We start from the raw sequence: 55,559 nt of genomic DNA, 5'->3' as shown, positions 1-55,559 counted from the left end.
TCGATTGGACGCCCCAGCACCACGCTCCGTAGGCTGAATCAAAGCACCGTAGCGTGAGGATTCACCGCATGAGCCAAGACGACCACATCAGGGACTACAAAGGCGCCGCCGCCGGCTGGGGGGCGCTCAAGAGCGTCACCAAAAGCTGGCTGGGCAGCGAAAACGCCTTCAAGAACCTGCGGGCCATGCTCAAGACCAACCAGAACGGTGGCTTCGACTGCCCCGGCTGCGCCTGGGGCGAGTCGCCGGAAAGCGATATGGTCAAGTTTTGCGAGAACGGGGCCAAAGCCGTCAACTGGGAGGCCACCGGCCGTTCGGTGGACCCTGCCTTCTTTGCCAAGTACAGCGTCAGCGCCCTGGCCGAACAGACCGACTATTGGCTGGAGTACCAGGGCCGGCTCACCCACCCCATGCGCTACGACGCCGCCACTGACCATTACGTGGAAACCAGCTGGGAGGAGGCGTTCGCCCTGATCGCCCGGCACCTGCGCGCACTCGGTTCGGCCGATGAGGCCGAGTTCTACACCTCAGGCCGCGCCAGCAATGAAGCCGCCTTCCTCTACCAGCTGTTCGTGCGCGCCTATGGCACCAACAACTTCCCCGACTGTTCCAACATGTGCCACGAGGCCAGCGGCGTGGGGATGTCCGAAACCCTCGGCGTGGGCAAGGGCACGGTGGTGTTTCACGACCTGGAACTGGCCGACGCCATCTTCGTGATTGGCCAGAACCCCGGGACCAACCACCCACGCATGCTTGAGCCGTTGCGCGAGGCCGTGAAGCGCGGCGCACAGGTGGTGTGTTTCAACCCCCTCAAGGAGCGCGGGCTGGAGCGCTTTCAGCACCCCCAGCACCCGTTCGAAATGCTCAGCAACGGCTCCGAGCCCACCAACACGGCGTATTTCCGCCCGAACCTGGGCGGCGACATGGCAGTGATGCGCGGCATCGCCAAATACCTGTTGCAATGGGAACGCGAGGCCCAGGCAAGCGGTGCGCCGGCGGTGTTCGACCACGCGTTCATCGCCGAGCACACCAGCGGCGTGGACGCCTACCTGCAAGCCGTGGATACCACGCCCTGGGCGCATATCGTGGAGCAGTCCGGGCTTACCCAGGCCGAGATCGAGCTGGCTGCGCGCATGTACCGCAAGGCCGAGCGGGTGATCATGTGCTGGGCCATGGGCGTTACCCAGCACCGGCATTCGGTGCCTACCGTGCAGGAAATCGTCAACCTGCAGTTGTTGCGGGGCAACGTTGGTAAACCGGGGGCTGGGCTTTCCCCGGTGCGCGGTCACAGCAACGTGCAGGGTGACCGCACCATGGGTATCGACGAAAAGCCCAAGCCGGCGTTGCTCGATGCTTTGGAGAAGCGCTTCGAGTTCCGCGTGCCCCGTGCCCACGGCCACAACGCTGTGCTGGCGATCAAGGCCATGGAAGAGGGGCGCTCGAAGGTATTCATCGCCTTGGGCGGGAACTTCTCCCAAGCCACGCCAGACACCCCGCGCACCCACGCGGCGCTGCGCAAATGCGCGTTGACCGTGCAGATATCCACCAAGCTCAACCGTTCGCACCTGGTCACTGGGGGGGATGCGCTGATCCTGCCGTGCCTGGGCCGGACCGAAATCGACGTGCAGGCCAACGGCCCGCAAGGGGTAACGGTGGAGGACACCTTCAGCATGGTGCACATCTCCCATGGGCAACTGCGGCCGCGCTCGCCGCACCTGCGCTCGGAGCCGTGGATTGTCGCCGGCATGGCCCAGGCCACCCTAGGCAAGCAGCCAATCGACTGGGAATACGCCGTGGCAGACTATGGCCGTATTCGCAGCATGATCGCCGACGTGATCCCAGGCTTTGCCGCGTTCAACGAGCGCCTGCAAGAACCTGGCGGCTTCCACCTGGGCAATGCCGCCGCTCAACGCACCTGGCGCACGGCTACCGGCAAGGCCCGCTTCAGCCCGCATGCACTGCCTGAGCAGCTGGTCAACGCCAAAGTGCTGGCCCGGGGTGACACGCCTGACCTCATTCTGCAGACGCTGCGCTCCCACGATCAGTACAACACGACCTTGTACGGCCTGGACGACCGCTATCGCGGTGTATTCGGGCTACGTGAAGTGGTCTTCGTCAACGAAGCCGACATCCGCCGCCTGGGTTTCGAGCCCGGTGAGCAGGTAGACCTGGTGTCGCTGTGGGAAGATGGCGTGGAGCGTCGCGTATCGGGCTTCCGCCTGGTGGCCTACGACGTGCCTGAGGGGCAGGCCGCGGCCTACTACCCCGAAACCAACCCGCTGGTGCCGCTGGACAGTTACGGCGACGGCACCTACACGCCGACCTCCAAGTTTGTGGCAATCAAGGTCGAGAAGGCCAGAGCGGGCAACCGGATCGAGGCGGTGCTGGCGGCTGATTGACGGCGGCAGGCCCCAGTACAGCCACTCAGCATCAGGAACGATGCACCGGATACGCCGTGGTGTACTTCATCTGCTCCATGGCAAAACTGGACGTGATGTTCGATAGCCCATCGGTACTGTTGATCAGCTTCTTGTAGAACCGGTCATACGCGGCGATGTCCCCCACCACCACCCGCAGCATGTAGTCCCAATCACCGGACATACGATAGAACTCCATTACCTCCTCGAACGCGGTCACGGTTGCCGCAAACTGCTCCAGCCAGACGCTGTCGTGCCGCTGGGTTTTCAGTTGCACGAACACCGTCAGCCCCAGCCCTAGCCGTTCAGGGTCCAGCAGGGCGACGCGGCCTACGATGTAACCCTCGTCCTCCAGGCGCTTGACGCGCTTCCAGCAAGGGGTGGTGGACAGGTTTACCGCCTCGGCCAGGTCCTTGAGGGACACCGAGGCATCGCGCTGCAGCAGGGTGAGAATGTGTTGGTCGAAGCTGTCCATATCAGGCGCAGGCCTTGGCGAAGAAGTTTTCACAGGTTACCCCAAGGCCAGCACTTTGGGGTTGTGCGATAGTGGCAGCTTCACCTCTGCCAATGGGCCTGACCATGTCCGACAAGCCGCGCCATTTCGCCACCCGAACCATCCATGCCGGCGAGCAATTCAGCGTCGCCGACAATGCCATCTTCCCTGCAATCGTCACTGCCAGCTCGTTCATCAAACGCGGCCTGGACGACAAGCCCGAGTATTCCTACAGCCGCGTGGGCAACCCCACCCGGCACGCTTATGAAACCTGCGTGGCGGCCCTGGAAGAGGGCGCCGGCGCGGTCGCCTGCGCGTCCGGGGTAAACGCCACGGCCACCGTGCTGGAACTGCTGCCCAAGGACGCCCACGTGGTGGTGATGAACGGCGTGTACGGCGGCACCTTCCGCATCATGGAAGATTACCGCAGCCACACCTCAGGCCTGACCACTACCTATGTCGACCTCAACGACCTGCAGGCTGTGGCTGCGGCCATCAAGCCGGAAACCCGGCTGATCTGGATCGAGTCGCCCACCAACCCCCTGCTGCACCTGGTCGATATCAGGGCGGTGTGCGACCTTGCCCGCGCGCGGGGCATCCTCACCTGCATCGACAACACGTTCTGCTCCCCCTGGAACCAGCGCCCGATCACCTTGGGTGTAGACCTGGTGATGCATTCGGCCAGCAAGTACATCGGTGGCCACTCCGACCTGACTGGCGGCGTGGTGGTGGCCGCCAGCTACGAACTGCTGCACCGCCTGCGCCGTATCAGCATGGCGATCGGTGCGGTGCAGGGCCCGTTCGACTGCTACCTGGCGCTGCGTGGCCTGAAAACCCTGGACGTGCGTATGGAGCGCCAATGCGCCAACGCGCTGCGCGTGGCGCGCATGCTCGAACGCCACCCCCAGGTGCAGCAGGTGTACTACCCGGGCCTCGAAAGCCACCCGCAGCATGAACTGTGCAAACGCCAGATGCGCAGTGGCGGGGCAGTGGTGGCCATGAAGGTAAAAGGCGACCGAGTTGCCATGAACCGCCTGGTGGAGGCTTTGCAGATTTTTGTGCTGGCCGATTCGCTGGGCGGGGTGGAAAGCATGATCAACCATTCGTGGAGCATGTCCCACTGCTCCCTCAGCCCCGAGCAGAAGGGTGTGATGGGGATCAGCGAAAACCTGCTACGGCTGTCGGTGGGGATCGAAGACAGCGCTGACCTGATCGAGGACCTTGAAAACGCCCTCGGCGCCCTGATTACCCGGTAGCCACCTTGGCGTAAACCTTGATGCCCATCTAAAGGAGTAGATATGAGCGTCGTTCTCTACAGCTATACCCTGTGCGTACTGGTGTTGTTCGGCAAGATGTTGGCGATATCGTGCTACCAAGGGTTTTACCGCATCGGGCGCATGACCTTCAAAAATGCGGAGGATGCACGCCTGGTTGGTCGCGCAGCCAGCGCAGAAGAGCTTCCGCAGGTGGCCCGGGCGTCGCAGGCTTGGTCGAACGATTTGGAGAATATTCCCTTGTTCTTCGTTCTCGGGGGGCTCTATGTAGCGCTGGACGGGCCCACCGGTCCCGCACCCTGGTTATTTGGCGCATTCACGGTCGCGCGCATCATGCATACGGTTACCTACTTGGGGCACTGGCAACCATGGCGTACGTTGTCTTATGCCGTGGGGACGATATGTCTGCTTTGGCTGGCAGGTCTGATCACCACCCAATTGGTGACCAGCAGCCTTTGAGGCACGGCTGCTGGCATGGGCGACGCTGCTATGGGCGAAGAGGTTCAAGCGCCGGAAGGGGTCATGCCCCCGGTGCGTGAATGACGCGCTCGATCTTGTCCTTGATCAGCAGCCGCTCCTTGCGCAGCCGGTTGACCACATCGTCACTGGTGCCGTTGCTTTCTGCAGCGAGCACCTCCTTGTCCTTGGCGTTGTATTCCTTGTGCAGTGCGTGCAGCGTCTGGTCCTTGTCAATGAGCGCCTGGAAGGCATCGGCGGTTACGTGCAAGTCAGCGAGCAGGTCATGCGGAACTGGCATTTCTTCACCTCGGTCAGGGTAGTCGGTAAGGTCCTGACCACTGAGGATAGCTGCCTTTGGCCGGCTCTGGCGGCCGGGGTTGGCTGAACGCCAGCTGAACAAGTTGCATTCGGCACATGAAAACAGGCGACTCACGGAATTGTAACGTTATTTTTCACATAAAATTGATGGCACGCTTTCTAGAGTTCGCGCAGTTTGCTCCCGGTGCCATCCGGCCCGGGAGGTCTCATGCCTGGTTGTGAACGCCCATGCCCAACATCAAACCCCTGCGGACCGAATGGGTCACGCTGCTGGCCAGCCTGTACCTGCTGATCGGCTTCAACTTCTTTCTCTGGCAGCACCTCGAACAAGTGGTGCCGCCTGGCTTGCCGGGCTTGTGGCTGAGCCTTGCGTTCGCCGTGCTGATGCTGTTCGCCTTCAACCTGATACTGACCCTGTGCGCCTTCCGCTACGTGCTCAAGCCGTTGCTGATCGTGTTGTTCATGAGCGGCGCGGGTGTGGCGTACTTCATGAACCGTTATGGTGTGCTGATCGACGCCGGCATGTTCGCCAACATGGCCGAAACCAACGTGGCCGAAGTCCGCGACCTGATGTCGCTGAAGTTCGCTTTGTACATACTCGGGCTGGGTGTGGTGCCTTCGCTGCTGCTGTGGAAAGCCCCTGTTGTGTACCGCACCTGGCAGCGCGAGCTGCTGGGCAAACTGGTGGTCAGTGCGGCGTGCGTGGTGGGTTTGGGCTCGGTGGGCCTGGCCAACTACCAGGGCCTGTCGTCGCTGCTGCGCAACCACCATGAATTGCGCCTGATGCTGACGCCCAGCAATATCGTCGGCGCATCCATGACCTATGTGAGCGAGCGCGTGTCCACAGCCTCGCGGCCGTTCCAGCCGTATGGTGAAGATGCCAGCCGCGACGCTGCCTGGCACAGCCACCAGCGCAAGTCGCTGACCGTGCTGGTGGTCGGGGAGAGCGCCCGTGCAGACCACTTTGGGGTGTTGGGCTACGACCGCGACACTACGCCGAACCTGGCGAAGGAACAGGGCCTGCTGGCGTTTTCCGATGTGCACTCGTGTGGCACCGAAACGGCAGTGTCGGTGCCGTGCATGTTCTCTGGCATGGCGCGCAAGGACTATGACGCCCGCGTGGCAAAAAACCGTGAAGGGCTGCTGGACATCCTCAAGCGTGTCGGCCTGGACGTGCAGTGGCGCGACAACCAGTCCGGCTGCAAGGGCACCTGCGACCGTGTGCAGTACGTCAACCTCACCAACCTGAAAGACCCGCAATTGTGCGCAGGCGGCGAATGCCACGACCAAGTGCTGCTGCAAGGGCTGGGCGAACTGATCGACAACCTCGACAGAGACACCGTGCTGGTGCTGCACCAGATGGGCAGCCACGGCCCCGACTACTTCAAACGCTACCCGCAAGCCGACCAGCGCTTCACCCCGGTGTGCCAGAGCAACGCCCTGGACCAGTGCAGCCAGCAGGAGATCATCAACGGCTACGACAACACCCTGGCCTATACCGACCGTGTGCTGGCGTCGCTCATCGATACCCTGCGCAGCAAGCAGGACAAGGTGGACACGGCCATGATCTACCTGTCGGACCATGGCGAGTCGCTGGGCGAGTACAACCTGTTCCTGCATGGCACCCCTTACGCCATCGCCCCCGAGCAGCAAAAGCACATACCGTTGCTGGCCTGGTTCTCCGACAGCTACCAGCAGGACTTCGGCGTGGACACCGGTTGCCTGGCCAAGCTGGGCGATGCGCCGTTGTCCCAGGACAACCTGTTCCACTCGATGCTCGGCCTGTTGCAGGTGCATACCGGGGTGTATCAGCGGTCCCTGGACCTGTTTGCCGGCTGCCGCCCCTGGCTTGCCGCTGCCAACGGCCAATAGCACCCTTGGTCGGTAATGATGATGGCCTGGGTTTCACCCGCAGTGCCCGCGCCGTATATACTGCGCGCCAATGTTAGTGGGAGAGCCTCGTGGCCATCGAAATACACTGGATCCGTGACGACCAGAGCCTGGCCGCACATTGCAGCGACTGGCGCCAACTGCCTTTCGTCGCCGTCGATACCGAATTCATGCGCGTCGACACCTTCTACCCCAAGGCCGGGTTGATCCAGATCGGTGACGGCAAGCGCGCCTTCCTGATCGATCCACTGCTCATCGGCAACTGGCAACCCCTTGCCGACCTGCTCGAAGACAACGGTGTGGTCAAGGTACTGCATGCCTGCAGCGAAGACCTCGAGGTGCTGCTGCGTCTGACCGGGCGTTTGCCGCAGCCGTTGTTCGACACCCAGCTGGCGGCGGGTTACCTGAACCTGGGTTTCTCCATGGGCTATTCGCGGCTGGTGCAGGAGGTGCTCGGTATCGACTTGCCGAAAGGCGAGACGCGCTCCGACTGGCTGCAGCGTCCGCTCTCCGATACCCAGGTCAGCTATGCCGCCGAGGATGCCGTGCACCTGGCGGAGCTGTTCAGTGCCGTGCGCCCGCGCCTGTCCGACGACAAGTACGCGTGGGTGCTGGAGGACGGTGCCGAGCTTGTGGCCCAGCTGCGCCGTGACGTGGAACCCGAGGGCCTGTACCGTGACGTGAAGCTGGCCTGGAAGTTGGCGCCTCAGCAGTTGGCGGTGTTGCGCGAGCTGTGCGCCTGGCGCGAGCGCGAAGCGCGCCAGCGTGACGTGCCCCGCAATCGCATCCTCAAGGAGCACTCGCTGTGGCCCATGGCCAAGAGCCAGCCCAGCAACCTGGCAGCCCTGGCTCGCATCGACGAGATGCACCCACGTACCATTCGCCAGGACGGCGAGTTTCTCGTCCAGCTGATCAAGCGTGCGGCCAGCCTGCCCCCGGAACAGTGGCCGCCGGTACTGCCCGAGCCGTTGCCCATCGAAGCCTCCGGCATTTTGAAACAGCTGCGCGCGGTGGGGCAGGCCGAAGGTGAGCGCCTGGGCATTGCGCCCGAGCTGATGCTGCGCAAGAAAACCCTTGAGGCGTTGCTCAAGAGCGGCTACCCCAATGGCCCTTATCAATTGCCCGATTCGCTGCGCGGCTGGCGTCGCGAGCGCATGGGCCAGGCCCTGCTGAACAGCCTGGCAGGCGCCGGAGAAACCCGATGAAACGTATCTGCTCCATCTACAAGAGCCCGCGCAAGCGCGAAATGTACCTGTACCTGCTCAAGGCCGATGGCCTGGAGCGCGTGCCCGAAGCCCTGCTGCCGTTTTTCGGCACCCCCCAGCATGCCTTTGACCTGGTGTTGACCCCAGAGCGCAAGCTGGCCCGTGAAGACATCGCCAAGGTGCTGGAGAACCTGGAAAACCAGGGCTATCACCTGCAAATGCCGCCACCGGACGACGACTACATCGAGCACCTGCCCGAAGAGTTGCTGCGCCGTAACGACCCGGCCTGATCATGCGTGTACTGATTGCCGAGCATAAGCATGCGCGTTATGCCGAACTGCTGGCCCAGGCCGCACCTGACCTTGAAGTGCTGACCAGCGGTGACTCCGCGCAACTGTCGCGCTTTGCTGCGCAGTGCCCGGTGTGGCTGGGCCAGCCAGACCTGCTGGCTAGCCTGCTGCGCCAGGGCCATGTGCCGCAATGGGTGCAGACCACCTGGGCCGGGATCACGCCGCTGCTGGCGCCGGGCCTGCCACGCAGCTACCGCCTCACCCGGGCAGTGGGCATTTTCGGCCAGGTGATGGCGGAGTACATGCTGACCTACATGCTGGGGCATGAGCGGGAGGTATTGTCGCGCCTGGTCAGCCAGGTGGAGCGGCGCTGGGATGACCGTCAGGGCTGCTCCCTCGAAGGGCGCAAGGTGCTGGTGGTGGGCACCGGTGATATCGGCCAGCGCGTGGCGGCGTTTCTGCAGCCGTTTGGTGTGGTGCTCTATGGCGTGGCGAGTAGCGCCCGGGAGCAGGCGCCGTTCGTCGAGGTTGCGGCGCTTGAGGACCTGCCACGCCTGGTGGGCGAGGTGGACTATGTATTGAACTTGCTGCCCGATACACCGGCCACCCATGATATCTATGACGCGGCCATGTTCAGGCGCTTCCGGCCCACGGCGTTGTTCATCAATGCCGGGCGCGGTGTGTCAGTGGTCGATGGCGACCTGGTGGAGGCCTTGAAGCAGGGCCACCTGGCCGGTGCGGTGATCGATGTGTGCCGCCAGGAGCCGTTGCCCCGGCAGCACCCATTCTGGACCGCCTGGGGCCTGTTGCTGACTGGCCACAGCTCGGCGCCGACCTCGCCCGCAGCGATGGTGCGGTTGTTCGTCGAAAATGTGCGAGCTTATGGCGCCGGGCAGGCGCTGCGCGGTGAAGTCGATTTCACGCGCGGCTACTAAGGATAGCTGCAAGCTACAAGCTGCAAGCGGCAAGACAAAGCCGTACGCGTTGCCTTTGCTTGCAGCTTCTGGCTTGCAGCTTGTAGCTGCCCCAATGCAGGAAAACCATGGGATGAACGCTGAAAACGCGCCGTTCTGGCGTGGTAAAACCCTTGAACAACTCAGCCTGCAAGAGTGGGAATCGCTGTGCGATGGCTGCGGGCTGTGCTGCCTGCAAAAGCTTGAGGATGAAGATGACAACAGCGTCTATTACACGCGCATCGCCTGTAAGTTGCTGGACCTGAACACCTGCCAGTGCAGCGACTACCCCAACCGCTTTGCCCACGTACCCGATTGCATTCAGCTTACCCCGGGCAAGGCCGACCAGTTCCGCTGGCTGCCCAGCACCTGCGGTTACCGGCTGGTCAGCGAAGGCAAGGACCTGCCGGCCTGGCACCACCTGGTTTGCGGTGACCGCCAGCAGGTGCACGAACAGCGCATCTCCCAGGCTGGGCGTATGCTCAGTGAGCAGGCCGTGCACGAAGATGACTGGGAAGACCACCTGATTTTCCGCGCCAGTTAACGGCGCGCCTCGCTGCGGCGGGGGACAAGGAGTTGTGTTATGCGTTGCCACCCGTTGTTGCTGTTGGGCCTGCTGGCCGCCTCACCCGCCTGGGCGAAAAAGGTCGACCTGGACTACCAGGTACGCTTGATGCCCGCCAGCGGCCAGGCCGAAGTTCGCGTCACCTTGGCTGACGGCAGTGCTGTGCGCAGCCTGGACTTCGACCTGGGCAAGCTCGGCGCGTACAGCGGTTTCCAGGCCGACGGCCAGTGGCAGCTGCGTGGCCAGCACGGTGTGTGGCAACCGGCCTCCGGCAAGACCAGCCTCAGCTACCGCGTGCAATTGGACCAGAAGCACAGTAACGGCGCCTATGGCACCAGGATCACCCCGCACTGGGCGCTGTTCCAGGGCGATCAGCTGATTCCACCTGCGCATCTCGACCAGCAGGACGGCACCGAACTGGTCGCGCGGCTCACCTTCGACCTCCCCGAGGGCTGGAAAAGCGTCGAAACCGCCTGGCCGCGTATCGGCAAGGACAAGTTCCGTATCGACGACAGCTCGCGGCTGTTCGACCGCCCGACAGGCTGGATACTGGCCGGCGACCTAGGCAGCCGCCGCGCCCGCCTGGGCGACACCGATGTGACCGTGGCAGCGCCCGTGGGGCAGGGTATGCGGCGCATGGACAGCCTGACCTTGCTCACCTTTGTATGGCCACAGCTGCAGGCGACGTTCCCGCGCAACCCACCCAAACTGTTGGTGGTCGGTGCCCGGGACGGCATGTGGCGCGGGGCAATGGCGGCCCATGGCTCGCTGTACCTGCACAGCGGCAGGCCAATGGTCAGCGAGAACGGCAGCAGCCCATTGTTGCGCGAGGTCGTGCAGCTGTTTACCCAGATTCGCGCACGCGACGGCAGTGACTGGCTGGTGGAGAGCCTGACGGATTACTACGCCAGCGAACTGCTGCGCCGGTCTGGTGGCATGAGCGACGACCGTTATCAGGCCTGGCAGGCGCGGCTCAGCAAGCAGGGCGCCAAGGTCACCACACTCAAGGGTGACCAGGCCAGCCCCGCCCAGGTAGCGCGGGGCGTGATGTTGCTGCAGGCCCTGGACAAGGAAATCCGCATCCACACCCAGGCCAAGCGTTCTCTCGATGACGTGGCGCGCGGTTTGATGCGCCTGCCAAGCGTCAGCACGGAGGAGTTCGTGAAGATCAGCGAGAACGTGCTGGGGCGCAGCTCCGACGTGTTACAGAGCAAAGCCTTGCGTTAAAGGCTCCACGCCCTACGCATCAGGCATCAGCCACAGGGTCCTTGCCGGTCACCGTAACGCCTTCAGTAGCCGCTTTGGCGCTGTCTTTCAAGGCCTCCAGCTCGGCACCGCTGCGTTGCAGGTCTGTACGCAGCCGGTTGTACTCCTGGCGGTTGCGCTGCAGCCAGGCCTTTGTGGCGCAGTGGCCGCTCAGACCCCGGGCCAGCGCCAGGCCGCCCACAGCTACCTTCAGCAGCCCAAGCACACCGCCCTGACGCAGCCCCCGGGTGACCATCAGCGCCCCACCCGCCAGCGAGCTGACGCGCTCGATGCCGTGAACGTTCTGGTCCTTTGATGGCGCAATAGCATGGTTATCAAGCATGGCAAGCCCTCCTTGTGAAGTGTATGCAGCTGACCCGCCTGCCCTTGGCGTCGTTCAGTCGGGTTGCCGGGCAGCCTCGCCAGCGGCACGTGCACCTACTTGAACTTGGGCCCCGAGCGGGTATTGAGCCCTTTGGCCAGGCGGTCATACAGCACCACGTTCACGGTCGCCGCCAGGTTCATGCAGCCTTCGGTAGGGATGTAGATGGTTTCTTCGCACCATGCACGTACCTCGGCACTGAGGCTGCCGTCTTCGGGGCCGAAGATGTAGAGTGCGCGGTCTGGGTGGGTGTATTCGGGCAGCGGGCGGGCGCCCTCCACCAGTTCTACCGCCACAGGCGTGCAGCCTAGCGGAATGATGCGTTGCAGGTCGTCGATGCCGATCAGCGGGATGTCGTAGTGCACACGCTTGGTGTCGGTGACGAAGTCACGGGCGCGCTCGTAGCGCTTGCCGGTATAGAACACCGAGTTGACCCCGTAGCAGCCTGCTGCGCGCATGACCGAGCCAACGTTTTCGGCCGACTTGGGGTTGAACAGGCCAATGCAACTGTATCGTTTGTTAGCCACGTACCGGGGCCCTTCGCAAAAAAGCGCGATTATACGGGCTGCCCGGCCGTAGCGGGGGCTCGATGGTCAGTCCTTCTTCAGCAGGCCTGCCAGGCCGGCGAACGGGTTGTGGGTGGCCTTGGCGATGCTGGGGGTGCTGGTGGAGCCTTCGCTGAAGTATTGCTGGTCGGTGTAGCGCGAATGTTCGTTGTCGTGGCAGTACAGGCACAGCAGTTCCCAGTTGGAGCCGTCCTGCGGGTTGTTGTCGTGGTTGTGGTCGCGGTGGTGCACCGTCAGCTCGCTCAGGCGCTTGCCGGCGAATTCCCGGGCGCAGCGGCCGCACACGTGGGGGTACATCCTCAGGGCCTTGTCGCGGTAGCCCATTTCCTTGTCGCGCTTGGCATCGGCCAGAATACGGTCCAGGCGCGCAGTGGCGGCGGAAGTGGAGGAGGTCATGGTGTTTCCTTCGTTCTTATCAGGCAGGTGACGGTTATGCCATCGAGTCTAGCGCGCTTGCAGGGCTGACGGACAGGCACAAACCGCAATATCAGCGTAGCCTGTAGGAAGTTTCTAGACAGGAGGTTGCTGATGCTCGCTGCGATCCTCGCCATGACGATGCTGGCAGGCGTGCCGTTGGCCGAAGCCGCCAGCACACCGCCCAGGTTGAGCACGCCGGTGCCCGGCGCACCCGGCACGCCAACCCCAACGCCCTACCCGCAGATCACCCCAAGCAGCCCGCCCAAGGCCTACGACCCTGAACCAGGGGCGCCGCTGCTGCCGCCGATGCCCGTGCCCGGGCCGCCGAAGGACCAGCCACTGCCAGGTTTGCGCCAGGAGGCAGACAAACCCGTGACGCCCGGCAAGTGATCACAGCGCCGGCAGGTGCCGGCTACACCCCCAGCTCACCCAGCACGAACGCATATTCCAGTGCCACGTCCTTCAGCCCCTGGTAGCGCCCGCTCATACCGCCGTGGCCAGCGCCCATCTCGGTCTTGAGCAGCAGCAGGTGGCTGTCGGTCTTGCAGGTACGCAGGCGCGCCACCCATTTGGCGGCCTCCCAATATTGCACGCGGCTGTCGTTGTAGCCGGCCACCACCAGCATGGCGGGGTAGGCTTGTGCCTTCACGTTCTCGTAGGGGGCATAGGCCTTGATCCGCTCGTACACCTGCGGCTCCTGCGGGTTGCCCCATTCATCGTACTCGGTCACCGTCAGCGGCAGCTCGGGGTCGAGCATGGTGTTGAGCACGTCGACGAACGGCACCTCGGCAATGGCGCAACGCACCAGGTCGGGGCGCAGGTTCAGCACAGCACCGATCAACAGGCCACCCGCACTGCCGCCACTGATGGCCAGCCGGTCGCTGGCCGTCACGCCTTCGCCAATCAGGTGTTCGGCGCAGGCAATGAAGTCACTGAAGGTGTTGTGCTTGTGCGCCTGCTTGCCGGCGCGGTACCAGGCCTCACCCAGTTCACCGCCGCCGCGCACGTGGGCAATGGCAAAGGCCACGCCGCGCTCGAGCAGGCTCAGCCGCGCGTGGGAAAACCACGGGTCCAGGCTCTCGCCGTAGGCGCCATAGCCATAGAGGTACAGCGGTACCGTGCGGCCCAGGTCCTGACGGCGACGCACCAGGCTGATCGGCACCCGGGTACCGTCCGCTGCGGTGGCCCACAGCCGTTCGCTGACATAGTCGTCAGCATCGAAGGGGCCCAGTACCGGGGTTTGCTTGAGCACCACCTGGGCACCGTCGGCCAGTTCCAGCTGGCGCACCTGGGCCGGGCGGTTGAGTGCTTCGTAGCGCAAGCGCAGGCGCGGGCTGGCGAATTCCAGGCTGTCCTGCACGTACAGGCTATAGGCAGCGTCAGGCAACTGCACCCGGTAGGCAGGCAGGCCCTGAGGGCGTACTTCGATGATGGGCAAGCCACCCTCGCGCAGGCTCAGGGTGAGCGCCTCGGCATTCAGGCTCAGCCCCTCCAGCATGATGTCGTCACGGTGCGCGACCAGTTGCTGCCAGGCGTCACGGCCAGGCACTGGCGTAGACGGGGCGTGGTACAGGGCGAAGTTGATGCCGTCCTGGTTGGTACGGATGAACCAGCGCCACTCACCGTCCAGCTGGCCGTGGTCGGGGAAGTATTCGTGGCCTTCCTCGCGTGATGCCAGGCAGGTGAACGGCTGCTGCGGGGCATCGGCATCCAGCACCCAGGCTTCGCTGGTGGTCTTGCTGCCCAGCAGCAGCACCAGCTGGCGTTCGGAACTGGTGCGGTAGCAATGCAGGAAGAACCGCCCGTCTGGCTCTTCGAACACCGTGTGCGCAGCATCGCTACCCAGCGTGTGGCGGCGCAGGCGCCAGGGGCGATGGGTGTCGTCAAGCTCGGCGAAGAACAGCGTCTGGCTGTCGTTGGCCCAGGTCAGGCTGCCGTCGCACTCTTCGAAGGGCAGGGTGGTAAGCGCGCCGGTGGCGAGGTCCTTCACGTAGAGGGTGTAGATTTCGTCGCCGCTGGTATCCAGGCTGTAGGCCAGCAGGCGGTGGTCCGGGCTGACATTGAAGGCGCCCAGCGACAGGAAGCCACCGCCTGCCAGGGCGTTGGGGTCGAGCAGCAGTTGCTCCTGGGCCTGGTCGACGGTGTTGGAGTCGTCGGCAGGGCGCGGGCAGCGGTAGTGGCGTGGGTATTCATCCCCCGCCGTGGTGCGGGTGTAGTACAGGTACGGCCCCCATGGAGTGGGCAGCGACAGGTCGGTTTCCTGGATGCGGCCCTTTATTTCTTCGAACAGCTGCTCGCGCAGGGGTGCCTGGTCTGCCAGGCAGGCTTGCTGGTAGTCGTTTTCGGCGTGCAGGTAGGCGAGCACTTCAGGGGTGTCGCGCTGTTGCAGCCAGGCGTACGGGTCGGCGGCATGGTCGGCGCGGGCGATGGGCGGCTGTGGCTTGCTGGGCATTGGGGATCTCTTGGCCGAAACAGGGAGACGCTGTCTGCGCCCGGAAAAGTGTTTATCATAGGCATCTATTTGCCTGGCTTGCACCCACACCATGATCGAGAACGACTACACCCTTGCCTGGGGCCTGTACGCAGTGGCGGCCCTGGGTTGCCTGCTGGTGGGCTTCAAGCTCACCGCCTGGATGTGGCGCTGGCTGCGCGAGCCGCTGCTGGTAGTACTGGCCGTGTTGCTGTTCACCCCGACCGTGGTCGACCCGGTGAAGGACAACTTCGCCCCGGCCATCGCCATCACCGCCCTGGACGTCGCCTTCAAGGTCGGCAACAACGCCTGGCGGGCGGTGTCGGACTTCGCCATGTACGGGCTCATCGCCTTTATCCTGTATGGCGTCTTCGTGCTGCTGCGCTGGCCGCTGGAAAAACGCGCCCGTGAGCGGCGCCTGCGCGCAGAAGCGGCTGCCCAGCGCGAGGCGGCCGAAGAAGAGCAGCTTGCTGCGCAGGCACCGTTGGCTGCGGAGCGCCACGACCGTTACCGCGACCCCGCGCCAGCCGCCCCCCAGGGCGGTGGCCGGGTCGAGCCCCGTTTGTAAGCGGAGACATAGCCATGTGCGAACTGCTGGGCATGAGTGCCAACGTTCCCACCGATATCGTATTCAGCTTCACCGGCCTGATGCAGCGCGGTGGGCGTACTGGCCCGCACCGTGACGGCTGGGGCATTGGCTTCTATGAAGGGCGTGGCCTGCGCCTGTTCCAGGACCCGGCCGCCAGCAGCGAGTCGGAGGTGGCCAACCTGGTACAGCGCTACCCGATCAAGAGCGAGGTGGTGATCGGCCATATTCGCCAGGCCAACGTGGGCAAGGTCTGCCTGGCCAATACCCACCCCTTCGTGCGGGAAATGTGGGGCCGCAGCTGGTGCTTTGCGCACAACGGTCAGCTGGGTGATTTCAAGGGTGGCAATGGCTTCTATCGGCCGGTGGGCGACACCGACAGCGAAGCGGCCTTCTGCGACTTGCTCAACCGCGTGCGCAGCGCCTTCCCCGACCCCGTGCCGGTTGAACAGCTGTTGCCGGTGCTGGTCGAAGCCTGTGCCGGTTACCGAAGCCTGGGGGTGTTCAACTGCATGCTCAGTGACGGGGACTGGCTGTTCTGTTTCTGCTCCACCAAGCTGGTGCACATCACCCGTCGGGCCCCCTTTGGTGCGGCGCGGTTGAAGGATGTCGACCTGATTGTTGATTTCCATACCCAAACCACCCCCAACGACGTGGTCACGGTGATCGCCACCGAGGCCTTGACCGAGAACGAGACCTGGAACCGTTACGAGCCAGGTCAATGGGCCCTGTGGCGGCACGGAGAGTGCACCGCGCACGGCCAAAGCTAAGGACGCTGCATGTTCAGAAGTTACCTGCGGTTGCTGCTGTTCACCTTCGGCCTGCTGGTCGGTATCCAGGTCCCGGGGCTGGTCAAGGACTATAGCCAGCGTGTCGAGGCGCACCTGTTCGAATCCCGCGAGGCGCTGGACGGCTTCCGCCAGACAGCCGAGCGCTTCTTCAATGGCGACCTCCAAGCCCTGCTGCGGCACTACCGCAGCAGCGACGACCCGGTGTTCAGCAGCGATGCCAACAGCATCGAAAGTCTGATGATCCGCAACCAGTTGCTGGAAACCGAATGGCAGGCCCTGCAAGGGTCATGGGCGCAGCGCACCTGGCATGTGCTGGTGCAGGCCGACCCGCAGCTGCGCGAAGAAACCCTCAATGGCTACACCTACCAGATCGTGTTGGTCCCTGAGGCGATCGGCTGGGGCGTGGGGGGCGGGTTCGTGCTCGCATTCCTGGTGGAAAGCGTGTTGCTGGGCATAGGCTGGTTGATAGTGGGTGGGCGCCGCCGGGTGGTGAAGGAGAGTTGGCGCTGACGGTCAAGTATCGGGAGGCTTCACATGCTGCTCAATTGTGACATGGGTGAGAGTTTCGGCAACTGGCGCATGGGCCTGGATGCCGGGGTGATGCCTTACATCGATTGCGCCAACATCGCCTGCGGCTACCACGCTGGCGACCCTGGCACCATGCGCCGCACCGTGGCACTGGCGCTGGAGCATGGGGTGAGCATCGGCGCCCACCCGGCCTACCCGGACCTGGTCGGCTTTGGCCGCCGCTCCATGGCCTGCAGCCCGGAAGAAATCCGCGACCTGCTGCACTACCAGATCGGCGCGCTGGGCGGCATCTGCAAGGTGCAGGGCGGGCGTGTGGCCTATGTGAAGCCCCACGGCGCGCTGTACAACGACATGATGGCCGACCCGCTTGTTCTGCGTACCGTGCTGGAAGCTGTGGCGGCCTACAGCGGCGACCTGCCGCTGGTGCTGATGGCCACCGCCGACAATCGCCCCGCCCAGGCCTTGGGTGATGAGCTCGGCGTGCCATTGTGGTTCGAGGCATTCGCCGACCGCGGCTATACGGCCAGCGGCCATCTGGTGTCGCGCCGCTTGCCCGGTGCTGTGCACCACGACCCGGTGCGGGTGGTGGAGCAAGCGGTTAGCCTGGCCCGGGGCGACACGCTGGTAGCGAACGATGGCAGCACCCTGTGCCTGGAGGCCACCACGCTCTGCGTGCACGGCGACAACGACAGTTCGGTGGCAGCGGTGCGGCAGATACGTCAGGCCCTCGATGCGCTGGGGGCTCGGTGACGCCGCGCATCGAGGTCGTCGCCATCGACACCCTGATGGTGCGGCTGTTCCAGCGTATCGACGAGGCCAACATGCCGTGGATGCTAGCCGCCAGCCAGCGCCTGAGTATGGCATTTGGCGCGCACCTGTTGGACCTCGTGCCTTCCTACACCACCTTGATGGTGCAGTTCGCCTTGCCACCCAGCGAGGCGAGGGCGTTGATCGCCCAGGCGCTGGAAGGCCTGCAGCCAGACGCCGGGAGTGGTGGCCGCCGGCATGAAATTCCGGTGTGGTACCACGCCAGTGTCGGCCCAGAACTCCCCGTGCTGGCAGCCCGCAGCGGTTTGAGCGAGGCCGAGGTGGTTCGCGTGCACAGCGAACGTGATTACCCTGTGTTCGCCCTGGGCTTTGCCCCCGGCTTTGGCTTCATGGGCCTGGTGGACGAACGCCTGGCCAGCCCGCGCCTGAGCACCCCGCGCAAGCAGGTGGCGGCGGGTAGCGTGGGCATTGCTGAGCGCCAGACGGCGGCGTACCCGGCGGTATCGCCAGGTGGCTGGAACCTGATCGGGCGTACCCCGGTGCGGTTGTTCGACCGCGAGCGTGAAGGCTTCAGTCTGCTGCAACCCGGTGACCGCGTGCGTTTCGTGCCGGTTTCGCGCAGCCAGTTCCTGGCGTTGGGCGGCGATGACGAGGCGCAGCCATGAATCATTTGCAGATCCTGGCCAGCACGCCACTGTGCCAGTTGCAAGACGCCGGGCGCTTCGGGGTACGTCACCTGGGCGTGACCCAGGGCGGCGCGCTGGATTGGGTGGCCCTGTACTGGGCCAACTGGCTGCTGGGCAATGCGCTCGGCGCGCCGGTGGTCGAGGTGGCGTTGGGTGGCTTCTGCGTCGAGGCCCGGCAGGATTGCGTACTGGCCCTGGCCGGCGCGCACCTGCACGCCTGCATCGATGATGAGCCCCTGCAGCCTTGGCGCAGCTTCAGGCTGGCCAAGGGGCAGCGTCTCAGCTTCCAACACCCCGGGAACGGTGTGCGGGCCTATCTGGCAGCCCCAGGCGGTTTTCACGGCACGCCGGTGCTGGGCAGTTGTGCCACCGTGGTGCGTGAGGGGCTGGGGGGTGTGGACGGGCAGGGTGCTGCACTGGTGAAAGGCCAGTGCCTGATGTTTGCCGGTACTGTCGCCCCGCTGCGCGAGGTGCCGCTGGCGCAGCGCCCACCCGTTGCACAAAACCCCGTGCTGGATATGGTGATAGGCGCGCAAATTGGCGATTTCAGTGGTACCAGCTTGTTCGAGGCATTCAACCGGGAGTGGACGCTGGACAGCCGGGCCGACCGCATGGGCATTCGCCTGTTAGGCCCGCAACTGGTCTATCAGGGCGCGCCGATGATTTCCGAAGGCATACCGCTGGGTGCGGTGCAGGTGCCGCCGGATGGCCAGCCGATCGTGTTGCTCAATGACCGGCAGACCATTGGTGGGTATCCGCGGCTGGGCGCGCTGACACCCCTTGCGCTGGCCCAGCTGGCGCAGTGCATGCCAGGGGCGGGCGTGCGGTTCAGGCCGGTGGTACAGGATGAGGCCTGGCGTGAGCAGCAGCGTTACCTGGGCCGTTGGTTGTAAGGCTTGTGGCCCTATCGCGAGCTTTGCTCGCTCCTACGGTTATTGCAGCGTAATTGGCCCAAAAAATGTAGGAGCGAGCGCAGCTCGCGATGCGCCGCGCGGCGGCGCTCGATCTCATAAGCGTAAACCGTGTTGCAGCGAACACATGCCACAAGCCCCAACGCTCACTTCGACAAATACCGCATCCCGTCTTCCAGCCCCTGCAAGGTCAGCGGGTACATCTTGTCTTCGATCAAGTCCCGTACTAGGTGGGTGGACGCGGTGTAGTCCCAGGCCTGCCTGGGGTACGGGTTGATCCAGATGATCTTCCTGAATTTCTCCATGAAGCGCTGCATCCACACATAGCCGGCCTCTTCATTCCAGTGTTCCACGCTACCGCCGGGCTGAGTGATTTCATAAGGCGCCATGGCGGCGTCCCCCACGAACACCACCTTGTAGTCATCGCCGTACTTGTGCAGCAGATCAAAGGTTGAATACCGCTCCGAGGTGCGGCGCAGGTTATTCTTCCACACCGACTCGTAGACGAAATTGTGGAAGTAGTAGTACTCCAGGTGCTTGAACTCGGTCTTGCACGCCGAGAACAGCTCCTCGCACACTTTGACGTGGGCATCCATCGACCCACCGATGTCGAACAGCAACAGCAGCTTCACCGTGTTGCGCCGCTCCGGGCGCATCTGGATGTTCAGCAGGCCGGCATCGCGGGCGGTGTGGTCGATGGTGCCGTCGATATCCAGCTCTTCTGCAGCACCTTCCCGGGCGAACTTGCGCAGCCGCCGCAGGGCCAGCTTGATGTTGCGGGTACCCAGTTCCACCTGGTCGTCCAGGTTGCGGTACTCGCGCTGGTCCCACACCTTCACGGCCTTGCCCTGGCGCTTGCCGGCATCGCCCACGCGGATCCCTTCGGGGTTGTAGCCACCCGAGCCGAACGGGCTGGTGCCACCAGTGCCGATCCACTTGTTGCCGCCGGCGTGGCGCTCCTTTTGCTCTTCAAGGCGCTGCTTGAACGCTTCGATCAGCTTGTCCAGGCCACCCAGCGACTGGATTTGCGCGCGTTCCTCGTCGCTCAGCGAACGCTCGAATTCCTTGCGCAGCCAATCTTCGGGGATCAGCGCCTCGATGTGCCTGTCGAGGTTCTCAAGGCCGTTGAAGTAGGCGGCGAAGGCGCGGTCGAACTTGTCGAAGTGGCGCTCGTCCTTCACCAGAATGGCGCGGGCCAGGTAGTAGAATTCGTCCATGTCGGCGAACACCACGTGCCGCTGCAGGGCCTGGTGCAGGTCGAGCAGTTCGCGTACCGACACGGGCACCTTGGCCGCGCGCATTTCATTGAACAGGTTGAGCAGCATGGCCCGGCTCCGTCAGCGGTTGCCGCGCCGGCTCATGAAGGCCAGGCGCTCCAGCAGTTGCACGTCCTGCTCGTTCTTGACCAGCGCACCGGCCAGCGGCGGAATGGCCTTGGTGGGGTCGCGCTCGCGCAATACGGCTTCGCCGATGTTGTCAGCCATCAGCAGCTTGAGCCAGTCCACCAGTTCGGAGGTGGACGGCTTCTTTTTCAGGCCTGGCACCTTGCGCACGTCGAAGAACACATCCAGCGCTTCGCTGACCAGCGACTGGCTGATGTTGGGGTAGTGCACATCGACGATCTGCTGCAGGGTGCTGCGGTCGGGGAAGGCGATGTAATGGAAGAAGCAGCGACGCAGAAAGGCGTCAGGCAGTTCTTTTTCGTTGTTCGAGGTAATGATGATGATCGGCCGCTGCGTGGCCTTGATCGTCTCATCCGTCTCGTAGACGTAGAACTCCATCTTGTCGAGTTCTTGCAGCAGGTCGTTGGGGAACTCGATGTCGGCCTTGTCGATTTCATCGATCAGCAGAATGACCCGCTCCTGGGCCTCGAACGCCTCCCACAGCTTGCCCTTCTTCAGGTAATTGCGCACATCGTGGACCTTGTCCACGCCCAGTTGCGAGTCGCGCAGGCGGCTGACCGCATCATACTCGTACAGGCCCTGTTGGGCCTTGGTGGTGGACTTGATGTGCCAGGTAATCAAGCGCGCACCGAATGAAGCCGCCAGTTGCTCGGCGAGCATGGTCTTGCCGGTGCCCGGCTCGCCCTTGACCAGCAGCGGGCGTTCGAGGGTAATCGCCGCGTTCACGGCCAGTTTCAGGTCGTCAGTGGCGACGTAATCGCGGGTGCCTTCGAACTTCATGGGGTTGTCCTCTGCGGGTGGCCGGCCCTGTGTTGGTACCGGCAACACCAATATTTGATTAGCCCTCGACTATAACGCGGGGCTACCCGGCTGCAAATGCACACCCGGTATTCAGCCCTTGAATGCCCAGTCACGGGCGCTCAGTCGGTATCCGGAGCGCCACGTTCGTATCGCGCGTTGAATGCCTGGACAAAGCCGTTGCGCAGAATCTGCAGAAACGCCTCGAACGCGCTGATGTCTTGTTTGCGCACGCTGCCGCTCAACTCCACGCGGGTGGCGAACTGGTTCTTGGGTTGGTTTTTCAGCACGGTCTGCGTGGCACCGACCAGCGCTTCCCATACCGAGCGCAGCACCCCTTTGTCCTTGTTCTGCACGTCTTGTTGCCAGTCGAACACCTCCACATCGCGCAGCAGCGGCTTGATGTACCCGCTCAGCCGGCCATTGGTGGCCTGGGCCTCGATCACTACGTCACCGCGCCCGGCCTTGAAGTCGAACTTGCCGTAGGCACTGGCGAAGTCATTGAGCTTGCGCAGCTCGATGCCGGTAGCCCGCAGGCGGAATTCGAAATCGTCAAAGTCGCTGAAGGGGTCGAACGTGGCGCGGCTTTCCACCTTGGCATCCCCTGCAATCAGCGCCGTGGCCTGGAAGCTGGCATCTCGCCGACCGGCTTCGTCGCGAATATTGGTGAGGTTGCGCACGCTGGCCTGCAGGTCTGTGGCCTTGAGGGTGACCGGGGGGTTGGAGTTGAAATTGCGGAAGGTCAGCACACCGTCGTTGATGCGTACTTCGTTGAGGGTGATCGGCAGCAGCTTTTCCAGCTGCTGGCGCCAGTCGGTGCCCTGGCCGGTCTGGGAGTTCTGCTTGTTGCCGCCGTCGACGAAGTTCAGTTCGGGGCGCACGAACGCCACTTCCGCCACCACCGCATGGTCGTACCACAGGGCATGCCAGCTTACCGACAGGTCGATGACCGGGGCATTTAGCAGCGGCACCGGCACCTTGCCGGTGGTCTTGACGATCTGCAGCCCGTTGATGGTGTAAGCACCGCGCCACCAGGCCAGGTCCACGTCGGTCACCTGGCCGCGGTAGTCGCCCATGTCGGCAAGTTTCTGGTTTAGGTAATCGCGCACCAGATAGGGCAGGGCAATGTGCAGGGCCACCAGCAGCACGATGAAGCTGGCAAGGCCAATCAGCGGCCAGCGATAACGGGCTCTCATGGCGGTGTCTCCAGGGCGGGATGTGCGGTTGACCGCAGCCTGCGCAGGGGAGTTCGAACAGGCTTTACGGGCTGCCGGCACCGGCTTACCCTTGAAGCCTTTCTGTGCCTATTCATGCCAAGGACCCCTGCCATGAGCCGTATCTACGCAGACAACGCCCATTCCATCGGCAACACGCCGCTGGTGCAGATCAACCGCATCGCCCCGCGCGGCGTGACCATCCTGGCCAAGATCGAAGGGCGCAACCCGGGTTACTCGGTCAAGTGCCGCATCGGCGCCAACATGGTCTGGGACGCTGAAAGCAGCGGCAAGCTCAAGCCCGGCATGACTATCGTCGAACCCACCTCCGGCAATACCGGCATTGGCCTTGCCTTTGTCGCCGCCGCCCGTGGCTACAAACTGATGCTGACCATGCCCGCGTCCATGAGCCTGGAGCGGCGCAAGGTGCTCAAGGCGCTGGGCGCGGAGCTGGTGCTGACAGAACCTACAAAAGGCATGAAGGGCGCCATCGAGAAAGCCAACGAAATCGTGGCTTCGGACCCGGCGCAGTACTTCTTGCCAGGGCAGTTCGAAAACCCCGCCAACCCGGCCATCCATGAAAAGACCACCGGCCCGGAAATCTGGAACGACACCGACGGCGCCGTGGATGTGATCGTCGCCGGCGTGGGCACGGGCGGCACCATCACCGGTGTGTCGCGCTACATCAAGCACACCCAGGGCAAGGCCATCACTTCTGTAGCCGTCGAGCCTGTGTCGTCACCCTTGATCACCCAGACGCTGGCGGGTGAAGCGCTGACCCCAACGCCGCACAAGATCCAGGGTATCGGCGCAGGTTTCGTGCCGAAGAACCTCGACCTGTCCATCGTCGACCAGGTGATGACGGTGTCTGACGAGGAAGCCAAGGCCATGGCCATTCGTCTGATGCAGGAGGAGGGTATCTTGTGTGGTATCTCCTGCGGCGCCGCCATGGCTGCCGCGGTGCGGCTGGCGGAAAAACCCGAAATGCAGGGCAAGACCCTGGTGGTGATCCTGCCTGACTCCGGCGAGCGGTACCTGTCCAGCATGCTGTTCAGCGATATGTTCAGCGAGCAGGAAAACCAGCAGTAAGGCCGCCTGGCGCTGACCCGGCGCAACACTTTCTCGCGGGCTTCATTGCACAATCTTCATGAGCGAGATCCCGCCCAGGTTGTTTTTACCTCGGCGGGATCGGTTTATGATGGCGGGATGATTTTAAGGAGGGCGGCCGCCCGGGCCGGTCCCTTCCCCTAGGAGTGATGCATGACCTTATCCTTTGCAGCCAAGGCAGGTGTCTTGCTGGTGTTCTTCGGCAGCGTGCTGTACGTGCACCTGCGAGGCAAGGCGCGCCTGCCGGTGCTGCGCCAGTTCGTCAACCATTCAGCGCTGTTCGCACCCTACAACAGCCTGATGTATCTGTTTTCCGGTGTGCCATCCAAGCCGTACCTGGACCGCCAGCGCTTCCCGGAACTGGACGTGCTCAAGGACAACTGGCAGGAAATCCGCGAGGAGGCGATGCGCCTGTTCGACGAGGGTTACATCCGCGCCGCCGAAAAGGACAACGACGCCGGCTTCGGCTCGTTCTTCAAGAAAGGCTGGAAGCGCTTCTACCTGAAGTGGTACGACAAGCCGTTGCCTTCGGCCGAGGCCCTGTGCCCACGCACCGTGGAGCTGGTCAGCAGCATCCCCAACGTCAAGGGCGCCATGTTCGCCCTGTTGCCAGGTGGCAGCCACCTCAACCCGCACCGCGACCCGTTTGCCGGCTCGCTGCGCTACCACCTGGGGCTGTCCACGCCCAACTCCGATGCCTGCCGCATCTACGTCGATGGCGAACCTTATGCCTGGCGTGATGGCCAGGACGTCATGTTCGATGAAACCTACGTGCACTGGGTCAAGAACGAAACCGACATCACCCGGGTGATCCTGTTCTGCGACATCGAACGCCCGCTCAGCAGCCCGCTGATGGTGCGTATCAACCGCAAGGTCAGTGCTTTCCTGGGCCGTGCCACGGCGCCGCAAAACACCGATGAAGAGCGCGTGGGCGGGATCAACCAGGCCTACGCCTGGAGCAAGCGCTTCAGCAACCGCATCAGCACCCGTGTGAAGCAGTTCAAACGCGCCAACCCCAAGGCCTACCGCATTCTGCGGCCGGTACTGGCGGTGGTGGTGGCCTACCTGTTGTACCGCTGGTTGTTCTAAGCCCTCGCGCAGCCGGCCCAGGCCATACCTGATGGCCAGGGCCGGCGGTCAGCGCAAATCGTCAGGGATGCGATGGCGCAGTACGCCTTCTTCGAAATCGAGCACGCCGGCTTCGCGCTGGGTCACCAGGTAGTACAGCAGGGTATCGGGCACCTGCTCCGGCAATACGTGCACCGCCAGCATCCTCACGGCCTTCTCCGCCTCGGACACGCAACCGAACTCCACCAGTGCGGCCTGCACCTGCTGCAGGGTTTCCGGCGGCCTCACAATTACCCGGAACACCGAGCCACCGCCACTGTGCAGTACGCCCTCGAACCAGGCATCTGGCCCTTCCTCGCGGGCGGCGACCAGGTCGCCCGGTGCGACGCCATAGACATGAAAAGGGATGCTGTCGACCCGGTAGCCACCCTGCTCTGGCCGTGCCCACAGCCCTTCCACCGAGGCCGGTGGGTAGCCGCTCTCGTCCTGTGCCAGGCGGAACAGCACCTTGCGGTAGCCGCTGCTCATCGGCGGGCCGGGCGCAGCACCAGCCACAGCGCCGCGCCGATCAGCAGGCCGCCGTACAGGTGCGCCATGGACAGCGGCTCATCCAGTAGCCATGCCCCCCACAGCACCCCGAACGCCGGGATCAGGAAGGTCACGGTGCTGGCCTTGACCGGGCCGATTTCCGCCAGCAGCCGGAAGTACAGGATGTAGGCGAAGGCGGTGCACAGCAGCCCCAGGCCCAGCAGCGACAGCCACACCTGCCAGCCGCCCCAACTGGCAGGTGGCTGGCTGAGCGCGCTCCAGGCGAATACAGGGCTGAGCAGCAGGGTGGCGCCGAGCATGCTGCCCAGCGCCGACAGGCGGCTGTCCAGGCCGCCGACCCAGCGCCGGGCCAGAAAACCGGCAAACCCATAGCAGGTGGTCGCCGCCAGGCAGGCCAGAGCACCTTGCAGCAGGGCCGCGTCCAGTGCCACCGGCCCGGCGCCACTTAAAATGGCGACGCCAAACAGGCCCAGGAAAATGCCGCACAGCTTGGCGAGGGTCATGGGCTCCTTGAAGAACAGCACGCCGATCAGTACACCCATCAACGGTGTCGTGGCATTGAAAATGGCTGAATAGCCGGCTGGCAGCACTTGAGCTGCGACCGAGTAGAAGGTTGCCGGGATGCCGGAGTTGATCATACCCAGCACCAGGCAAGCGCCCAGCTTGCCTTGGAAATCCCAGCGCACACCTGCAGCGGCCACAATCGCGATCAGCCCCAGGCAGGCGATGGACACGCGGAAAAACGCCGTGGGCACCGTGCCCAGTTCGGGCGCGATGATACGCATGAACAGGAAGCTCGCGCCCCACACGGCGGCAAGGGTTAGCAGGCGGGCTAGAGCGATGGGGCTCACGGCAGTCTCCGGGGGCGTGGCTGGGGGCGCGAGTGTACGCGAGGCAGCAGGGGGTTTCTTGTGCTTTCTTGCGTTGTAATCTTGCCAGCCACATTTGCAGGCAGGGGCCTCACACGCCAGGGCGAGCGGCTAAGCTGTGTATCTCCGCCCGCCACCGAGGTGCCCGGTATGCTCCATCCCTGGCCTGCAGCCGCCATTGCCCGCTTGATGCTCACCGGCTTCGACGGCTATCGCGAGCATTTCCAGCGCATCACCCTAGGCGCACGTGAGCGCTTCGAACAAGCCCGCTGGCAGGAGATCCAGCACACGGCCGCTGCGCGCATCAACCTCTACGAGGAGCAGGTCGCTGTGGCCAACCAGCGGCTGCGCGAGGGCTTTGCCGCGCAGGTGCTGCTGGACGTGGCCCAGTGGCCGCAGGTTAAAAGCGCCTATATCCAGCTGATTGCACAGCGGCTGGACGATGAACTGGCCGAAACCTGGTACAACTCGGTGTTCTGCAGCCTGTTCAGCCATGACCTGATCAGCGACCGTTGCATGTTCATCCACAGCACACGCCCAGCGTTGCGCCGGCGTGCCACACAAACCCGTACCTATCGCCCCGACGGCGGCCTCGCCGGGCTGTTGCAGGCCATCTTCGCCGACTACCGGTTCCACATCCCTTACGCCGACCTCGACGGCGACCTGCTGCGGCTGGAAGCGCAGCTTCGTGAATGCCTGCCCGATTGGGTGTGCCGCGACCCAGCGCTGGCGGTGGAGCTGTTCGTGCCGGTGCTGTACCGCAACAAGGGCGCTTACCTGGTCGGCCGGTTATACAACGGCGACGAACAATGGCCGCTGGTGATTGCCCTGGTGCACCGGGAGGGGCAGGGCATCGAGGCCGATGCCTTGATCACCGACGAGGCTGAAGTCTCGATCATCTTCTCCTTCACCCGCTCCTATTTCATGGCCGATGTGCCGGTGCCGGGTGAATTCGTGGGCTTTCTCAAACGCATTCTGCCGGGCAAGCATGTGGCCGAGCTGTATACCTCCATTGGTTTCTACAAGCAGGGCAAGTCCGAGTTCTACCGCGCCCTGATCAACCACTTGGCCAGCAGTGACGACCGCTTCGTCATGGCCCCCGGCGTGCGTGGCATGGTGATGAGCGTGTTTACCCTGCCGGGCTTCAATACCGTGTTCAAAGTCATCAAGGACCGTTTCTCGCCGTCAAAAACCGTCGACCGCGCCACGGTGATCGACAAGTACCGGTTGGTGAAGAGCATCGACCGGGTAGGGCGCCTGGCCGATACCCAGGCCTTTGCCGACTTCCGCTTCCCCGTGGCGAGGTTCGCGCCGCAGTGCCTGGCCGAGTTGCTTGAGGTGGCGCCCTCCACCGTGGTGCTTGAGGGCGATACGGTGCTGATCCGCCATTGCTGGACCGAACGGCGCATGACGCCGTTGAACCTGTACCTGGAACAGGCCAGCGAGGCCCAAGTGCTGGAGGTACTGGAGGATTACGGCCTGGCCATCAAGCAACTGGCGGCGGCGAACATCTTCCCTGGTGACATGCTGCTGAAGAACTTTGGTGTGACGCGTCATGGCCGGGTGGTGTTCTACGACTACGACGAGATCAGCTATCTGACGGAGGTCAACTTCCGCCATATTCCGCCGCCGCGCTACCCGGAAGACGAGCTGTCAGGCGAGCCGTGGTACTCCATTGGGCCCCATGATGTGTTCCCCGAGGAATTCCCGCCCTTTCTGTTTGCCGACCTGGGCCAGCGGCGCCTGTTCACCCGCCTGCATGGCGAGTTGTTCGATGCCAGCTATTGGCAAGGCCTGCAGGCGGCGATACGCGATGGCAAGGTGATCGACGTGTTCCCCTATCGGCGCAAGGCACGTTGAACGTAGCCTGGCCCTTAGTCCTTCAGGCATTTCAGCGTGCTGAAATCGGTGCGCACTTTTGCCAGCCGGGCCTGCAGCACCTGGCGCTGCTGCGGCGTGCTCTGCTGTAGCAGGTCTACCAATAGGCTGCGGGCCTGTTGTTCGGTGTTCTGGAAGGCCTGGCGGTATTCAGGCGTCCATAGGCTCTCCTTGCTCTGCAGCAGCGTGGCCATACGGGCCGGGAAACTGGCATCGTTGCGTTGGTCCACCGCCAACAGCAGCTGCTGCTGCCAGTGGGCGCGGTTGGCAATCCATTCGCGGTTCTGGTCCCCCAGCGCTTGCGACCAGGCGACCACGCGCTGCTTCTGGCCGGGGCTCAGTTCACCCAGCCAGGGCTTCAGGCGTTTCTGCATACGTTCGGCCCGCTCGGCAATTTGCTGGGGCAGGGGAGTGTCTACGTATTCCTTGCGGCGCTCGGCGATGTCATCACGAAAAGCCTCGCGCATCTCTGCTACTTGCGCATCGCTCATGCCGCGCAGCAGTTCAGTGGCGGAGGGGGTAATTTCGGCTGCCACCCGGCCAATCGCCTCGCGGGCCTCATGGGTACGCTGCTGCAAGGCCTGGTCGGTGACCTGATTGTTGGCCACCATGTCGCGCAGCCGGTCGAGCCAGTCGAGGTAGCCAGGCAGCTGGGTCTTGCAGTGCCACGCCAGGTGCTCCCTGAGCCGATCGTCGAGCAGGGTCTTCTGGTCACGGTTCATGTCCAGGTAGTCGCCCAGCGACCACGGCACCAGGCGGTCGAGGTTGCGGTAGGCCAGGTCGATCCGGCTGCAGGCGCCCAGGGCCAGAACCACCCCCAGCGTGACAAGCGCGGTCTTGAGCAGGCGAAGCGGCATAAGCTGTTCCTTGCAGTGGCGGCCAATCGGTAGACGCAGCAGGGTGGCGACGGTTCAACCGGGTCATCTGCCTGTAGCATGGGAGGCCGGTAACCGTCCGGAAGCTTTGACACCACCCGCTGTCTATCCGGAAAATAGCCCCCTTGACTTGAGGATGTACCGAAATGGCTCTGCTTGGGCGTTACAACAGTTTGCAAATTGTGAAACACGTGGACTTCGGGTTGTACCTGGACGGCGGCGCCGACGGGGAAATTCTGCTGCCGGGGCGCTACATCCCGAAAGGCGCAGAAACCGAGGTGGACGACTGGCTCAACGTGTTCATCTATCTGGACAGCGAAGACCAGCTGATCGCGACCACTGAAAAGCCCAAGGTGCAGGTGGGCGAGTTCGCCAGCCTCAAGGTCAAGGACATCAACGGTGCGGGTATCTTCCTGGACTGGGGTTTGTCCAAGGACCTGCTGATGCCGTACTCCGAGGAAGCCCGCCCGCTGAAGATCGGCGACTACTGCGTGGTGCACGTCTACCTCGACAAACGCACCCGGCGCATCACCGCCACCTCACGCCTGGACCGCTACCTGGACGTTGCGCCTCCAGACTACAAGCCTGGCCAGCCGGTGGAGTTGCTGGTTGCCGGTGAAACGCCCATGGGGTTCAAGGCAATCATCAACAACCGCCATTGGGGCCTGATCCACAAGAATGAGGTGTTCAAGTTCCTGCGCTCTGGCATGCACGAGAAAGGCTTCATCAAGGAAATACGTGCCGACGGCAAGATCTCCTTGAGCCTGCAGCCAGTGGGTGCGGCGCTGTCCGACGACCTGCAGGCGCAGATCATGGCCCGCCTGGAGGCCGAAGGTGGGGTGCTGGGCGTGTCTGACAAGAGCGACCCGGCGCTGATCAGCAAGCTGTTCAATGTCAGCAAGGGCAACTTCAAGAAAGCCATTGGTGGCCTGTTCAAGCAGGGCCGTATCGTCATCCATGACGACCGCATCGAGAAAGCCTGATCAGCCCTGCACGAAGCTGCGGAAATCCAGCTGCTCGCCGCCTGGGCGGGTGTCGCGCAGCAGTGAATCGCGGTCGGCGCTCAGGGCCAGGCTGATGGTGGAGCGGCGCTTGCCAGGGTTGCGCACCTCCATCTGCTCCTGATGCGCGCGCAGGAAGTTGACGGGCACTTTCAGGTGTTGCAGCTCGTCGCTTTCCGGGGTGTGCAGCAGCAGGTTGACCCAGTCTGGCTGGCCCTTGCGCAGCAGTGCCACCGGCACGTCGAACCACCACAGGTTGCGCTTGTGGTCGAGGATGGCGAACAGGGTGTTGGCGCTGGTCAGCACAGGCCGGGCCAGTGCATCGTTGCGCCGCGCGATGGCGGCGGGTTTGTCGAGTTTCATGCAGGTTCCTGCGGGTTGAAGCCTTCAAAGCCTGCATTGTGAGGGGTGGCACCGGGCGCGGCAAGGCTTGGCGCTGTGGTGTAGTGCAGGTGCGCTGCGCCTACCGCTTGGCATTGTGTGCAAAATTTCTTGAAACTCTTGCGCAAGCGGCCGAGTCCACCTTTTGTCGGCACGATACGCGTGTCACATCACAGGAGTTTTGCCATGAGCGGTACTGGAGATAAAGCGAAAGGCTTGGCCAACGAAGCAGTGGGCAATATCAAACAGGGCGTCGGCAAGGTGACCGGGAACGACAAGCTCCGGGCCGAAGGCAAGGCGCAGGAAATTAAGGGCGAGGGGCAACAGGTCAAAGGCGATGTGAAGGACGCTGTTAAAAAAGCCACCGACAAGTAATGCCCGATGCTTGGCCGCCTTCATGCCAGTGCGCGGAGGGCGGCAACAAGCTGGGTGAGTTTTTTGCATTTTTTGTAACACTGCCGGGAGCAGCGCGCTCAGCGCATGGTCTATTAGACTTAACAGTCACATCGATAGAGCGGCGAAAGGAGACGCTATGATTTTTTCCGCCCTGCAGGGCCTGCCCCTGCACCGCGTGTTGGTGCGCACCGTCAAGGAGTTCCTTGATGACGAAATGTCCACCTACGCCTCCGCGCTGGCTTATCAGGCGCTTTTCTCGTTATTCCCTTTCCTGCTGTTCCTGATCGCCCTCATCGGCTTCCTGCACCTGCCTGACTTTTTCTCGTGGCTGCGCTTGCAGTCCGAGCTGGTGCTGCCTCCGCAGGCACTGGAACAGGTCAACCCGGTGATCGACCAGTTGCAGCAGTCCAAGGGTGGCTTGCTGTCGGTGGGTATCGTGATTGCCCTGTGGACCGCCTCGGCCGGTGTGCGGCTGATGATGAGCGCCATGAACGCCGCCTATGACGTGCCCGAGGGGCGGCCGGTATGGAAGCGTATCCCGTTGTCGATCTTTTATACCGTTGGCTTGGCCGGCATGCTGCTGGCTGCGGCGGCGCTGATGGTACTGGGGCCGCAGGTGATGGAGTGGATCGCCTCGCAAATCGGTATGCAGGAGTTCATCGTTACGCTGTGGACCATTTTGCGCTGGCCGGTGATCGTCATTCTGCTGATGGTGGCAGTGGCGCTTATCTACTACGTGATGCCGGATGTGAAACAGAAGTTTCGCTTCATTACCCCAGGCTCGGTACTGGCGGTGGTGGTGTGGATCGTGGCCTCGTTGGGCTTTGCCTACTACGTGAAAACGTTCGCCGACTACAACGCCATGTACGGGAGCATCGGGGCAATCATCGTGCTGCTGCTCTACTTCTATATTTCAGCCGCCGTGCTGCTGCTTGGCGCTGAAATGAATGCGGTAATCGAGCACATGTCTGCCGAGGGCAAGGACCCTGGGGAGAAAGACTTCGACGGTGAGAAGTCGCAAGAGAACGTGAAAGTGCTGGGGCATGAGCACCCGGCGCCCACAGAGCCTGCTACTGCCCAGCCTCAACCACGCTGACAGCGTCGCCATACTGGCGGCGTTGCAACGCTACCAGCGCCTTGCTGCGCTGGTAGCGTTGCAGCCGGCTGGCCAGCGCCTGCGGCAGGTGCTCGGCGGGCCCAAAGCCAACATTTGCATAGAACGGCCGCAGTGTCGGGTGGCAGAACAGCCAGGCCGTACCATACGGTTGGCACAATGCTGCTTCGATCAGCGCACGTGCGATACCCGTACCCCGCCATTGTGGCGCCACGAACAGGCCAGTCAGCCACCAGCCACCCTCGATACAGGAAAGGCTTAGCCCCGCAACAATCTCTGGCGCCCTCGCCACCCACAGTTGACCCTCGCCAGAGGCACGCATGCGTGAGCCCTGCTGGCGGTAGAAATGGTCGAGCAGCCGGCGTTGCGTGTGGCAAAGCTGTGTGCAAGCAAGAGGCTGTGAAATAGCGCGCTCCTGGAAATGGCGGTGACGGATGGCGCGTACTTTGTCGCAGATTGTTGCAAATACGGCAAGGGTGAATATCCGACTGCGGGGTTCAACTATTACCTGGCAGGCGTAGAATTTCCTCATCCCCCCTGTAGTAAGAAGCGGGATCGGTACTTCGTGCCATCGGTAGCCCGATGGCAACTTCTCCGGGCCGGCGACGGCATCAGAAGTCAATCGATCAGCTTGAAACATGAAGGCATTCAACATGAAACCACTACTGATACTTGCGTTGGTCGGTATGTCCTCGTTCGCCCTCGCAGACCCTTCTGCGCCTGCTTCCAGTGAGCCGGTGGCGCAGCAGTACGACTACTCCATGAACCTCGACATCAAGCGTGTCATCAACCTGTCGACCATCCCCAACGTGTGCGAAGTGGTGCCTGCCACCATGACCTACGAAGACCATCAGGGCCAGGTGCACACCGTTCAATACCGTGCCATGGGCGGCGGCTGCCAGCAGGGCTGACGGCTCAGGCACCCGCCTTTGGCGTTAACGGGTGGGGCGGCAGTGCCCACTCCACCTGTTAGCGCTTCCCAGCTACTGCGCAGTCGTGGCAGGCTCTACGCCGCCCATTTACACCTTCGCAGAGCCCCTGATGCCTTTTTCCAATGGTTTTCTCCTCAGCCTGTCCCTGTGCCTGGACATCGGTATAGCCAACATCGCCATGATTACCCTGGCCATGCAGCGTGGCTTTCTGCAAGGGTTCTGGCTTGGCCTTGGCACGTGTGTGGGTGATTTGCTCTATGCCATCGCCGCGTTGGCAGGCATGACCGTGTTGCTGCAATTCGAAGCCGTGCGCTGGGCCTTGTGGCTGGGCGGTTCGGCGCTGCTGGTGTGGTTTGCCATCAAGATGGTGCTGGCTGCGTGGCGCGGCGGGCATATGCAGGCGAGCACCAACGTGGCCGTGGAGTCCGGTTGGCGCGAGTTTTTGCGCGGCATCTTCCTGGCGATGTCCTCACCCAGTGCCATCTTGTGGTTCGCGGCGGTAGGGGGCGTGCTGATATCCCGCTCTGGCGGCGGCAGCCTGGTGGACGCGGGGTTGTTTCTGGCAGGGTTCTTCGTGGCCGGGCTGGTGTGGTGCATGAGCCTCTGCGGCATTGCCAGCCACGGCGGGCGCCTGCTGGGTGATCGCCTGCTGACGTGGTCGTATGTGCTGTCTGCTCTGATCTTCTGTTATTTCGCTGTGTACGTGATCGTATCGGGTTACCAGGAATTCATCCTCGGGCGCGCAGCGTAAGCGTGCTTGCAGGGGCTGCGCAGGCAGCCCCGGCCATGCCGCAAGCCAAGTTCAGCTGGCAACGAAATTCGGTGGCGATACCAGTTCTACGGTCTGTTGCTTGCGCGGCGCCAGGATCTCGGCCTCGCCCTGAACGACCAGTTCGTCGTTCTGGTTGAACACGTTGGTGGCGATACGCACCTTGAACTTCGGCAGTTTTTCGAGAATCTCCAGGCGAACGGTAAGGGTGTCGCCGATTTTCACCGGTTTCTGGAAGCTCATCTGCTGCCCCAGGTAGATGGTGCCAGGGCCGGGCAGGGTGCAGGCCACTGCCGCGCTGATCAGCGCGCCGCTGAACATGCCGTGGGCGATGCGCTCGCGGAACATGCTCTTGGCGGCGAATTCGGCGTCCAGGTGCACCGGGTTGTGGTCGCCGGACATGGCGGCGAACAGCTGGATATCGCGCTCTTCCACAAACTTCTTGTATTCGGCCTTCTGGCCGACTTCTAGGGCTTCGTAAGGCGTGTTGCTGACCTGGGACATCGGGGCTTCCTTAAGCAGTACATGTCGGTGGTGGTCGCGCACGGGGCGTCGGCCAAGACGGGTGAGACGCTTGCCGGTGTCGACCGGATCACATTCGCGCCCAACACAGTGTATGCCCAGCGGGCCAGATTGCAGGAAGGGCACAAATAAGATTCACAATGTTAATGGCGGCATCAGGCGTGTGGGCCGCGCTGCGCTTACCTGCTAACGTCGAATCAACGCCTGGCCGCTACGCGCCCGGGCACCTGGATAAAAGGACGCAGTGCAGGTCCCGGCAGAGGAACAATAATAAATGCAAGCCGACTTCTGGAACGACAAACGCCCGGCGGGCGTGCCCTCCACCATCGATCTTCACGCCTACAGCTCCGTGGTCGAAGTATTCGAGCGCTCCTGCAAGCGCTTTGCCGATCGCCCCGCCTTCAGCAACCTGGGGGTGACGCTGACCTACGGTGACCTGGAGCGGTTATCGGCGGCATTCGCCACCTGGCTGCAGCAACACACCCGCCTGAAACCTGGCGACCGTATCGCTGTGCAGATGCCCAACGTGTTGCAGTACCCGATCGCCGTGTTCGGCGCCCTGCGCGCCGGGCTGATCGTGGTCAACACCAACCCGCTGTACACCGAACGGGAGATGCGCCACCAGTTCAAGGACAGCGGTGCCCGCGCGCTGGTGTACCTGAACATGTTTGGCCAGCGCGTTCAGGCGGTGTTGCCCGATACCGGTATTGAATACCTGATCGAGGCGAAGATGGGCGACCTGTTGCCTACGGCCAAGGGGTGGCTGGTCAATACCGTGGTGGACAAGGTGAAGAAGATGGTGCCGGCCTACCATCTGCCCCAGGCCCTGTCATTCAAACAGGCGCTGCGCCAAGGGCGCGGTGGTTCACCGAAGGCTGTGCCGCTTGGCCTTGACGACATCGCGGTGCTGCAGTACACAGGCGGTACCACGGGCCTGGCCAAGGGCGCCATGCTCACCCACGGCAACCTGGTTGCCAACATGCTGCAGGTACTGGCGTGTTTCTCACAGCATGGGCCAGATGGCCAGAAGCTGCTCAAGGACGGCGAGGAGGTGATGATCGCCCCTTTGCCGCTGTACCACATCTATGCGTTCACCGCGAACTGCATGTGCATGATGGTGACTGGCAACCACAACGTACTCATCACCAACCCACGGGATATTTCCGGTTTCATCAAGGAGTTGAGCAAGTGGCGGTTTTCCGCATTGCTGGGCCTCAACACCCTGTTCGTTGCCCTGATGGACCACCCCGGGTTCCGCCAACTGGACTTCTCGGCGCTGAAAGTCACCAACTCTGGCGGCACTGCCCTGGTCAAGGCCACGGCCGAGCGCTGGGAGCAACTGACCGGGTGTCGCATCGTCGAAGGCTACGGCCTTACTGAAACCTCCCCTGTAGCCAGTACCAACCCTTATGGTCAACTGGCGCGCCTGGGGACGGTGGGTATCCCGGTGGCAGGTACTGCATTCAAGGTCATCGACGACGAGGGCAACGAACTGCCGCTGGGTGAGCGGGGCGAGTTGTGCATCAAGGGGCCGCAAGTAATGAAAGGCTACTGGCAGCAGCCCGAAGCCACGGCCCAGGCGCTGGATGCCGATGGCTGGTTCAAGACGGGCGACATTGCCGTGATCGACCCGGACGGCTTTACCCGCATCGTCGACCGCAAGAAGGACATGATCATCGTCTCGGGCTTCAACGTGTACCCCAACGAGGTGGAGGATGTGGTCATGGCCCACCCACAGGTTGCCAGCTGCGCGGCCATCGGTGTGCCCGACGAGCGCTCCGGGGAGGCGGTCAAGCTGTTCGTGGTGCCCCGTGAGGGTGGCGTGAGCGTGGATGAGCTGAAGGCCTACTGCAAGGCTAACCTCACCGGTTACAAGGTGCCCAAGCACATTGTGCTGCGCGACGCGCTGCCGATGACGCCGGTTGGCAAGATCTTGCGCCGGGAACTGCGCGACGCCGGCTGAGCCGCAGGCATGCGGCAGGTTAGGGCGGCTTGGATGCTCTAGGCTGCCGCATACAGGTTTCAGAAGGCTGTCTAACGTCACATCACCCTGGGTGTGACCATAATTACCAAAATAGTCATTTTTGTGACCTTTCGGCCTGTCGGAGCCTCTGGTCGACCCCAGGCAAAGCTGCTAATCTCGCCCCGTTTTCAGATGATCCGGTTTGCAACGCGCCGTCATCTCATATCAATAATAAGCGCCTCGATGCGCGAATCGAACTTCGCTGTTGCTGAAGGAGTGGGCTTGAATGATCGACCATTTTTGGCAGGATAAGTACCCAGCCGGGATAACGGCGGATATCGATCCGGACGAATTCCCCAACATCCAGGCGGTACTCAAGCAATCCTGCCAGCGCTTCGCCGACAAACCGGCCTTCAGCAACCTGGGCAAGACGATCACCTATGGCGAAATGTATGCGCTGTCAGGTGCGTTCGCGGCCTGGCTGCAACAGCATACCGACCTCAAGCCCGGTGACCGCATCGCCGTGCAGTTGCCCAACGTGCTCCAGTACCCTGTGGCCGTGTTCGGTGCCATGCGTGCAGGGCTGATCGTGGTCAACACCAACCCGCTGTACACCGCGCGGGAAATGGAACACCAGTTCAACGATTCCGGTGCCAAGGCGCTGGTATGCCTGGCCAACATGGCCCACCTGGCTGAGAAGGTGGTGCCCAAGACCCAGGTCAGGCACGTGATCGTCACCGAGGTGGCCGACCTGCTGCCACCGATCAAGCGGCTGCTGATCAACAGCGTCATCAAGTATGTGAAGAAGATGGTGCCGGCCTACCACCTGCCTCAGGCCGTGCGCTTCAACGACGCCATCGCCCTGGGCAAGGGCCAGCCGGTGGTTGAAGCCAACCCGCAGGCCCATGACGTGGCGGTGCTTCAGTACACCGGCGGTACCACGGGCGTGGCCAAGGGCGCGATGCTCACCCACCGCAACCTGGTGGCCAACATGCTGCAGTGCAGGGCCCTGATGGGGGCCAACCTGCATGAAGGCTGCGAGATCCTCATTACCCCGCTGCCGCTGTACCACATCTACGCCTTTACCTTCCATTGCATGGCCATGATGCTCATCGGCAACCACAACGTGCTGATCAGCAACCCGCGGGACCTGCCGGCGATGGTCAAGGAGCTGGGCAAATGGAAGTTCACCGGTTTTGTCGGCCTCAATACCCTGTTCGTGGCCCTGTGCAACAGTGATGCCTTCCGCAGCCTGGACTTCTCTGCCCTGAAAATTACCCTGTCTGGCGGCATGGCCTTGCAACTGAGCGTGGCCGAGCGCTGGAAGGCCGTTACAGGTTGCGCCATTTGCGAGGGTTACGGCATGACCGAAACCAGCCCCGTGGCGGCGGTGAACCCGGCCCAGGCCAACCAGGTGGGCACCATTGGCATTCCGGTACCGTCCACCCTGTGCAAGATCATCGACGACGCGGGCAATGAGTTGCCGCTGGGCGAGGTGGGGGAGTTGTGCGTGAAGGGCCCGCAGGTAATGAAGGGCTACTGGCAGCGCGAAGACGCCACTGCCGAAATCCTGGACAGCGAAGGCTGGCTGAAGACCGGCGACATCGCCTTGATCCAGCCAGACGGCTACATGCGTATCGTTGACCGCAAGAAAGACATGATTCTGGTCTCGGGTTTCAACGTCTACCCCAACGAGCTGGAGGACGTGCTGGTGGCGTTGCCGGGCGTGTCCCAGTGCGCGGCCATCGGTATACCGGACGAGAAGTCGGGGGAAGTGATCAAGATGTTCATCGTGGTCAAGCCGGGCATGACCCTGACCAAGGAGCAGGTGATGGAGCACATGCGCGCCAATGTCACCGGCTATAAAGTGCCCCGCCAGATCGAGTTCCGCGATGTGCTGCCTACCACCAACGTGGGCAAGATCCTGCGCCGCGAGTTGCGTGACGAAGAACTGAAAAAACAAGGTCTGAAGAAGACCGCCTGAGCCTTGTCCACCGTTGGCAGGGCGGACGGCTCAGGGCGCAGATGGGGATCGAGGGCTGCTCCGCAGCCCATCGCCCGTCGATCAGCGCAATTTCTCCAGCATCTGGTAGTACCACATGCCTGCGGCCAGCAACGGGTTGCCCAGCAAGTCCCCCATCGGCACACGCACATGCTTGCACTGGGCAAAGGTATCGAACCGTTCCAGCGTCCCGGTCAACGCCTCGGCCATGATTTCACCCATGATGTGGCTGGTGGCAATACCGTGCCCCGAGTACCCCTGGCAGTACCAGACGTTGCCCGACAGCTTGCCCAGTTGGGGAATGCGGTTCACCACAATGCCCATGGCGCAGCTCCACTGAAACTCGATGGGTACGCCTTTCAACGCCGGGAACGTGCGCTCGATACAAGGCCGCAACTCACCTTCGATATCCCGCGAGTCCCGCCCGGAATAATTGGCGCCGCCGCCGAATAACAGCCGTTTGTCAGCGGTCAGCCGGTAGTAGTCGAGCACGAAGCGGCAGTCATAGACGGCCAGGTCCTGCGGGTTGATCTGCTCGGCCAGCTCGCCCAGCGGTGCCGTGGTGACGATGCCGCCCATGGCCGGGAAAATCTTGCCCTTGAGCTGGCGCTTTTCAAGCGTGTGGTACACGTCCCCGGCCAGCATCACCTGGCGCGCTTCCACCCGGCCATGGGCGGTGACCACTGCCGGGCGCGGGCCGTGCACGATGTCCAGCACCTCGGAGTTTTCGAATACCAGCGCGCCCAGGCCACGGGCCGCGCGTGCTTCGCCCAGGCACAGGTTGAGCGGGTGCAGGTGCAGGTTGCGCAGGTTTTTCAGCGCCCCCAGGTACAGCGGGCTTTGCAGGTGGTCTGCCACGGCGGCCTGGTCGAGCATGTGCACCTGCTCGCCCATGCCCCGGCGCTGGGCCTCGGCCTGGAACGCATGCAACTCCCGCAGGTGCGAAGGCTTCATGGCCGCGTGCAGGTGGCCGTGCTTGAGGTCGCAATCGATACCGTAGCGCGCCACGCGCTGCTCGATGATCTGGTGCCCGCGCCAGCGCAGGTGCCAGATGAAGTCGTCCACCTCGGCGCCCAGGTGCTGGCGCATTTGCGAACGCATGGCTTCGTCGCCAGACAGGCTGCCAGTGACCTGGCCGCCATTGCGCCCGCTGGCGCCCCAGCCAATGCGGTGGGTTTCGATGATGGCGACCTTCAGGCCGCGCTCGGCCAGCTCCACGGCGGTGGCCACACCGGTGAAGCCACCGCCGATGATCGCCACGTCCACCTGCACCGTGCCCTGAAGCTGGGGGTACTGCGTGTGGTCGTTGAGTGTGGCGCTGTAGTAGGACGGTGCGCGCTGCGCCGGGCCCTTGTTCAATGCTGCATTCATGGCAATTCCTTGTTTGATGGGGGCTCAGGCCTGGTGCAGGTACCAGCGCCAGTCCTGCTCGCTGACTTCGGCCATGAACTGGCGGTACTCGGCGCGCTTGACCTTCAGGTACACGCCAAGGAACTGCTCGCCAAGCGCCTGCTGGGCCCAACGTGAATGCTGCAGGGCATCGAGGGCGGTCAGCCAGTCGGTAGGCAGGTGTTCGGTGGCCTGGGCATAGCCGTTGCCTTGCACCGGCGCGCCTGGGTCGAGTTGTTCGCGGATACCGCAGTGGGTGGCGGCGAGGATCGCTGCGGCAGCCAGGTAGGGGTTGGCATCGGCACCGCAGATCCGGTGCTCCACGTGCCGGCTGGCCGCAGGGCCCCCCGGCACCCGCAGGCTCACTGTGCGGTTGTCGACACCCCAGGTGGGGGCCAGCGGCGCATAGCTGTTGGCCTGAAAACGCCGGAACGAGTTGGCGTTGGGGCAGAACAGCAGCAGCGAATCACGCAGGTGGCGCAGCATGCCGGCGATGGCCTGGCGCAGCAGCGGGGTGCCGGCCTTGTCCTCACTGGCAAACAGATTACGGCCGGCGTCATCGGCCAGGCTCAGGTGCATGTGCATGCCGGTCCCGGCCAGTTGCGCGAACGGCTTGGCCATGAAGCAGGCCTGCATGCCGTGGGCATGGGCAACACCTTTCACCAGGCGTTTGTAGCGTACCGCCTGGTCCATGGCCTGCAGCGCTTCACCGTGCTCCAGGGTGATTTCCACCTGCCCAGGGGCGTACTCCGAAATCGCCGTACGCGCCGGGATGCCTTGGGCCTTGCAGGCTGCATACAGGTCGGCCAGAAACGGCTCGATCTGCTCCAGCTCGCGCAGCCCGTATACCTGTGTGTTGCGCGGCCGGCCACCGTCCGTGTCCCGTGCAGGCTGGGGGCGGCCCTGGGCGTCGGGCTGCTGGTCGAGCAGGTAGAACTCCAGTTCGCAGGCCATCACCGGGTGATAGCCGTCGGCCTTGAGTGCCTCGACAGTGCGTACCAGCACATGGCGCGGGTCGGCGACGCTGGCAGGCAGGCCCTCGTCGGGGTGCATGCTCACCTGCACCGCAGCGGTGGGTATGCGCCGCCAAGGCAGGCGCACCAGGCTGTTCTCCAGTGGGTAGGCACGGCAGTCGATGTCGCCCACGTCCCACACCAGGCCGGAGTTCTCCACGTCATCGCCATTGAGGGTCAGGCCCAGGATGGTGCTAGGCAGCGGGCGGCCGCTCTGGTACACGGGCAGCAGTTCATCGCGGTGCAGCAGCTTGCCGCGGGGCACGCCATTGGCGTCGAGGATGAACAGCTCGAACAGTTCGATATCGGGGTTGTCGGCCAGAAAACGGTTGGCCTGCTCTACAGGGGCAAAGTGCATGATGAAGTCGCTCGCGGGCGCACGGGGCCGCCGCGCTGGCAAGCGGCCCAACTGAGTCAATCGGCCAGGGTGTGGCCGGTTTGGGTCACAGCGGCGTAAGCGAGGTATCCGGCGGGCGGGCGTGGCGGCAGTGCCACAAGGCCCAGAAGGCAAGGATGACATGCACCAGCGGATTTTCCCCGGCACGGCGCGTGGCCTTCGGCAGCGAAGGGCGGGGCGATGGCGGGTTGCTGGGCTGGAACGGGGTCATGCCTTTGATACTCACATGCGGTGTTGGGGTGATTAAACCAGTGAATGGCGACCTTCACGTTGGGGTTGGCTAAACATTCAGGTTGGCTGGGCGGCAACTTGCGGGAACGGGTTCACCCGCGAAAGGCCTGCACAAGCAGCAGAAAACCCGCAAATCTGCGACAATCCACCCACTTTCCGCATGCCGATCATGAAAAAGCAGGCTCACCTGCATCACTCAAAAGCCCCATGACTGACCACGCCATCGACAAACTGCTGCAAAACCTCGACCACGCCATGATTGCCGACCGCCATCGCCTGCGCCGGCAAATGCACGAACTGCGCAAGCGCCCCGATGAGGCAAAGCTGGCGCAATGGGTGGACAAGGTGCAGGCCTCCTGCGCCCAGGTCACCGCGCGCCAGCAAAGCGTGCCCACGGTGCGCTACGACGACAACCTGCCCATCGCGGCCAAGCGCGATGAAATCAAGAAGGCGCTGGCCGAGCATCAGGTGCTGGTGATTGCCGGCGAAACCGGTTCGGGCAAAACCACCCAGTTACCCAAGATCTGCCTGGAGCTGGGCCGCGGCAGCCATGGCCTGATCGCCCACACCCAGCCGCGCCGTATTGCTGCGCGCAGTGTGGCGGCCCGGGTGGCCGAGGAACTCGGCACGCCGCTGGGCGGCCTGGTGGGTTACCAGGTACGGTTCGAGGACCAGAGCGATGCCAATACGCTGGTCAAGCTGATGACCGACGGTATTCTGCTGGCTGAAACCCAGCATGACCGCTTTCTGGAGCGCTACGACACCATCATTGTCGACGAAGCCCACGAACGCAGCCTGAACATCGACTTCCTGCTTGGCTACCTCAAGACCCTGCTGCACCGACGCCCCGAGCTGAAACTGATCATCACCTCGGCGACCATCGACCTGGAGCGCTTCTCCAGGCACTTCGACGGTGCGCCGATCATCGAGGTGTCCGGGCGCACCTACCCGGTGGACACCTGGTACCGGCCATTGACCAGTGAGCAGGACGAGGAGGGCAACCCGATCGAGGACGACCTCACCGTCGACCAGGCCATCCTCGCCACCCTGGACGAGTTGGCCCAGCACGAGCGCGGTGAAGGCAAGGGGCCAGGCGATGTGCTGATCTTTTTGCCGGGCGAGCGGGAGATTCGCGACGCCGCGGAGATCCTGCGCAAGGCCCAGTTGCGCCACACCGAGATTCTGCCGCTTTACGCCCGGCTGTCGCCGGCCGAGCAGCAGCGCATCTTCCAGCCCCACACCGGGCGCCGGGTGGTACTGGCCACCAACGTTGCGGAAACCTCGCTGACCGTGCCCGGCATACGCTATGTGATCGATACCGGCACCGCGCGTATCAGCCGTTACAGCTACCGCGCCAAGGTGCAGCGCCTGCCCATCGAGGCGGTGTCCCAGGCCAGCGCCAACCAGCGCAAGGGCCGCTGTGGCCGGGTGGAGCCAGGCATCTGTGTGCGCCTGTACAGCGAAGAGGATTTCAACAGCCGGCCGGCGTTTACCGACCCGGAGATTCTGCGCACCAACCTGGCGGCGGTGATCCTGCAGATGCTGCACCTGCGCCTGGGCGCCATCGATGCGTTCCCGTTCATCGAGCCACCCGATGGCAAGGCCATCAGCGACGGTTTCAACCTGTTGCAGGAACTGTCGGCGGTCAACCGCGAGAACCAGCTCACGCCCATCGGCCGCCAGCTGGCCCGCTTGCCCATCGACCCGCGCCTGGGCCGCATGCTGCTCGAAGGCGCACGCCTGGGTAGCTTGCAGGAAGTGCTGATCGTCACCAGTGCGCTATCGGTACAGGACCCGCGCGAGCGCCCGCCCGAGCGCCCGCCCGAGCGCCAGCAGGCGGCAGACCAGGCGCACGCCCAGTGGAAAGATGTGGATTCGGACTTTGCTGCACTGGTGAACCTGTGGCGCGGGTTCGAGGAACAACGCCAGGCCTTGACCGCCAATCCGTTGCGCAACTGGTGCCGCAAGCAGTTCCTGAATTACCTGCGCTTGCGTGAGTGGCGCGATGCCCATCGGCAGTTGGCGCTGATCTGCCGCGAGCTGCAATTGACGGTAAACAAAGAACCGTGTGACTACCCGAAGATGCACAAGGCCATCCTCAGTGGCCTGCTCAGCCAGATTGGCCACAAGACCGAAGACGGTGACTACCAGGGGGCACGTCAGCGGCGCTTCTGGGTGCACCCGTCCTCGGGCCTGGGGCGCAAGCGCCCGCAGTGGGTGATGGCGGCTGAGCTGGTGGAAACCACCAAGCTGTATGCGCGGGTGGTTGCCCGTATCGAGCCGGACTGGATCGAACCCCTGGCAGGGCACCTGATCAAGAAGAACCACTTCGAACCCCATTGGGAGAAGAAGCGCGGGCAAGTGGTGGCCTACGAGCAGATCACCCTGTACGGCTTGATCCTGGTAGGGCGCCGGCCGGTTCACTTTGGCCCCATCGACCCTGTCGCATCGCGCGAGCTGTTCATCCGTGAGGGCCTGGTGGGCGGCGAGATCCAGTCCCGGGCCAAGTGCCTGGCGGCCAACAAGCGCCTGCTTGAAGAATTGGATGAACTGGAAGCCAAGGCCCGGCGCCGGGACATTCTGGCGGACGAAGAAACGCTGTACGCGTTTTACGAAGCGCGCCTGCCAGCCGAGATCCACCAGGCCGCCACGTTCGACAGCTGGTACCGCATGGGCAGCCAGAAGGATGCCAACCTGCTGATCATGCGCGAGGAAGACGTACTGGCCCGTGAGGCCAGTGAAGTCACCGCTGCGCAGTACCCCGACAGCCTGCAGCTGGGCGAATTGCGCCTGCCGCTGAGCTACCACTTCGAGCCGGGCCACGCCCGCGATGGCGTGACCGTGCGGGTGCCGGCACCGCTGCTGCCGAGCCTGCCGGGCGAGCGCCTGGAATGGCTGGTGCCCGGTTTGCTGGAGGCCAAGTGCGTGGCACTGGTGCGCAACCTGCCCAAGGCCCTGCGCAAGAACTTCGTGCCGGTGCCCGACTTCGTCAAGGCCGCGCTGGCGCGCATGGCCTTCGGCCAGGGTGCGCTGCCCCAGGCCCTTGGCCATGAACTGCTGCGCATGACCGGTGCGCGGGTGTCGGACGAGGCCTGGGAGGAGTCGATCAACCTGGTCGAAGGCCACTTGCGCATGAACATCGAAGTGGTCGACGGCCAGGGCAAGTTCCTGGGCGAAGGCCGTGACCTGGCCGAGCTGACGGCACGCTTTGCCGCCGCCAGCCAGGCTGCGCTGGCCGTGCCGCGTGACGCCAAGGGTGACCAACCGGTGCAGGCCAAAGCGTTCAATGAGGTCAAGCAAACGGCCCAGCAGAACATCGCCGGCCTGTCGATGACGGTTTACCCCGCGCTGGTTGAGGAGCAGGGCGCGGTGCGCGAAGGGCGTTTCTCGACCCAGGCCGAAGCCCAGTTCCAGCACCGTCGCGCCTTGCAGCGGCTGTTGTTGCAGCAACTGGCCGAACCGGCCAAGTTCCTGCGCGGCAAGCTGCCGGGGCTGACCGAACTGGGCTTGCTGTACCGCGAGCTGGGCCGGGTGGAAGCGCTGGTCGAGGACATCCTGCTGGCGAGCCTGGACAGCTGCGTGCTTGAGGGTGAGCAGGCCCTGCCGCGTGATGGCGCCGCGCTGGCGGCGCTGGCTGAACGCAAGCGTGGCAACTGGGCCGAACACGCCGAACGCCTGGCACGCCAGACGCTGGAGGTGCTGAAGCTGTGGCACGGGCTGCAGAAGCGCTTCAAGGGCAAGATTGACCTGAGCCAGGCTGTGGCGCTGAACGACATCAAGCAGCAACTGGGCAACCTGGTGTACGCAGGCTTTGTTCGCGAAACACCGTCGGCCTGGTTCAAGGAACTGCCCCGGTACCTCAAGGCGGTGGAACTTCGCCTGGAGAAACTCGGCTCGCAGGTGCAGAAAGACCGGGTGTGGAGCGGTGAGCTGGCCAACCTGTGGGCGCAGTACAAGGCGCGGGCCGACAAGCATGCCCAGGAAGGCAAGCGGGACGAACAGCTGACGCTTTACCGGTGGTGGCTGGAAGAATATCGCGTGTCGCTGTTCGCCCAGCAGTTGGGCACCAAGGTGCCGATTTCTGACAAGCGCCTGAGCAAGCAATGGAGCCAGGTGGAAGGCTAAACTTCCAGACTTGTGGCACTATTGAGGCAATTTGGGGCCGCCCGCGGCCCCTCGAGGCAAAGCCCTCGTTTTACAATTGGCACTAAAGTGCTACTACCTGTCATGTTTCCAGCCAGCGCCCAGTGGCGGTGGCCTTCGACCAGAGGAACCACCGTGCATAATGTCGTGATCAGCGGCACCGGCCTGTACACCCCGGCCCAGAGCATTTCCAACGAAGAACTGGTGGCGTCCTTCAATGCCTGGTCGCAGCAGTTCAACCAGGACAACGCCGCTGCCATCGAGCGCGGTGAGGTCGAAGCGGCGCCCTTGTCGGACCCTGCCTTCATCGAAAAAGCCTCTGGCATCAAGAGCCGCTTTGTCATGGACAAGGCCGGCATCCTCGACCCGCAACGCATGAAGCCGCGCCTGCCGGAGCGTAGCAACGACGAGCCGTCGGTGCTCTGCGAAATGGCGGTGGCGGCAGCACGCCAGGCACTGGAGCGTGCCGGGCGTACACCGGCCGATGTCGACGGGGTCATCGTCGCCTGCTCCAACCTGCAGCGGCCTTACCCGGCCATCGCCATCGAGGTGCAGCAGGCTCTGGGCATTCAGGGCTTTGCCTTCGACATGAACGTGGCCTGTTCCTCCGCCACATTCGGTATCCAGACGGCAGCCAACAGCGTGGCCTTGGGGCAGGCGCGGGCCGTGCTGATGGTGAACCCGGAAGTGTGTACCGGGCACCTGAACTTCCGCGACCGTGACAGCCACTTCATTTTTGGCGATGCGGCCACTGCAGTACTGCTCGAGCGTGCCGACCAGGCCAGTTCCAACCACCAGTTCGATGTGGTCAGCAGCAAGCTGTGGACCGAGTTCTCCAACAACATCCGCAACAACTTCGGTTTCCTCAACCGTGCGGCTGAAGAGGGCGAGGGTGCCGCCGACAAGTTGTTCATCCAGGAAGGGCGCAAGGTGTTCCGCGAGGTCTGCCCTAAAGTGGCTGAGCTGGTGGGGGAGCACCTGCAGGAAAATGGCTTGCAGCCCGGCGATGTGAAGCGCTTCTGGCTGCACCAGGCCAACCTCAGCATGAACCACCTGATCGTCAAGAAGCTGCTGGGGCGTGAAGTGGCCGAAGAAGACGCGCCGGTGATTCTGGACCGTTATGCCAACACCAGTTCGGCAGGGTCGGTGATTGCCTTCCACCTCTACCAGGACGACCTGGCCAAGGGCTCGCTGGGGGTGTTGAGTTCGTTTGGGGCGGGGTATTCGATTGGCAGCGTGATCTTGCGCAAGCGCTGATCCTTTCTGCGCTTGCTACGCCTAGGCGTTACACACAAAAAAACGGGAAACACCGGATGGGGTTCGGTGTTTCCCGTTTCAAGTGAAGCAGAGGGGCATTCGGTTTAGAACTTGGCTTCCAGGTCTACCTGCAGGGTGTCTACATCAGCATTGCTGTTGGGCAGGTTGGAGTAGTCGGTCTTGGCCATCATGTAGGCCGCGCCCAGGGCGAAGTTCTTGTCGATTTCGTAACCCACCTTGAACTTGTGGCCACGGGAACCGGTGAAGCCGTTGCCGAAGTCCGAGTCGGTGAACAGGCTCACCACACCGTTACGCTGCACGTCGCGGTAGTTGTAGTCCAGGCTCCAGGCGCCGATCTTGCTCTTCAAGCCAGCCAGCCAGGCCTTGTCCTTGCCGTCGGTGCTTTCGGTGTTCTTGACGAACTGGCCGTAGGCCGACAGCGGGATGGCGAAACCGGTGAAGTCCACCTGGCCGAAGCCTTCCACCAGGTTGAACTCGTTGGTGGTGTTGCCCAGCGAACGCAGGGCAGCAGAGGCCTTGTCGTTGTCGTAACCGTAGATGCTGCCGCCCACGGTGACCTTGACGGTATCAGCCGCGTTGAACTTGGTACCCAGCTGGGCCGCGTACAGTTGGGCGTCGTGTTTGAACTGCACGCCGTCGCCGTCTACGTTGTCCTTGAGGTTGTAGTGGCCGATGCTGCCGAACACTTCGGCGGCGCCCAGGTTGGTCTTGTAGGTGGCGGCCACGCCTTCTGGGTTGATGTCGCTGTCCCAGATGATGTCGCCCATGCTTACCCACGGCTGCATCATCTTGCCGCCGATCAGGTGCAGGTTAGGCACGGCGGTGGGGTGCCAGTCGAGGTAGGCCAGGTCGACCCACAGCGATTTCTTCTCGAAGTAGTTGTCCAGGCTCTGGTTGGTGGAGCGGGCATCGGCGCTGCTGCCGGTGGCCACACGCACGCCTGCATCCACTTGTGGGTTGATCTCGCTGTAGAAGCCGATACGGGCGCGCACACGCTCACGGTCCTGGTTGCCACTGCGCGAGATCGGGTGGTCGACGTTGACGTCTTCGTAACGCAGGCGAACGTCACCCTTGACCTGGGTTTTGGCGGCCCATGCCACTTTCTGTTCAAAGGAGCTCATCCGGTCGGACTGAGCTTTCTGAGCGGCCTTTTCCTTGGTTTCTTGAGCCAGGTCCGCCTGCAGCTCGGAGTACTGCGCCTGGTTGATCGAGCCGTTGGCGCGGAGCATTTCGAGCAGCTTGGCGTCGACGGCCGCACTGGCCGGAGTACTCAGAGCCAGCATCATGCCGGTGAGGCTCACTCCGGTAAGTGTAGAAACAAGACGCATAAGGTTCTCCCTACTGAATAAGATGGGGGACGCCCAAGCGCCCGCCCTTGTGTTGGCATGTCCCCGGAAAGGGCCTGAATAGACAGGTTCTGGTGTTCCGGAAAACAGGCGCAAGTATTGCGGGGGCGGGTGACAGATTAATGTCGGAATGGTGGCACTGTTGTTAAGTGATCAGGTGTTTTACGGTCTGCCGGGCGTTCACCATTTGAGTCGCCCGTCTGCCTTGGGGATACTGGGTACCTCTCTGCCGTGAGCCAAAATCGTGACCAGCCTGTACAGCCTTGCTCAATTGCGTGATCTGCCAGCGGCCACCTGGGATGCCCTGGTGCCCGATGGCCAGCCGTTTTTAAGCCACGCGTTTCTCAGTGCCATGGAAGACAGTGGCAGTGTCGCCCGTGCCACCGGCTGGGCCGCCGAACACCTGGTGCTGGAGCGCGACGGGCAGGTGCGGGCGCTGCTGCCGGCTTACCGTAAATGGCACTCGTTTGGCGAATACGTGTTCGATCACGGCTGGGCAGATGCCTGCGAACGGGCGGGCATTGCCTACTACCCCAAGTTGCTGGGCGCCGTGCCGTTCAGCCCGGTAAGCGGGCCGCGGTTGCTGGCGGCGGATGCGGCCGACGGCTTACTGCTGTTGCAGGCGCTGCCGGAGTACCTGGGCAAGGCGGGGCTATCCAGCGCGCATGTGAATTTCACCGACACCGCGCTGGATGAGCAATTTGCCGGGCTGCCCGGTTGGCTGGAGCGCTTGGGGTGCCAGTTTCATTGGCAGAACAAGGGGTACCGTGATTTTCAGGATTTTCTCGACAGCCTCAGCTCGCGCAAGCGTAAACAGATGCGCAAGGAGCGTGACCAGGTGGCAGGGCAAGGCATCGACTTCTGCTGGTACCGTGGCGATGAGCTGACGGAAGCCCAGTGGGACTTCGTGTTCCTGTGCTACGCCAACACCTACGCAGTGCGCCGCCGCGCGCCGTACCTGACCCGTGAATTCTTCAGCCTGCTGGCCGCACGCATGCCCCAGGCGCTGCGCGTGGTGATAGCGCGCCAAGGTGGGCGGGACGTGGCCATGGCCTTGAGCCTGGTGGGCGGAGGCAGCCTGTTTGGCCGCTACTGGGGTTGCCTGGACGAATTCGACCGGCTGCACTTTGAAACCTGTTTCTACCAGGGTATGGACTACGCCATTGCCGAGGGCCTGCAACGCTTCGATGCCGGGGCGCAGGGTGAGCACAAACTGATACGTGGCTTCGAGCCTGTGCTGACCCGTTCGTGGCACTACCTGTTGCACCCGGGGTTGCGCCGTGCGGTGGACGAGTTTCTGGTGCAGGAGCGTGCGGGTGTGATGGCCTATGCCGAAGAGGCGCGAGGCATGTTGCCTTATCGTCAGGCGTAAGGGGTCAGTCGACCCCGACAAACCCGCCGGTTTGGTGATGCCACAGCCGCGCGTACAAGCCCCGCTGCAGCAGCAGTTCATGGTGGCTCCCCACCTCGACAACACGCCCCTTGTCCAGCAACACCAGCCGGTCCATGCGGGCAATGGTCGACAGGCGGTGGGCAATGGCAATGACCGTTTTGCCCTGCATCAGCGTTTCAAGGCTTTCCTGAATGGCCGCTTCCACTTCCGAGTCCAGCGCTGAGGTGGCCTCGTCCATGATGAGGATGGGCGCATTCTTCAACAGCACCCGAGCGATCGCAATGCGCTGGCGCTGGCCGCCAGACAGTTTCACCCCGCGCTCGCCCACATGCGCGTCCAGCCCGGTGCGCCCCTGGGCATCCGACAGTTGCGGGATGAACTCATCGGCGCGGGCGCGGCGCACCGCTTCGTCCAGCTCGGCGTCGCTCGCCTCGGGGCGACCGTACAGCAGGTTTTCGCGGATGGAGCGGTGCAGCAGCGAGGTATCCTGGGTGATCATGCCGATCTGAGCTCGCAGGCTGGCCTGGCTGACTTCGGCGATATCCTGGCCATCGATGAGAATGCGCCCGGCCTGCACGTCGTACAGGCGCAGCAACAGGTTGACCAGGGTCGACTTGCCCGCGCCGGAGGGGCCAATCAGGCCGATCTTCTCACCAGGGCGGATATCCAGGTTCAGCCCCTCGATCACATTGGCTGCCTTGGCATAGTGGAAGCCCACGTTGTCGAAGCGCACGGCGCCCCGGCTAACCTTCAGGGGCTGGGCATCGGGGCGGTCGGTGACGGTGACCGGCTGGGCAATGGTCTGCAAACCGTCCTGGACCATGCCGATGTTCTCGAAGATGCCATTGACCACCCACATGATCCAGCCCGACATGTTGACGATGCGGATGACCAGGCCGGTGGCCAGGGCGATAGCGCCCACGGTGATCAGCGACTGGCTCCACAACCACAGTGCCAACCCCGTGGTTGCCACCACCAGTAGGCCGTTGAGGGTAGTGATGACCACGTCCATGCTGGTGATCACCCGTGATGCCAGCTGGGTTTTCTCGGTTTGTTCGCTGATGGCCTCGCGGGCATATTGCTGTTCATGATCGGTGTGGGCGAACAGCTTGAGCGTGGCGATGTTGGTGTAGCCGTCGACAATGCGCCCCATCAGTTTGGAGCGGGCATCGGAAGAAACCACTGAGCGTTCCTTCACCCGCGGCACGAAGTAGAACAGCGCCGCGATATACCCCACGATCCACGCCAGCAACGGCAGCATCAGCCGCCAGTCCGCCTCGGCGAACAGCACCAGCGAGGTGATGGCGTAGATCAGTACGTGCCACAGCGCATCCACCGCCTGCACCGCAGAGTCGCGCAGCGAGTTACCGGTCTGCATGATGCGCTGGGCAATGCGCCCGGCGAAGTCGCTCTGGAAAAAATTCAGGCTCTGCTTGAGCACGTGGCTGTGGTTTTGCCAGCGGATCAGGCTGGTCATGCCCGGGTTGATGGTCTGGTGCACCAGCAGGTCATGCAGGCCGAAAAACAGCGGGCGCAGCACCAGTACCACCACCAGCATCCACACCAGCTCGCCACTGTGCTCGCTGAAAAAACGGGTATTGGGGGTGCCCTGGGCCAGGTCGATAATGCGGCTGAGGAAGCTGAACATGGCCACCTCGATCAACGAGGCCACCAGGCCCACCACCAGCAGCGCCAGGAAGCTGGGCCAGACCTGGCGCAGGTAATACAGGTAGAAGGGCCACACGCGGCTGGGAGGTGCCTCGCTCGGGGCGTCGCGGAAAATATCGATCAGTTGTTCGAAACGACGGTACAGCATGGGCGATGCAACTCCTGTTCATCCAGCCGCGAAGCGGCGCACGTCCTTGTGAGACTCGCGATCAGTCGATGCGTTTGGCCGACTTGATGAAGACAGGGTCGGCAGGCACGTCACGCATGCCTTTCTTGATGGTGGTAGGCGAATTGACGATCTGGTCCACCACCTCCATCCCCTTGGTCACCTTGCCGAACACGGCGTAGCCGCGGTCACGCCCGGGGTTGAGGAAGTCATTGTCAGCCACGTTGATGAAAAACTGGCTGGTGGCCGAGTCCGGGTCGGAGGTGCGCGCCATCGACAGCGTGCCCCGGGTATTCATCAGGCCGTTGCTGGCCTCGTTGCGGATCGGGTCTTTGGTCTGCTTTTGTACCATCTGCTCGGTGAAGCCACCGCCCTGCACCATGAAGCCCGGGATTACCCGGTGGAAGATGGTGTTGTTGTAAAAGCCACTGTCGACGTACTGCAGGAAGTTCTTGGTACTGACCGGGGCTTTTTCGGCATTGAGCTCGATTTCTATCTGGCCGAAGCTGGTGTCCAGCAGCACGTGCGGCGTCTTGTCCGAAGCCATGACGCTGGTGGCGAAAGCAACGGAGCAGGCGGTAAGCAGGAGTTTTTTCAGCATGGGCGCAAAGATCCTTCAGGGGAGCAAGCCGCTGCAAGAAACTGCAGCAGGGTCTGGTTGAAAACCTGGGGTTGATCAAGGGGGGTAGCGTGCCGGGAATCTTCGATCACTACCAGCGTTGCCTGTGGCATCAGGGCGACGTACGCCGCCTTGAGTTGTATCGGGGTGTAATCGTGGTCGGCGGCAATCACCAGGGTAGGACAGTGGATCTGCCCGATGCGTTCCTGTACGCCCCAGTCCACGATGGCGTCAAAACTCTTGAGGTAGGCGCGCTTGTTGTTGTGGGCCCAGCGCTGCGCCATGGTGTGGCGCAGCGCGGCCTGCTCTGGCTTGGGGAACAACCGTTGGGCCAGGGCCTTGCCGACCGTTTCGACGCTGAGCACGGTGGCCAGCCCACGGCGTTTCAGCCACCAGAGCCAGTCGCTACGCGTGCGGCGCTTGACCTCGGGCGCACTGTTGACGATGCACAGGCTGCGCAGCCACTGGGGGTGGTCGACGGCAAACTGGAAACCCACCATCCCGCCCATGGACAGCCCCACCAGGTGCACGGGCCCGGTGTGGAGGTGCTCGAGCAAGGCCAGCAGGTCGGCGCTGAAGGTGGCGATGTGGTAACCGTCGTGGGGCTTGTCGGACCGGCCATGGCCGCGGATGTCCATCAGGATCACCCGGTAGTGCTGGCTTAGCAGCGGCACCTGCAGTTCCCAGTCCTGGCTGCTGGAGCCCAGGCCGTGCAGCAGCACCAGTGGCTCGCCCTGGCCGTACTCGCGGTAGTGCAGTGCACAGCCTTCGTGTTCGAAATAAGCCATGGGCGCGGTCCTGTCAGGCTTGGGCGGGGGCGGCGAAGGGCACGTCCAGTGGTGCCGTGTCGAAATTGCGCAGCAGGTCGATGAGGATCTGCGTGGCCGGGCCCAGGGTCTTTTCCTTGCTCGAATAAAGGTAGAACAGCGGATGGCGGCTGCCACCCTGGTCCAGCGGCAGAGGTTTCAGCACGCCGTCGCGCAGCTCGCGTTCGATCATGTGCCGCGGCAGCCAGGCAAAACCCAGGCCGCTGCTGACGAAGGTGGTGGCGGTGCCCAGGCTGCCCACCGTCCAGCGCTGCTCGGCGCCCAACCAGCCCACATCACGGGGCTGGGCACGGCCGGAGTCACGAATCACCACCTGCAACTGGCTTTCCAGGTCCTGAAAGGTCAGTTCACGGCCCAGCCGGTGCAGGCTGTGCTCGGGGTGGGCAACCGCCACGAACTCTACCGCGCTCAGCTCCGCACCCAGGTAGCCCCCGATGCTGTAGCTGCTGATGGCAAGGTCGGCGATGCCCTCGAGCATGACTTCCTCCACCCCCGACAACACCTCCTCGCGCAGGCGCACGCGGCACCCCCGGCTTTGCGGCATGAAGGCAGCCAGGGCGCGTACCAGGCGGGCACTGGGGTAGGCGGCATCGACCACCAGGCGCACTTCCGCTTCCCAGCCTTGTTCCATGTGGTGGGCCAGGTCTTCCAGCTGGCTGGCCTGCTTGACCAGGTGGCGCGAACGGCGCAGCAGCACGTTGCCGGCCTCGGTGAGCACGGCCTTGCGCCCGTCGATGCGCAGCAACGGCACGCCCAGTTGTTCCTGCATGCGCGCCACGGTGTAGCTCACCGACGACTGTGAGCGGTGCAGGGCGTCGGCTGCCTGGGCGAAGCCGCCGTGATCGACCACCGCCTGCAGGGTCCGCCACTGGTCTAGGGTCACGCGCGGCGCTTTCATGTGGTGCTCCTGTTGTCCTAAGCTGCGCTCTTTCAAGGAGAGCGCCGATGAAAAAATTATGTGCAGCAATCCTGCTGTGCCTGCCGGTTGCAGCGTTTGCCTACCCCATCGAGGTGGAAAAAAACATCGACGGGGTGAAGCTTGATGCCACTGCCTATGACACCGCCTACGATATCGGCGCCATCACCCTGGACAACTATGGCCAGGTGCCCGCTGCCTGCAAGGTCACCTTCCGCAATGGCCCCGAGGCCCCCAGGGTGCGGCGTGTGAATGTGCCGGCAGGCAAACGCACCGACGTCACGGCCAAGTTCAACCGGCAGATCATCAAGCTGCGTGTCACGGTCGCCTGCTCGGCTGAATAAACAAATTAATCGATATGTTAAACCCACTTTTTACGCTTTTTAATCGATAGGTCAAGCTTTAGTCTTCCCTCCATCGACTCGCAACCCTTTTTGCCGATGGAGGCATCCATGTCCCGCGTATTGATCATCGAAAGCAGTGCACGTCAGCAGGATTCGATTTCCCGCCAGCTGACCCGGGAGTTCATCGAGCAATGGCAAGCTGCCCACCCCGCTGACCAGATCACCGTGCGTGACCTGGCGTCCAACCCGGTACCGCACCTGGACGCCCACCTGCTGGGTGGCTGGATGAAGCCAGAAGCGCAACGCAGCGCCGCCGAGCTCGACGCCCTGGCACGCTCCAACGAGCTGACCGATGAACTGCTGGCTGCCGATGTACTGGTCATGGCCGCGCCCATGTACAACTTCACCATCCCCAGCACCCTGAAAGCCTGGCTGGACCACGTGCTGCGCGCCGGCGTCACCTTCAAGTACACGCCAACCGGCCCGCAGGGCCTGCTGACCGGCAAACGCGCCATTGTGCTCACCGCCCGTGGCGGCATTCATGCCGGCGCCACCAGCGATCACCAGGAACCTTACCTGCGCCAGGTGATGGCGTTCATCGGTATCCACGATGTTGATTTCATCCACGCCGAAGGCCTGAACATGAGCGGTGATTTCCACGAAAAGGGCCTGAACCAGGCCAAGGCCCAGATGGCCGCGATCGCCTGAGGCGTACCGAATTCCCAACCCTTGCACCCGTTTTTAGCTCCTTTGGGTGAACCTGCCCGGCCATTGGCCGGGCTTTTTTATGGGGTGCGAAAAGGGCGTTGGTGGGGGCGACCCGCGCAAGGGTGGTTATCCCTCCATTCCCAGTGGTTGAACTGGGCCGGTGCAAGCCGCTAAGGTCGCGGCCTTATCCAAGAGAGGCAACCATGGGCTACCTGATTATCGTCGCGCTGATCCAGGCGTTTTCCTTCAGCCTGATCGGCGAGTACCTGGCCGGGCACGTCGACAGCTATTTCGCCGTGTTGGCCCGGGTGCTGCTGGCGGGGCTGGTGTTTTTGCCCCTGACCCGCTGGCGCCAGGTGCCGCTACGCTTCATGCGTTCGATGCTGCTGATCGGCGCGTTGCAGTACGGCATCACCTATGTGTGCCTGTACCTGAGCTTTCGCGTGCTCAGTGTGCCGGAGGTGCTGCTGTTCACCATCCTGACGCCGCTGCACGTGACCCTGATCGAAGACGCCATGAACCGGCGCTTCAACCCTTGGGCGTTGCTGGCAGCGCTGGTGGCAGTGGCGGGGGCTGCCGTGATCCGTTTCGACAGCATCAGCGGTGAGTTCTTCATGGGCTTCCTGCTGCTGCAGCTGGCCAACTTCACCTATGCCGCAGGCCAGGTGCTGTATCGCCACCTGGTGGCCCGCAACCCCAGCGAGCTGCCGCACTATGCGCGCTTCGGCTACTTTTACCTGGGCGCGTTGCTGGTGGCCTTGCCCGCGTTCCTGCTGTTCGGCAACCCTCAGCACTTGCCCGGTACCCAGGTGCAGTGGCTGGTGCTGTTGTTTCTGGGCCTGTGCCCGACAGCCCTGGGCCTTTACTGGTGGAACAAGGGCGCCTGCCTGGTTTCCGGTGGCACGTTGGCCGTGATGAACAACCTGCATGTGCCGGTGGGGCTGCTGCTGAATCTGCTGATCTGGAACCAGCACGAGCCACTGGGGCGGCTGTTCATTGGTGGCGCGATCATTCTGGCCTCGGTATGGCTGAGCCGGGTGGGCGGGCGGGTGAATCAACCTGTTTG

55 protein-coding genes are annotated in these 55,559 nt (G+C 63.2%); 32 read left to right on the top strand and 23 right to left on the bottom strand.

Translation table 11 applies throughout. The features are described from left to right. Positions 1–68 precede the first annotated feature (68 nt). Positions 69–2,399, top strand: coding sequence for an FdhF/YdeP family oxidoreductase (locus tag IAE36_RS15185; RefSeq protein ID WP_201213231.1), 2,331 nt, complete (start codon positions 69–71; stop codon positions 2,397–2,399). A 31-nt stretch (positions 2,400–2,430) separates the two neighbouring features. On the opposite strand, the gene IAE36_RS15180 is transcribed toward IAE36_RS15185, so the two are convergent. After that, positions 2,431–2,892 (bottom strand): Lrp/AsnC family transcriptional regulator, encoded by a 462-nt coding sequence (locus IAE36_RS15180; RefSeq protein WP_028635407.1) that lies wholly within the window; start codon positions 2,890–2,892, stop codon positions 2,431–2,433. A gap of 92 nt (positions 2,893–2,984) precedes the next feature. Here IAE36_RS15180 and IAE36_RS15175 point away from each other — a divergent pair, with 92 nt between their 5' ends. Both IAE36_RS15175 and IAE36_RS15170 read left to right on the top strand, forming a co-directional pair. Further along, entirely contained in the window at positions 2,985–4,166 is a 1,182-nt protein-coding gene (locus tag IAE36_RS15175) for a trans-sulfuration enzyme family protein (RefSeq protein ID WP_201213250.1), read from the top strand. 42 nt (positions 4,167–4,208) lie between these two features. After that, entirely contained in the window at positions 4,209–4,643 is a 435-nt protein-coding gene (locus tag IAE36_RS15170) for an MAPEG family protein (protein ID WP_201213230.1), read from the top strand. 61 nt (positions 4,644–4,704) lie between these two features. Here the strand turns inward: IAE36_RS15170 and IAE36_RS15165 are convergent, their stop codons facing one another. Beyond that, on the bottom strand, positions 4,705–4,941 hold the full coding sequence (locus IAE36_RS15165; protein ID WP_201213229.1) for a YdcH family protein: 237 nt from the start codon (positions 4,939–4,941) through the stop codon (positions 4,705–4,707). A gap of 248 nt (positions 4,942–5,189) precedes the next feature. Between IAE36_RS15165 and IAE36_RS15160 the strand changes: the two genes are divergently transcribed. The 6 genes from IAE36_RS15160 to IAE36_RS15135 all read left to right on the top strand — a co-directional run bounded on the left by IAE36_RS15160 (position 5,190) and on the right by IAE36_RS15135 (position 11,091). Then, entirely contained in the window at positions 5,190–6,833 is a 1,644-nt protein-coding gene (locus IAE36_RS15160) for a phosphoethanolamine transferase (protein ID WP_201213228.1), read from the top strand. Positions 6,834–6,922: 89 nt separating this feature from the next. After that, positions 6,923–8,056 (top strand): ribonuclease D, encoded by a 1,134-nt coding sequence (gene rnd, locus IAE36_RS15155; RefSeq protein ID WP_201213227.1) that lies wholly within the window; start codon positions 6,923–6,925, stop codon positions 8,054–8,056. Then, positions 8,053–8,346: a YcgL domain-containing protein gene (locus IAE36_RS15150; protein ID WP_028635412.1), complete on the top strand. Its 294-nt coding sequence runs from the start codon at positions 8,053–8,055 to the stop codon at positions 8,344–8,346. Before rnd ends, IAE36_RS15150 begins: the two co-directional genes overlap by 4 nt. Before the next feature lie 2 nt (positions 8,347–8,348). Further along, complete coding sequence (locus IAE36_RS15145; protein WP_201213225.1) at positions 8,349–9,281, top strand: D-2-hydroxyacid dehydrogenase; 933 nt, start codon at positions 8,349–8,351, stop codon at positions 9,279–9,281. Between the two features lie 112 nt (positions 9,282–9,393). Further along, positions 9,394–9,843, top strand: a complete 450-nt coding sequence (locus tag IAE36_RS15140) for a YcgN family cysteine cluster protein (protein WP_060481342.1) — start codon at positions 9,394–9,396, stop codon at positions 9,841–9,843. Positions 9,844–9,882: 39 nt separating this feature from the next. After that, complete coding sequence (locus tag IAE36_RS15135) at positions 9,883–11,091, top strand: hypothetical protein (protein ID WP_201213223.1); 1,209 nt, start codon at positions 9,883–9,885, stop codon at positions 11,089–11,091. Positions 11,092–11,110: 19 nt separating this feature from the next. Here IAE36_RS15135 and IAE36_RS15130 read toward each other — a convergent pair whose 3' ends face one another. The 3 genes from IAE36_RS15130 to IAE36_RS15120 all read right to left on the bottom strand — a co-directional run bounded on the left by IAE36_RS15130 (position 11,111) and on the right by IAE36_RS15120 (position 12,453). Continuing rightward, positions 11,111–11,452, bottom strand: coding sequence for a YgaP family membrane protein (locus IAE36_RS15130; protein WP_201213221.1), 342 nt, complete (start codon positions 11,450–11,452; stop codon positions 11,111–11,113). A 95-nt stretch (positions 11,453–11,547) separates the two neighbouring features. Next, positions 11,548–12,018: an RNA methyltransferase gene (locus tag IAE36_RS15125; RefSeq protein ID WP_028635417.1), complete on the bottom strand. Its 471-nt coding sequence runs from the start codon at positions 12,016–12,018 to the stop codon at positions 11,548–11,550. Positions 12,019–12,084: 66 nt separating this feature from the next. Continuing rightward, positions 12,085–12,453: a YajD family HNH nuclease gene (locus tag IAE36_RS15120; protein WP_028635418.1), complete on the bottom strand. Its 369-nt coding sequence runs from the start codon at positions 12,451–12,453 to the stop codon at positions 12,085–12,087. A 132-nt stretch (positions 12,454–12,585) separates the two neighbouring features. On the opposite strand from IAE36_RS15120, the gene IAE36_RS15115 reads away from it, so the two are divergent. Then, a complete protein-coding gene (locus tag IAE36_RS15115) occupies positions 12,586–12,864 on the top strand; it encodes a hypothetical protein (RefSeq protein WP_028635419.1) in 279 nt (92 codons plus the stop codon). Between the two features lie 22 nt (positions 12,865–12,886). Here IAE36_RS15115 and IAE36_RS15110 read toward each other — a convergent pair whose 3' ends face one another. Then, positions 12,887–14,926 (bottom strand): S9 family peptidase, encoded by a 2,040-nt coding sequence (locus tag IAE36_RS15110; RefSeq protein WP_201213219.1) that lies wholly within the window; start codon positions 14,924–14,926, stop codon positions 12,887–12,889. A 91-nt stretch (positions 14,927–15,017) separates the two neighbouring features. On the opposite strand from IAE36_RS15110, the gene IAE36_RS15105 reads away from it, so the two are divergent. The 6 genes from IAE36_RS15105 to IAE36_RS15080 are packed head-to-tail and all read left to right on the top strand — an operon-like array spanning position 15,018 to position 19,196. After that, on the top strand, positions 15,018–15,512 hold the full coding sequence (locus tag IAE36_RS15105; protein ID WP_201213217.1) for an MFS transporter: 495 nt from the start codon (positions 15,018–15,020) through the stop codon (positions 15,510–15,512). A 14-nt stretch (positions 15,513–15,526) separates the two neighbouring features. Continuing rightward, the gene (locus tag IAE36_RS15100) at positions 15,527–16,300 is read left to right on the top strand and encodes a class II glutamine amidotransferase (RefSeq protein WP_201213215.1); all 774 of its coding nucleotides are present in this window, start codon (positions 15,527–15,529) and stop codon (positions 16,298–16,300) included. A 9-nt stretch (positions 16,301–16,309) separates the two neighbouring features. Continuing rightward, the gene (locus tag IAE36_RS15095) at positions 16,310–16,831 is read left to right on the top strand and encodes a DUF2937 family protein (protein ID WP_201213213.1); all 522 of its coding nucleotides are present in this window, start codon (positions 16,310–16,312) and stop codon (positions 16,829–16,831) included. Between the two features lie 24 nt (positions 16,832–16,855). Beyond that, entirely contained in the window at positions 16,856–17,599 is a 744-nt protein-coding gene (locus IAE36_RS15090) for a 5-oxoprolinase subunit PxpA (protein ID WP_201213211.1), read from the top strand. Continuing rightward, a complete protein-coding gene (gene pxpB / locus IAE36_RS15085) occupies positions 17,596–18,282 on the top strand; it encodes a 5-oxoprolinase subunit PxpB (RefSeq protein ID WP_201213210.1) in 687 nt (228 codons plus the stop codon). The genes IAE36_RS15090 and pxpB overlap by 4 nt, the downstream gene beginning before the upstream one ends. Then, positions 18,279–19,196: a biotin-dependent carboxyltransferase family protein gene (locus IAE36_RS15080; protein WP_201213209.1), complete on the top strand. Its 918-nt coding sequence runs from the start codon at positions 18,279–18,281 to the stop codon at positions 19,194–19,196. Before pxpB ends, IAE36_RS15080 begins: the two co-directional genes overlap by 4 nt. Before the next feature lie 164 nt (positions 19,197–19,360). Here the strand turns inward: IAE36_RS15080 and IAE36_RS15075 are convergent, their stop codons facing one another. The 3 genes from IAE36_RS15075 to IAE36_RS15065 all read right to left on the bottom strand — a co-directional run bounded on the left by IAE36_RS15075 (position 19,361) and on the right by IAE36_RS15065 (position 22,611). Beyond that, positions 19,361–20,539, bottom strand: a complete 1,179-nt coding sequence (locus tag IAE36_RS15075) for a vWA domain-containing protein (RefSeq protein WP_201213208.1) — start codon at positions 20,537–20,539, stop codon at positions 19,361–19,363. A gap of 12 nt (positions 20,540–20,551) precedes the next feature. Continuing rightward, complete coding sequence (locus tag IAE36_RS15070) at positions 20,552–21,397, bottom strand: AAA family ATPase (RefSeq protein ID WP_028635428.1); 846 nt, start codon at positions 21,395–21,397, stop codon at positions 20,552–20,554. Between the two features lie 140 nt (positions 21,398–21,537). Continuing rightward, positions 21,538–22,611: a DUF748 domain-containing protein gene (locus tag IAE36_RS15065; protein WP_201213207.1), complete on the bottom strand. Its 1,074-nt coding sequence runs from the start codon at positions 22,609–22,611 to the stop codon at positions 21,538–21,540. Between the two features lie 132 nt (positions 22,612–22,743). On the opposite strand from IAE36_RS15065, the gene cysK reads away from it, so the two are divergent. Continuing rightward, positions 22,744–23,718, top strand: coding sequence for a cysteine synthase A (gene cysK, locus IAE36_RS15060; RefSeq protein ID WP_201213206.1), 975 nt, complete (start codon positions 22,744–22,746; stop codon positions 23,716–23,718). Positions 23,719–23,889: 171 nt separating this feature from the next. Further along, the gene (locus IAE36_RS15055) at positions 23,890–24,825 is read left to right on the top strand and encodes an aspartyl/asparaginyl beta-hydroxylase domain-containing protein (protein ID WP_201213205.1); all 936 of its coding nucleotides are present in this window, start codon (positions 23,890–23,892) and stop codon (positions 24,823–24,825) included. Positions 24,826–24,873: 48 nt separating this feature from the next. On the opposite strand, the gene IAE36_RS15050 is transcribed toward IAE36_RS15055, so the two are convergent. Beyond that, a complete protein-coding gene (locus IAE36_RS15050) occupies positions 24,874–25,332 on the bottom strand; it encodes a DUF4265 domain-containing protein (protein ID WP_201213204.1) in 459 nt (152 codons plus the stop codon). Continuing rightward, positions 25,329–26,204, bottom strand: coding sequence for a DMT family transporter (locus tag IAE36_RS15045; RefSeq protein WP_060481352.1), 876 nt, complete (start codon positions 26,202–26,204; stop codon positions 25,329–25,331). Before IAE36_RS15045 ends, IAE36_RS15050 begins: the two co-directional genes overlap by 4 nt. A 168-nt stretch (positions 26,205–26,372) precedes the next feature. On the opposite strand from IAE36_RS15045, the gene aceK reads away from it, so the two are divergent. After that, positions 26,373–28,082, top strand: coding sequence for a bifunctional isocitrate dehydrogenase kinase/phosphatase (gene aceK, locus IAE36_RS15040; protein WP_201213203.1), 1,710 nt, complete (start codon positions 26,373–26,375; stop codon positions 28,080–28,082). Between the two features lie 14 nt (positions 28,083–28,096). On the opposite strand, the gene IAE36_RS15035 is transcribed toward aceK, so the two are convergent. After that, complete coding sequence (locus tag IAE36_RS15035; protein ID WP_201213201.1) at positions 28,097–28,957, bottom strand: DUF6279 family lipoprotein; 861 nt, start codon at positions 28,955–28,957, stop codon at positions 28,097–28,099. 164 nt (positions 28,958–29,121) lie between these two features. Here IAE36_RS15035 and IAE36_RS15030 point away from each other — a divergent pair, with 164 nt between their 5' ends. After that, a complete protein-coding gene (locus tag IAE36_RS15030) occupies positions 29,122–29,958 on the top strand; it encodes a CvfB family protein (RefSeq protein WP_201213200.1) in 837 nt (278 codons plus the stop codon). Here the strand turns inward: IAE36_RS15030 and IAE36_RS15025 are convergent, their stop codons facing one another. Further along, the gene (locus IAE36_RS15025; protein ID WP_028635437.1) at positions 29,959–30,339 is read right to left on the bottom strand and encodes a hypothetical protein; all 381 of its coding nucleotides are present in this window, start codon (positions 30,337–30,339) and stop codon (positions 29,959–29,961) included. A gap of 204 nt (positions 30,340–30,543) precedes the next feature. Here IAE36_RS15025 and IAE36_RS15020 point away from each other — a divergent pair, with 204 nt between their 5' ends. Next, positions 30,544–30,732, top strand: coding sequence for a CsbD family protein (locus IAE36_RS15020; protein WP_201213199.1), 189 nt, complete (start codon positions 30,544–30,546; stop codon positions 30,730–30,732). Between the two features lie 157 nt (positions 30,733–30,889). Next, entirely contained in the window at positions 30,890–31,849 is a 960-nt protein-coding gene (locus IAE36_RS15015; protein ID WP_028635439.1) for a YihY/virulence factor BrkB family protein, read from the top strand. Here the strand turns inward: IAE36_RS15015 and IAE36_RS15010 are convergent. Next, positions 31,824–32,225 carry a GNAT family N-acetyltransferase gene (locus IAE36_RS15010; RefSeq protein WP_268933128.1) on the bottom strand — a complete coding sequence of 134 codons (402 nt, stop codon included), beginning with the start codon at positions 32,223–32,225 and terminating at the stop codon, positions 31,824–31,826. The genes IAE36_RS15015 and IAE36_RS15010 overlap by 26 nt on opposite strands. A gap of 295 nt (positions 32,226–32,520) precedes the next feature. On the opposite strand from IAE36_RS15010, the gene IAE36_RS15005 reads away from it, so the two are divergent. Both IAE36_RS15005 and IAE36_RS15000 read left to right on the top strand, forming a co-directional pair. Beyond that, on the top strand, positions 32,521–32,778 hold the full coding sequence (locus tag IAE36_RS15005) for a DUF2790 domain-containing protein (RefSeq protein ID WP_201213197.1): 258 nt from the start codon (positions 32,521–32,523) through the stop codon (positions 32,776–32,778). 130 nt (positions 32,779–32,908) lie between these two features. Next, positions 32,909–33,550 (top strand): LysE family translocator, encoded by a 642-nt coding sequence (locus IAE36_RS15000; protein ID WP_201213196.1) that lies wholly within the window; start codon positions 32,909–32,911, stop codon positions 33,548–33,550. Between the two features lie 51 nt (positions 33,551–33,601). On the opposite strand, the gene IAE36_RS14995 is transcribed toward IAE36_RS15000, so the two are convergent. Continuing rightward, a complete protein-coding gene (locus IAE36_RS14995) occupies positions 33,602–34,072 on the bottom strand; it encodes a MaoC family dehydratase (protein WP_201213195.1) in 471 nt (156 codons plus the stop codon). A gap of 292 nt (positions 34,073–34,364) precedes the next feature. On the opposite strand from IAE36_RS14995, the gene fadD2 reads away from it, so the two are divergent. Together fadD2 and fadD1 are read left to right on the top strand one after the other, a co-directional pair. Continuing rightward, complete coding sequence (gene fadD2, locus IAE36_RS14990) at positions 34,365–36,053, top strand: long-chain-fatty-acid--CoA ligase FadD2 (RefSeq protein ID WP_201213193.1); 1,689 nt, start codon at positions 34,365–34,367, stop codon at positions 36,051–36,053. Between the two features lie 286 nt (positions 36,054–36,339). Then, positions 36,340–38,037 (top strand): long-chain-fatty-acid--CoA ligase FadD1, encoded by a 1,698-nt coding sequence (fadD1, locus tag IAE36_RS14985; protein WP_201213192.1) that lies wholly within the window; start codon positions 36,340–36,342, stop codon positions 38,035–38,037. 81 nt (positions 38,038–38,118) lie between these two features. Here fadD1 and IAE36_RS14980 read toward each other — a convergent pair whose 3' ends face one another. From IAE36_RS14980 to IAE36_RS14970, 3 genes are all read right to left on the bottom strand, one after another. Then, positions 38,119–39,426 (bottom strand): NAD(P)/FAD-dependent oxidoreductase, encoded by a 1,308-nt coding sequence (locus IAE36_RS14980; RefSeq protein ID WP_201213191.1) that lies wholly within the window; start codon positions 39,424–39,426, stop codon positions 38,119–38,121. A 24-nt stretch (positions 39,427–39,450) separates the two neighbouring features. After that, positions 39,451–40,815, bottom strand: coding sequence for a glutamine synthetase family protein (locus IAE36_RS14975; RefSeq protein ID WP_201213190.1), 1,365 nt, complete (start codon positions 40,813–40,815; stop codon positions 39,451–39,453). An 85-nt stretch (positions 40,816–40,900) separates the two neighbouring features. Further along, positions 40,901–41,065: a hypothetical protein gene (locus tag IAE36_RS14970; protein ID WP_201213189.1), complete on the bottom strand. Its 165-nt coding sequence runs from the start codon at positions 41,063–41,065 to the stop codon at positions 40,901–40,903. A gap of 227 nt (positions 41,066–41,292) precedes the next feature. On the opposite strand from IAE36_RS14970, the gene hrpA reads away from it, so the two are divergent. Then, entirely contained in the window at positions 41,293–45,210 is a 3,918-nt protein-coding gene (hrpA, locus tag IAE36_RS14965) for an ATP-dependent RNA helicase HrpA (protein ID WP_201213188.1), read from the top strand. Positions 45,211–45,363: 153 nt separating this feature from the next. Next, complete coding sequence (locus IAE36_RS14960; RefSeq protein WP_060481362.1) at positions 45,364–46,485, top strand: beta-ketoacyl-ACP synthase III; 1,122 nt, start codon at positions 45,364–45,366, stop codon at positions 46,483–46,485. Between the two features lie 104 nt (positions 46,486–46,589). Here IAE36_RS14960 and IAE36_RS14955 read toward each other — a convergent pair whose 3' ends face one another. Continuing rightward, complete coding sequence (locus IAE36_RS14955; protein ID WP_028635449.1) at positions 46,590–47,834, bottom strand: putative porin; 1,245 nt, start codon at positions 47,832–47,834, stop codon at positions 46,590–46,592. 262 nt (positions 47,835–48,096) lie between these two features. Here IAE36_RS14955 and IAE36_RS14950 point away from each other — a divergent pair, with 262 nt between their 5' ends. Further along, positions 48,097–49,224 (top strand): GNAT family N-acetyltransferase, encoded by a 1,128-nt coding sequence (locus IAE36_RS14950; protein WP_201213186.1) that lies wholly within the window; start codon positions 48,097–48,099, stop codon positions 49,222–49,224. A 4-nt stretch (positions 49,225–49,228) separates the two neighbouring features. Here the strand turns inward: IAE36_RS14950 and IAE36_RS14945 are convergent, their stop codons facing one another. The 4 genes from IAE36_RS14945 to IAE36_RS14930 all read right to left on the bottom strand — a co-directional run bounded on the left by IAE36_RS14945 (position 49,229) and on the right by IAE36_RS14930 (position 53,423). Next, on the bottom strand, positions 49,229–51,061 hold the full coding sequence (locus IAE36_RS14945) for an ABC transporter ATP-binding protein (RefSeq protein ID WP_201213184.1): 1,833 nt from the start codon (positions 51,059–51,061) through the stop codon (positions 49,229–49,231). 61 nt (positions 51,062–51,122) lie between these two features. After that, the gene (locus IAE36_RS14940) at positions 51,123–51,680 is read right to left on the bottom strand and encodes a peptidylprolyl isomerase (protein ID WP_201213181.1); all 558 of its coding nucleotides are present in this window, start codon (positions 51,678–51,680) and stop codon (positions 51,123–51,125) included. Next, the gene (locus IAE36_RS14935; protein WP_201213179.1) at positions 51,674–52,486 is read right to left on the bottom strand and encodes an alpha/beta fold hydrolase; all 813 of its coding nucleotides are present in this window, start codon (positions 52,484–52,486) and stop codon (positions 51,674–51,676) included. The genes IAE36_RS14940 and IAE36_RS14935 overlap by 7 nt, the downstream gene beginning before the upstream one ends. A 13-nt stretch (positions 52,487–52,499) precedes the next feature. Beyond that, positions 52,500–53,423, bottom strand: a complete 924-nt coding sequence (locus tag IAE36_RS14930; RefSeq protein WP_028635454.1) for a LysR family transcriptional regulator — start codon at positions 53,421–53,423, stop codon at positions 52,500–52,502. 47 nt (positions 53,424–53,470) lie between these two features. On the opposite strand from IAE36_RS14930, the gene IAE36_RS14925 reads away from it, so the two are divergent. The 3 genes from IAE36_RS14925 to IAE36_RS14915 all read left to right on the top strand — a co-directional run. Beyond that, on the top strand, positions 53,471–53,785 hold the full coding sequence (locus IAE36_RS14925) for a 3-phosphoglycerate kinase (protein WP_201213178.1): 315 nt from the start codon (positions 53,471–53,473) through the stop codon (positions 53,783–53,785). A gap of 108 nt (positions 53,786–53,893) precedes the next feature. Continuing rightward, on the top strand, positions 53,894–54,493 hold the full coding sequence (locus IAE36_RS14920; protein ID WP_201213177.1) for an FMN-dependent NADH-azoreductase: 600 nt from the start codon (positions 53,894–53,896) through the stop codon (positions 54,491–54,493). 203 nt (positions 54,494–54,696) lie between these two features. Beyond that, a partial coding sequence (locus IAE36_RS14915; protein WP_201213176.1) for a carboxylate/amino acid/amine transporter occupies positions 54,697–55,559 on the top strand: 863 nt, incomplete at its 3' end.

Origin of the sequence: Pseudomonas sp. S36, from assembly GCF_016647875.1 — a bacterium.
Taxonomy (GTDB): domain Bacteria; phylum Pseudomonadota; class Gammaproteobacteria; order Pseudomonadales; family Pseudomonadaceae; genus Aquipseudomonas; species Aquipseudomonas parafulva.
This window is presented reverse-complemented; position numbering and strand designations above follow the sequence as displayed.

Coding starts and splice junctions, on each gene's coding strand:
- IAE36_RS15185 (WP_201213231.1), top strand. CDS start 69: ATGAGCCAAGACGACCACATCAGGGACTACAAAGGCGCCGCCGCCGGC.
- IAE36_RS15180 (WP_028635407.1), bottom strand. CDS start 2,892: ATGGACAGCTTCGACCAACACATTCTCACCCTGCTGCAGCGCGATGCC.
- IAE36_RS15175 (WP_201213250.1), top strand. CDS start 2,985: ATGGGCCTGACCATGTCCGACAAGCCGCGCCATTTCGCCACCCGAACC.
- IAE36_RS15170 (WP_201213230.1), top strand. CDS start 4,209: ATGAGCGTCGTTCTCTACAGCTATACCCTGTGCGTACTGGTGTTGTTC.
- IAE36_RS15165 (WP_201213229.1), bottom strand. CDS start 4,941: ATGCCAGTTCCGCATGACCTGCTCGCTGACTTGCACGTAACCGCCGAT.
- IAE36_RS15160 (WP_201213228.1), top strand. CDS start 5,190: ATGCCCAACATCAAACCCCTGCGGACCGAATGGGTCACGCTGCTGGCC.
- IAE36_RS15150 (WP_028635412.1), top strand. CDS start 8,053: ATGAAACGTATCTGCTCCATCTACAAGAGCCCGCGCAAGCGCGAAATG.
- IAE36_RS15145 (WP_201213225.1), top strand. CDS start 8,349: ATGCGTGTACTGATTGCCGAGCATAAGCATGCGCGTTATGCCGAACTG.
- IAE36_RS15140 (WP_060481342.1), top strand. CDS start 9,394: ATGAACGCTGAAAACGCGCCGTTCTGGCGTGGTAAAACCCTTGAACAA.
- IAE36_RS15135 (WP_201213223.1), top strand. CDS start 9,883: ATGCGTTGCCACCCGTTGTTGCTGTTGGGCCTGCTGGCCGCCTCACCC.
- IAE36_RS15130 (WP_201213221.1), bottom strand. CDS start 11,452: ATGCTTGATAACCATGCTATTGCGCCATCAAAGGACCAGAACGTTCAC.
- IAE36_RS15120 (WP_028635418.1), bottom strand. CDS start 12,453: ATGACCTCCTCCACTTCCGCCGCCACTGCGCGCCTGGACCGTATTCTG.
- IAE36_RS15115 (WP_028635419.1), top strand. CDS start 12,586: ATGCTCGCTGCGATCCTCGCCATGACGATGCTGGCAGGCGTGCCGTTG.
- IAE36_RS15110 (WP_201213219.1), bottom strand. CDS start 14,926: ATGCCCAGCAAGCCACAGCCGCCCATCGCCCGCGCCGACCATGCCGCC.
- IAE36_RS15105 (WP_201213217.1), top strand. CDS start 15,018: ATGATCGAGAACGACTACACCCTTGCCTGGGGCCTGTACGCAGTGGCG.
- IAE36_RS15100 (WP_201213215.1), top strand. CDS start 15,527: ATGTGCGAACTGCTGGGCATGAGTGCCAACGTTCCCACCGATATCGTA.
- IAE36_RS15095 (WP_201213213.1), top strand. CDS start 16,310: ATGTTCAGAAGTTACCTGCGGTTGCTGCTGTTCACCTTCGGCCTGCTG.
- IAE36_RS15090 (WP_201213211.1), top strand. CDS start 16,856: ATGCTGCTCAATTGTGACATGGGTGAGAGTTTCGGCAACTGGCGCATG.
- IAE36_RS15080 (WP_201213209.1), top strand. CDS start 18,279: ATGAATCATTTGCAGATCCTGGCCAGCACGCCACTGTGCCAGTTGCAA.
- IAE36_RS15075 (WP_201213208.1), bottom strand. CDS start 20,539: ATGCTGCTCAACCTGTTCAATGAAATGCGCGCGGCCAAGGTGCCCGTG.
- IAE36_RS15070 (WP_028635428.1), bottom strand. CDS start 21,397: ATGAAGTTCGAAGGCACCCGCGATTACGTCGCCACTGACGACCTGAAA.
- IAE36_RS15065 (WP_201213207.1), bottom strand. CDS start 22,611: ATGAGAGCCCGTTATCGCTGGCCGCTGATTGGCCTTGCCAGCTTCATC.
- cysK (WP_201213206.1), top strand. CDS start 22,744: ATGAGCCGTATCTACGCAGACAACGCCCATTCCATCGGCAACACGCCG.
- IAE36_RS15055 (WP_201213205.1), top strand. CDS start 23,890: ATGACCTTATCCTTTGCAGCCAAGGCAGGTGTCTTGCTGGTGTTCTTC.
- IAE36_RS15050 (WP_201213204.1), bottom strand. CDS start 25,332: ATGAGCAGCGGCTACCGCAAGGTGCTGTTCCGCCTGGCACAGGACGAG.
- aceK (WP_201213203.1), top strand. CDS start 26,373: ATGCTCCATCCCTGGCCTGCAGCCGCCATTGCCCGCTTGATGCTCACC.
- IAE36_RS15035 (WP_201213201.1), bottom strand. CDS start 28,957: ATGCCGCTTCGCCTGCTCAAGACCGCGCTTGTCACGCTGGGGGTGGTT.
- IAE36_RS15030 (WP_201213200.1), top strand. CDS start 29,122: ATGGCTCTGCTTGGGCGTTACAACAGTTTGCAAATTGTGAAACACGTG.
- IAE36_RS15025 (WP_028635437.1), bottom strand. CDS start 30,339: ATGAAACTCGACAAACCCGCCGCCATCGCGCGGCGCAACGATGCACTG.
- IAE36_RS15020 (WP_201213199.1), top strand. CDS start 30,544: ATGAGCGGTACTGGAGATAAAGCGAAAGGCTTGGCCAACGAAGCAGTG.
- IAE36_RS15015 (WP_028635439.1), top strand. CDS start 30,890: ATGATTTTTTCCGCCCTGCAGGGCCTGCCCCTGCACCGCGTGTTGGTG.
- IAE36_RS15005 (WP_201213197.1), top strand. CDS start 32,521: ATGAAACCACTACTGATACTTGCGTTGGTCGGTATGTCCTCGTTCGCC.
- IAE36_RS15000 (WP_201213196.1), top strand. CDS start 32,909: ATGCCTTTTTCCAATGGTTTTCTCCTCAGCCTGTCCCTGTGCCTGGAC.
- IAE36_RS14995 (WP_201213195.1), bottom strand. CDS start 34,072: ATGTCCCAGGTCAGCAACACGCCTTACGAAGCCCTAGAAGTCGGCCAG.
- fadD2 (WP_201213193.1), top strand. CDS start 34,365: ATGCAAGCCGACTTCTGGAACGACAAACGCCCGGCGGGCGTGCCCTCC.
- fadD1 (WP_201213192.1), top strand. CDS start 36,340: ATGATCGACCATTTTTGGCAGGATAAGTACCCAGCCGGGATAACGGCG.
- IAE36_RS14980 (WP_201213191.1), bottom strand. CDS start 39,426: ATGAATGCAGCATTGAACAAGGGCCCGGCGCAGCGCGCACCGTCCTAC.
- IAE36_RS14975 (WP_201213190.1), bottom strand. CDS start 40,815: ATGCACTTTGCCCCTGTAGAGCAGGCCAACCGTTTTCTGGCCGACAAC.
- IAE36_RS14970 (WP_201213189.1), bottom strand. CDS start 41,065: ATGACCCCGTTCCAGCCCAGCAACCCGCCATCGCCCCGCCCTTCGCTG.
- hrpA (WP_201213188.1), top strand. CDS start 41,293: ATGACTGACCACGCCATCGACAAACTGCTGCAAAACCTCGACCACGCC.
- IAE36_RS14955 (WP_028635449.1), bottom strand. CDS start 47,834: ATGCGTCTTGTTTCTACACTTACCGGAGTGAGCCTCACCGGCATGATG.
- IAE36_RS14945 (WP_201213184.1), bottom strand. CDS start 51,061: ATGCTGTACCGTCGTTTCGAACAACTGATCGATATTTTCCGCGACGCC.
- IAE36_RS14940 (WP_201213181.1), bottom strand. CDS start 51,680: ATGCTGAAAAAACTCCTGCTTACCGCCTGCTCCGTTGCTTTCGCCACC.
- IAE36_RS14935 (WP_201213179.1), bottom strand. CDS start 52,486: ATGGCTTATTTCGAACACGAAGGCTGTGCACTGCACTACCGCGAGTAC.
- IAE36_RS14930 (WP_028635454.1), bottom strand. CDS start 53,423: ATGAAAGCGCCGCGCGTGACCCTAGACCAGTGGCGGACCCTGCAGGCG.
- IAE36_RS14925 (WP_201213178.1), top strand. CDS start 53,471: ATGAAAAAATTATGTGCAGCAATCCTGCTGTGCCTGCCGGTTGCAGCG.
- IAE36_RS14920 (WP_201213177.1), top strand. CDS start 53,894: ATGTCCCGCGTATTGATCATCGAAAGCAGTGCACGTCAGCAGGATTCG.